The 57,671-nt window shown below is 58.5% G+C and carries 53 protein-coding genes (1 of these 53 running past the window's edge); 19 read left to right on the top strand and 34 right to left on the bottom strand.

The window, feature by feature from the left end; genetic code table 11:
- From MHX61_RS01785 to MHX61_RS01795, 3 genes are all read left to right on the top strand, one after another.
- Positions 1-352: transposase (locus tag MHX61_RS01785; protein ID WP_239191927.1), on the top strand; the 352-nt coding region annotated here is incomplete at its 5' end.
- Positions 353-574: 222 nt separating this feature from the next.
- Positions 575-1,291, top strand: a complete 717-nt coding sequence (locus MHX61_RS01790) for a TVP38/TMEM64 family protein (RefSeq protein WP_239191929.1) — start codon at positions 575-577, stop codon at positions 1,289-1,291.
- A 53-nt stretch (positions 1,292-1,344) separates the two neighbouring features.
- Positions 1,345-1,923, top strand: a complete 579-nt coding sequence (locus MHX61_RS01795; protein WP_198493063.1) for a MarR family transcriptional regulator — start codon at positions 1,345-1,347, stop codon at positions 1,921-1,923.
- Here the strand turns inward: MHX61_RS01795 and MHX61_RS01800 are convergent.
- Positions 1,920-2,759, bottom strand: a complete 840-nt coding sequence (locus tag MHX61_RS01800) for a DUF3097 domain-containing protein (RefSeq protein ID WP_239191931.1) — start codon at positions 2,757-2,759, stop codon at positions 1,920-1,922. The genes MHX61_RS01795 and MHX61_RS01800 overlap by 4 nt on opposite strands.
- Positions 2,760-2,792: 33 nt before the next feature.
- On the opposite strand from MHX61_RS01800, the gene MHX61_RS01805 reads away from it, so the two are divergent.
- The gene (locus MHX61_RS01805) at positions 2,793-3,566 is read left to right on the top strand and encodes a hypothetical protein (RefSeq protein WP_239191933.1); all 774 of its coding nucleotides are present in this window, start codon (positions 2,793-2,795) and stop codon (positions 3,564-3,566) included.
- Here the strand turns inward: MHX61_RS01805 and MHX61_RS01810 are convergent.
- The 3 genes from MHX61_RS01810 to MHX61_RS01820 all read right to left on the bottom strand — a co-directional run bounded on the left by MHX61_RS01810 (position 3,563) and on the right by MHX61_RS01820 (position 8,301).
- Positions 3,563-4,636, bottom strand: a complete 1,074-nt coding sequence (locus MHX61_RS01810) for a ferrochelatase (protein WP_239191935.1) — start codon at positions 4,634-4,636, stop codon at positions 3,563-3,565. The genes MHX61_RS01805 and MHX61_RS01810 overlap by 4 nt on opposite strands.
- Positions 4,637-4,667: 31 nt before the next feature.
- Complete coding sequence (locus tag MHX61_RS11365) at positions 4,668-6,122, bottom strand: NlpC/P60 family protein (RefSeq protein ID WP_239191937.1); 1,455 nt, start codon at positions 6,120-6,122, stop codon at positions 4,668-4,670.
- 1,714 nt (positions 6,123-7,836) lie between these two features.
- Complete coding sequence (locus MHX61_RS01820) at positions 7,837-8,301, bottom strand: DUF6676 family protein (protein WP_204609022.1); 465 nt, start codon at positions 8,299-8,301, stop codon at positions 7,837-7,839.
- Positions 8,302-8,629: 328 nt separating this feature from the next.
- Here MHX61_RS01820 and can point away from each other — a divergent pair, with 328 nt between their 5' ends.
- On the top strand, positions 8,630-11,443 hold the full coding sequence (gene can, locus MHX61_RS01825) for an aconitate hydratase (RefSeq protein WP_204609020.1): 2,814 nt from the start codon (positions 8,630-8,632) through the stop codon (positions 11,441-11,443).
- A 191-nt stretch (positions 11,444-11,634) separates the two neighbouring features.
- A complete protein-coding gene (locus tag MHX61_RS01830) occupies positions 11,635-12,210 on the top strand; it encodes a TetR/AcrR family transcriptional regulator (RefSeq protein WP_204609017.1) in 576 nt (191 codons plus the stop codon).
- A 75-nt stretch (positions 12,211-12,285) separates the two neighbouring features.
- On the opposite strand, the gene MHX61_RS01835 is transcribed toward MHX61_RS01830, so the two are convergent.
- The 5 genes from MHX61_RS01835 to MHX61_RS01855 form a co-directional block, all read right to left on the bottom strand.
- Positions 12,286-13,422 (bottom strand): ATP-binding cassette domain-containing protein, encoded by a 1,137-nt coding sequence (locus MHX61_RS01835; protein ID WP_239191939.1) that lies wholly within the window; start codon positions 13,420-13,422, stop codon positions 12,286-12,288.
- Positions 13,413-14,105, bottom strand: coding sequence for an energy-coupling factor transporter transmembrane protein EcfT (locus MHX61_RS01840; protein WP_239191941.1), 693 nt, complete (start codon positions 14,103-14,105; stop codon positions 13,413-13,415). The genes MHX61_RS01835 and MHX61_RS01840 overlap by 10 nt, the downstream gene beginning before the upstream one ends.
- On the bottom strand, positions 14,105-14,815 hold the full coding sequence (locus tag MHX61_RS01845) for an ECF transporter S component (protein ID WP_204611436.1): 711 nt from the start codon (positions 14,813-14,815) through the stop codon (positions 14,105-14,107). The genes MHX61_RS01840 and MHX61_RS01845 overlap by 1 nt, the downstream gene beginning before the upstream one ends.
- Positions 14,816-14,997: 182 nt before the next feature.
- Positions 14,998-15,969 carry a nucleoside hydrolase gene (locus MHX61_RS01850; protein ID WP_239191944.1) on the bottom strand — a complete coding sequence of 324 codons (972 nt, stop codon included), beginning with the start codon at positions 15,967-15,969 and terminating at the stop codon, positions 14,998-15,000.
- Positions 15,970-15,990: 21 nt separating this feature from the next.
- The gene (locus MHX61_RS01855; RefSeq protein ID WP_239191946.1) at positions 15,991-16,665 is read right to left on the bottom strand and encodes an NAD(P)H-binding protein; all 675 of its coding nucleotides are present in this window, start codon (positions 16,663-16,665) and stop codon (positions 15,991-15,993) included.
- Positions 16,666-16,769: 104 nt separating this feature from the next.
- Here MHX61_RS01855 and MHX61_RS01860 point away from each other — a divergent pair, with 104 nt between their 5' ends.
- Together MHX61_RS01860 and MHX61_RS01865 are read left to right on the top strand one after the other, a co-directional pair.
- A complete protein-coding gene (locus MHX61_RS01860) occupies positions 16,770-17,039 on the top strand; it encodes an ACT domain-containing protein (RefSeq protein WP_179386521.1) in 270 nt (89 codons plus the stop codon).
- 1 nt (position 17,040) lies between these two features.
- Positions 17,041-18,405 (top strand): PFL family protein, encoded by a 1,365-nt coding sequence (locus MHX61_RS01865; protein WP_204609007.1) that lies wholly within the window; start codon positions 17,041-17,043, stop codon positions 18,403-18,405.
- Positions 18,406-18,429: 24 nt separating this feature from the next.
- On the opposite strand, the gene MHX61_RS01870 is transcribed toward MHX61_RS01865, so the two are convergent.
- The 9 genes from MHX61_RS01870 to MHX61_RS01910 form a co-directional block, all read right to left on the bottom strand.
- Entirely contained in the window at positions 18,430-19,752 is a 1,323-nt protein-coding gene (locus MHX61_RS01870; RefSeq protein ID WP_239191948.1) for a DUF2254 domain-containing protein, read from the bottom strand.
- 6 nt (positions 19,753-19,758) lie between these two features.
- Entirely contained in the window at positions 19,759-21,390 is a 1,632-nt protein-coding gene (locus MHX61_RS01875) for an ABC-F family ATP-binding cassette domain-containing protein (RefSeq protein ID WP_005328391.1), read from the bottom strand.
- Positions 21,391-21,504: 114 nt separating this feature from the next.
- Positions 21,505-21,912: a metal-sulfur cluster assembly factor gene (locus tag MHX61_RS01880; protein ID WP_005324830.1), complete on the bottom strand. Its 408-nt coding sequence runs from the start codon at positions 21,910-21,912 to the stop codon at positions 21,505-21,507.
- Positions 21,913-22,365 (bottom strand): Fe-S cluster assembly sulfur transfer protein SufU, encoded by a 453-nt coding sequence (gene sufU, locus MHX61_RS01885; protein WP_005324831.1) that lies wholly within the window; start codon positions 22,363-22,365, stop codon positions 21,913-21,915.
- Positions 22,362-23,609, bottom strand: a complete 1,248-nt coding sequence (locus tag MHX61_RS01890) for a cysteine desulfurase (RefSeq protein WP_239191950.1) — start codon at positions 23,607-23,609, stop codon at positions 22,362-22,364. The genes sufU and MHX61_RS01890 overlap by 4 nt, the downstream gene beginning before the upstream one ends.
- Before the next feature lie 45 nt (positions 23,610-23,654).
- A complete protein-coding gene (gene sufC, locus MHX61_RS01895) occupies positions 23,655-24,413 on the bottom strand; it encodes a Fe-S cluster assembly ATPase SufC (protein ID WP_198493085.1) in 759 nt (252 codons plus the stop codon).
- Positions 24,414-24,443: 30 nt separating this feature from the next.
- Complete coding sequence (gene sufD / locus MHX61_RS01900; RefSeq protein WP_005328395.1) at positions 24,444-25,598, bottom strand: Fe-S cluster assembly protein SufD; 1,155 nt, start codon at positions 25,596-25,598, stop codon at positions 24,444-24,446.
- Between the two features lie 5 nt (positions 25,599-25,603).
- Positions 25,604-27,043: a Fe-S cluster assembly protein SufB gene (sufB, locus tag MHX61_RS01905; RefSeq protein WP_302257749.1), complete on the bottom strand. Its 1,440-nt coding sequence runs from the start codon at positions 27,041-27,043 to the stop codon at positions 25,604-25,606.
- Positions 27,040-27,777, bottom strand: coding sequence for a metalloregulator ArsR/SmtB family transcription factor (locus MHX61_RS01910; RefSeq protein WP_204608998.1), 738 nt, complete (start codon positions 27,775-27,777; stop codon positions 27,040-27,042). The genes sufB and MHX61_RS01910 overlap by 4 nt, the downstream gene beginning before the upstream one ends.
- A 269-nt stretch (positions 27,778-28,046) precedes the next feature.
- Here MHX61_RS01910 and mptB point away from each other — a divergent pair, with 269 nt between their 5' ends.
- From mptB to MHX61_RS01935, 5 genes are all read left to right on the top strand, one after another.
- Positions 28,047-29,771, top strand: coding sequence for a polyprenol phosphomannose-dependent alpha 1,6 mannosyltransferase MptB (gene mptB, locus MHX61_RS01915; RefSeq protein ID WP_239191953.1), 1,725 nt, complete (start codon positions 28,047-28,049; stop codon positions 29,769-29,771).
- Between the two features lie 6 nt (positions 29,772-29,777).
- Complete coding sequence (locus MHX61_RS01920) at positions 29,778-30,707, top strand: ABC transporter ATP-binding protein (RefSeq protein WP_239191955.1); 930 nt, start codon at positions 29,778-29,780, stop codon at positions 30,705-30,707.
- Positions 30,708-30,764: 57 nt separating this feature from the next.
- Positions 30,765-31,529 carry an ABC transporter permease gene (locus MHX61_RS01925; RefSeq protein WP_200435645.1) on the top strand — a complete coding sequence of 255 codons (765 nt, stop codon included), beginning with the start codon at positions 30,765-30,767 and terminating at the stop codon, positions 31,527-31,529.
- A gap of 69 nt (positions 31,530-31,598) precedes the next feature.
- Positions 31,599-32,627, top strand: coding sequence for a heme A synthase (locus MHX61_RS01930; RefSeq protein ID WP_239191957.1), 1,029 nt, complete (start codon positions 31,599-31,601; stop codon positions 32,625-32,627).
- Between the two features lie 64 nt (positions 32,628-32,691).
- Positions 32,692-33,669 (top strand): quinone oxidoreductase, encoded by a 978-nt coding sequence (locus tag MHX61_RS01935; protein WP_239191959.1) that lies wholly within the window; start codon positions 32,692-32,694, stop codon positions 33,667-33,669.
- An 85-nt stretch (positions 33,670-33,754) separates the two neighbouring features.
- Here the strand turns inward: MHX61_RS01935 and MHX61_RS01940 are convergent, their stop codons facing one another.
- Positions 33,755-34,699, bottom strand: coding sequence for a heme o synthase (locus MHX61_RS01940; RefSeq protein ID WP_239191961.1), 945 nt, complete (start codon positions 34,697-34,699; stop codon positions 33,755-33,757).
- Positions 34,700-35,047: 348 nt separating this feature from the next.
- Between MHX61_RS01940 and tkt the strand changes: the two genes are divergently transcribed.
- From tkt to pgl, 5 genes are all read left to right on the top strand, one after another.
- Positions 35,048-37,120: a transketolase gene (gene tkt, locus MHX61_RS01945; RefSeq protein WP_239192190.1), complete on the top strand. Its 2,073-nt coding sequence runs from the start codon at positions 35,048-35,050 to the stop codon at positions 37,118-37,120.
- Positions 37,121-37,147: 27 nt separating this feature from the next.
- The gene (tal, locus tag MHX61_RS01950; protein ID WP_239191963.1) at positions 37,148-38,233 is read left to right on the top strand and encodes a transaldolase; all 1,086 of its coding nucleotides are present in this window, start codon (positions 37,148-37,150) and stop codon (positions 38,231-38,233) included.
- Positions 38,234-38,332: 99 nt separating this feature from the next.
- A complete protein-coding gene (zwf, locus tag MHX61_RS01955) occupies positions 38,333-39,865 on the top strand; it encodes a glucose-6-phosphate dehydrogenase (protein ID WP_005328410.1) in 1,533 nt (510 codons plus the stop codon).
- A 14-nt stretch (positions 39,866-39,879) separates the two neighbouring features.
- Complete coding sequence (locus MHX61_RS01960; RefSeq protein ID WP_239191965.1) at positions 39,880-40,815, top strand: glucose-6-phosphate dehydrogenase assembly protein OpcA; 936 nt, start codon at positions 39,880-39,882, stop codon at positions 40,813-40,815.
- A 42-nt stretch (positions 40,816-40,857) separates the two neighbouring features.
- Positions 40,858-41,619 (top strand): 6-phosphogluconolactonase, encoded by a 762-nt coding sequence (gene pgl / locus MHX61_RS01965; protein ID WP_204608980.1) that lies wholly within the window; start codon positions 40,858-40,860, stop codon positions 41,617-41,619.
- Positions 41,620-41,765: 146 nt separating this feature from the next.
- On the opposite strand, the gene secG is transcribed toward pgl, so the two are convergent.
- From secG to gap, 4 genes are all read right to left on the bottom strand, one after another.
- Entirely contained in the window at positions 41,766-41,999 is a 234-nt protein-coding gene (gene secG / locus MHX61_RS01970; protein ID WP_005324856.1) for a preprotein translocase subunit SecG, read from the bottom strand.
- A 184-nt stretch (positions 42,000-42,183) separates the two neighbouring features.
- Complete coding sequence (tpiA, locus tag MHX61_RS01975; RefSeq protein ID WP_005328415.1) at positions 42,184-42,966, bottom strand: triose-phosphate isomerase; 783 nt, start codon at positions 42,964-42,966, stop codon at positions 42,184-42,186.
- A gap of 39 nt (positions 42,967-43,005) precedes the next feature.
- Positions 43,006-44,223 carry a phosphoglycerate kinase gene (pgk, locus tag MHX61_RS01980; protein ID WP_239191967.1) on the bottom strand — a complete coding sequence of 406 codons (1,218 nt, stop codon included), beginning with the start codon at positions 44,221-44,223 and terminating at the stop codon, positions 43,006-43,008.
- A gap of 117 nt (positions 44,224-44,340) precedes the next feature.
- Complete coding sequence (gene gap, locus MHX61_RS01985) at positions 44,341-45,348, bottom strand: type I glyceraldehyde-3-phosphate dehydrogenase (protein ID WP_049378190.1); 1,008 nt, start codon at positions 45,346-45,348, stop codon at positions 44,341-44,343.
- Between the two features lie 541 nt (positions 45,349-45,889).
- Between gap and MHX61_RS01990 the strand changes: the two genes are divergently transcribed.
- Positions 45,890-47,536 carry an L-lactate permease gene (locus tag MHX61_RS01990; protein ID WP_239191969.1) on the top strand — a complete coding sequence of 549 codons (1,647 nt, stop codon included), beginning with the start codon at positions 45,890-45,892 and terminating at the stop codon, positions 47,534-47,536.
- 132 nt (positions 47,537-47,668) lie between these two features.
- Here the strand turns inward: MHX61_RS01990 and whiA are convergent, their stop codons facing one another.
- The 11 genes from whiA to MHX61_RS02045 form a co-directional block, all read right to left on the bottom strand.
- Positions 47,669-48,658 (bottom strand): DNA-binding protein WhiA, encoded by a 990-nt coding sequence (gene whiA, locus MHX61_RS01995; protein WP_204608969.1) that lies wholly within the window; start codon positions 48,656-48,658, stop codon positions 47,669-47,671.
- A gap of 162 nt (positions 48,659-48,820) precedes the next feature.
- Complete coding sequence (gene yvcK / locus MHX61_RS02000) at positions 48,821-49,816, bottom strand: uridine diphosphate-N-acetylglucosamine-binding protein YvcK (RefSeq protein WP_239191971.1); 996 nt, start codon at positions 49,814-49,816, stop codon at positions 48,821-48,823.
- A gap of 23 nt (positions 49,817-49,839) precedes the next feature.
- Entirely contained in the window at positions 49,840-50,721 is an 882-nt protein-coding gene (gene rapZ, locus MHX61_RS02005; protein WP_239192193.1) for an RNase adapter RapZ, read from the bottom strand.
- Between the two features lie 40 nt (positions 50,722-50,761).
- The gene (gene uvrC / locus MHX61_RS02010) at positions 50,762-52,837 is read right to left on the bottom strand and encodes an excinuclease ABC subunit UvrC (protein ID WP_239191974.1); all 2,076 of its coding nucleotides are present in this window, start codon (positions 52,835-52,837) and stop codon (positions 50,762-50,764) included.
- 3 nt (positions 52,838-52,840) lie between these two features.
- Positions 52,841-53,389, bottom strand: coding sequence for a PH domain-containing protein (locus MHX61_RS02015; RefSeq protein ID WP_005328429.1), 549 nt, complete (start codon positions 53,387-53,389; stop codon positions 52,841-52,843).
- 75 nt (positions 53,390-53,464) lie between these two features.
- Complete coding sequence (ribH, locus tag MHX61_RS02020; protein WP_049378203.1) at positions 53,465-53,944, bottom strand: 6,7-dimethyl-8-ribityllumazine synthase; 480 nt, start codon at positions 53,942-53,944, stop codon at positions 53,465-53,467.
- A 29-nt stretch (positions 53,945-53,973) separates the two neighbouring features.
- Positions 53,974-55,236 carry a bifunctional 3,4-dihydroxy-2-butanone-4-phosphate synthase/GTP cyclohydrolase II gene (locus tag MHX61_RS02025; protein WP_239191978.1) on the bottom strand — a complete coding sequence of 421 codons (1,263 nt, stop codon included), beginning with the start codon at positions 55,234-55,236 and terminating at the stop codon, positions 53,974-53,976.
- An 11-nt stretch (positions 55,237-55,247) separates the two neighbouring features.
- A complete protein-coding gene (locus MHX61_RS02030; protein ID WP_239191981.1) occupies positions 55,248-55,862 on the bottom strand; it encodes a riboflavin synthase in 615 nt (204 codons plus the stop codon).
- Between the two features lie 35 nt (positions 55,863-55,897).
- Entirely contained in the window at positions 55,898-56,920 is a 1,023-nt protein-coding gene (gene ribD / locus MHX61_RS02035) for a bifunctional diaminohydroxyphosphoribosylaminopyrimidine deaminase/5-amino-6-(5-phosphoribosylamino)uracil reductase RibD (RefSeq protein ID WP_239191983.1), read from the bottom strand.
- On the bottom strand, positions 56,920-57,588 hold the full coding sequence (gene rpe / locus MHX61_RS02040) for a ribulose-phosphate 3-epimerase (RefSeq protein ID WP_239191985.1): 669 nt from the start codon (positions 57,586-57,588) through the stop codon (positions 56,920-56,922). Before rpe ends, ribD begins: the two co-directional genes overlap by 1 nt.
- A gap of 19 nt (positions 57,589-57,607) precedes the next feature.
- Positions 57,608-57,671 carry the 3' end of an RsmB/NOP family class I SAM-dependent RNA methyltransferase gene (locus MHX61_RS02045; RefSeq protein ID WP_239191987.1) on the bottom strand. Its footprint extends 1,487 nt past the window's final position, so only the last 64 of its 1,551 coding nucleotides appear in the window; its start codon lies off the right edge, out of view — the gene reads right to left on this strand; its stop codon occupies positions 57,608-57,610.

Consider the following 57,671-nt stretch of genomic DNA (forward strand, 5'->3'; position numbering starts at 1 on the left):
CTCAGTCAAGGTCTGGCAGGACGCGTGGGCGCGGTTTGTCCCGTTTCTGCAGTTCCCACCAGCAGCTAGGAAGGTGATCTATACGACGAACTCCATTGAATCTTTTAACAATGAGCTGCGTAAAGCTACTCGCAACAGGGTGCAGTTCACCAACGATGAATCAGCCCTAAAGACGCTGTGGTTGATGATCTGCAATATTGAAGACAAGCGAGCCGCCAAGAGAGCAAAGCAAGGTAAACGAGTCTCAAGAACAGCCGGCAGACTCATGGAAGGAGCCCGAGTATCCGGCTGGAAACAAGCCATCAACCAAATGGCCGTGGCCTTTCCCGACCGCTTCGACAAATACCTATAAACCCAGCCCCACACACAAACAACTTGACACGCTCTTGTGCGGGAACAGCGGAACGATGTTGTGGCACATCAGGGCCTTGTGGGGCGGAATGATGTCGTGAGACAGAGCGGAACGATGTCATGGAACCAGACACCCCCTCGGGCACAAAGGACCGGCGGTTACCACTAAGGTAGCCGCCGGATTTTTCTATTCAGTACTCCCACAAGGACTACGATCTCCCCCATGACCACACTTTTGAGTTGGGCGCGCAGCTTCGGCCATTTCCTCATGTCGCTCGCGCGGTCCGCTTGGCGGTCAATCCTCCAGTGGTCGATACGGCGTTGGATGGCCGTCTTCGCCGCCATCGTCACCGGCGTGGCCCTCCTATATTTCTTCGATCTGCCAGACGTGTCCCAGCTTCGCGAGGCCTCCACCCGCTATGGCGCATGGTTCCCCCTCCTTTTCACCCTAGGTTATGTCATATTTACGCAGCTTCCCTTTCCCCGGACGTTGTGGACGGTAGCCGCAGGAATATTTTTCGGCCCATGGAAAGGACTCGCGCTATCCCTGTGCGCCTTGACGGTGTCAGCGGCCCTGTCGCTCCTCATCGTCCGCACGCTCCTTGGAGACTGGATCCGCCCGCACCTAACCCACCCCGCAGTGTTTAAAATCAATGCCCACTTAGAGCGGCGCGGCTGGCTGGCCATCGCTTCGCTGCGAATGGTGGCCGGCGTGCCCTTTAGCCTCCTAAACTACGTTGCCGCCCTAACTCCGGTGAAGCTTAGCCATTTCACCGTGGCCACTCTCCTCGGTTCCATCCCGACTACTGCCCTCGGCGTCTTCTTCGGCGATGCCCTCACTGGCCACACCTCGCCCGGCATCATTGTCGCCATGGTGGCTTTTGCCGCCGTCGGTATGGGCGGGCTGTATATGGATTCGCGTCTACCCACTCGCCCATAAGTCAAGTACGAGCGGTAGACTATGTCGCAATTGGTTCCTTAAGGAGGATTTCCGTGCTTGCTGTCCACGCCCGCTACCGGGGCCGCTCCGTGCGTCGCGCAGAGTTGGTCCAACGTTCTGCAACGGCGCTATCCACCCTCAATGGTGTGGGCGAGTTCCACGTGCTCGGCGTGGAAGATATTTGCGCCGTAGTAGATTCAGCAACTGCCGTGTGCGACGTGGTCATGGCTTTGCTTGCCGACGGCGACTGGGCCATCGGCATCGGCATTAGTCCCGGAAACCAAGAAGATGAGGAAGGCGCGCGCCAGGTAGCAACCGCCGCATTGCGGAAGTCCGCCCGCATGGGGCAGGTCTACGCCAAACTCAATAAACGCGGCCGCGCTTCGGAGGCGAGCGATATCGCGGCCACCTTTGCCCTACTTGGGTACGTTCTCCACAAGCGCACCATCGAAGGCCGCGAAGCAACCTCGCTTGTCCGCGCAGGGCTCAACCAGAATGAGGCCGCCGAAGAGCTGGGAATTTCCAAGCAAGCCATGTCACAACGCCTCCAGGCAGCCGGCTGGAGCGCCGAGATGGCGGGGTGGCAGTTGGCCGTCAACCTCATTGAACGCGCCAACCTTGCCCACCCCTAGAGCAAGTCGGACTTGCTCAACTCAGGTGTAGTAACGAAGTCCACGAGGCGCTCCACGGCGCCGATCAGGCTGGAGTCTAGGTCGCGAAAAGAATGCACGGCGTTATAGACATGACGCCACCCATCCTTCGGGTCGCTCCACCCTACGCGGCGGCAAATACCGGTTTTCCAATCCTCGCCGTAGGGCACATCTGGCCATTCACGCAGGCCTACGCGCTGCGGTTTTACCGCCGCCCAGATATCGATGAAGGGGTGTCCAGTTACCAGGACATGCTCTCCCACGGTTTCCGTTAAGCGGGTTTCCTTGGAGCCTTGAACCAAGTGATCGGCCAGTACGCCGACCCTGCGGCCCGGCCCTGGCTGAAACTCTGCGAGGCGCGCCTCCAAGTTGTCCAAGCCCTCGATGTATTCGACGACCACGCCTTCCACACGCAGGTCGTGCCCCCACACCTTTTCCACAATGGCGGCATCATGCACGCCTTCCACCCAAATGCGCGATGGCGCGGCAACCTTAGCCTCCACGTTTTCTACGCGGCGGGAGCCGGAGTTGGACTTGCGGGGAGCCTGCTTTTCGACGTACCGGGTAAGCGTCACTGGCTCGCCCTCCACCAGGAACCCGCCTTTAACCAGATTAAAGACGCGCTCTACGCCCTGGCGATCCTCAAGGCGTACCACCTCCCCGAAAACGGTTTTATCCACGCCCATAACAGCCCCCACAAAGTCATCGCCGCGCACTTCCACTACCATTCCGGGCTCGGCTGGTACTTCCGGGTACTGGCGCGGCTTCGACCGCGAGTGGCCAGCAAAAATATCTCCGCCATAAGGATCAAAACTCATGGCCCGTTAGTCTATCTACTAGACTGGCTCGCCATGGATATGCGCGCCGAAGTATGGTCACCTTTACAAAACACCGCCGTCTGGCTTGGCTCGTGGCTATGGGGGCATGAAACCACCGATGACTTGCTGGACGCGCTTACTGAGCTTGGCGGACGCCCAGAATGCTGGGACGAATCCCCCTTCGTCGATCTGCTAGCCATGCTGCGCGCGGAGACCTCCGAGCTTACGGCTCATCGCGGTGTACGTGCAGAGCCTATTGTGCGCCTCGCACTGTCCGGGCCAGGCGAGCCGCCTGCATTGCCGGCAGGATCGGAGTCTTATCGCGCGGCCGCACAAAGTTCTGCCGGGGCAATCATAGTTCGTACCAATGATCCCTTGCGTAACTTAGTCCTCATCCCCCACATTCAGCACAGCCATACAGCGTGGCAAGTGGTCGTCGAAAAGCAGCAGCTCCCCGCGCCCGCCTGGCTAAGCCCCGGTGAAGCCGACGCACTCCTTTCCCAAGCAACCAATGAGTCCGCCGATCTCATCGCCGCAACCGGGTATAGCACCGAGGCCTTGCCCAACCCCCGCCTCACCGTGGGAACCCTGAGCGACTTCTATGACACACCTGGCCTTCCCCACTCAACGCCAGCTCGAGCAGCCAAGCTCTTTGCCCGAGCCGATCGGGTAGCCGCAATCATCGAAACCGTCACTGACCGCATCAATGACCACAGCCTTGACCCACAATTGCTTCGCTTGTGGCGCCACATACGCCAGGCCCGCATGACAGGCGTGTCTTATGCGCTGGGAGAATTTGCCCGTTAACGGGACCAGATATCGCAGCACCCCGCCGCACACGGTGCACCATTGACTGTGCACCCTTGCACCGTGACACTCCCGCTGGTCTCCCACTCGCGGCCCTGCTCTAGCTCATCGATGAGATCAACGACCATCTCCGCAAACCGTGGAGTCGGACCCGCTGTCCGGGTGCGCAGGACCTTGACACCCATCTCGTCTGCCGCCTTCTGCAGCTCGGAATCGAGATCCCAGATAACCTCCATATGATCAGAGATGAAGCCAATCGGACACACCACTACCGTGTCGATACCTTCGTTATGGTGAATATCTGTGGTGTGATCAACAATGTCTGGCTCGAGCCACGGAGTGCGTGGGTTGCCCGAACGTGACTGCCATACGAGGTCGTAGTCAGAAATACCTGCCTGCGACGCCACCAACCGCGACGCCTCTGCTACCTGGCGGGAGTAAAGGTTTTTATCGCCTTCCACACCGCCCACGTTATCGTGCGCGACGGGAACCGAATGGGCGGTAAACAGCATGCGAGTGGATTCCTTCTTTTCTTCCGGAACCTGTCCCCAGACCTCTGTGACGGCGGCTGCCATTTCGACCACGAACTTCGGATGATCGAAGAATTGGCGAATCTTAGTAAATTCAATGTCCGGCAAACCCTGCTCCGCCAGATGCTCGCGCATCTGCTGAATATCCTCATCATATTGCCGGCATGCGGAGTACCCACCCCATGCAGAGGTAGCGAAGACGGCTACCTTGCGCACCCCGTCCTGAGACATCTTCTCCGCGGTCTCGCCGGCAAAGGGATGCCAATTTCGATTGCCAAAGTAGACAGGTAGATTATGTCCGCGTTTTTTCAGCTCCCCTTCGACATGATCGATGATTTCTCGGTTAAGTGCATTGAGCGGACTTACCCCTCCGAAGTGGTAATAATGCTCGCCCACCACTTCTAGCCGCTCGCGAGGGATACCTCGACCTTGGGTAACGTTCTCCAAAAAAGGAACGACCTCCTCGTTTCCTTCCGGGCCACCGAAAGAAAGAACGAGGAGGGCGTCGAAGTTTTGGGCATTCTGTTGTGCGTCAGTCATGCCCTAAACCATACCAACCAAAAGTTGGAGATTAGAGAAGGCGCACGACATCGGGAGTAGCGCCACCCCAGCGAACTGGAACTACTGAAACAGTCTGACCAGACTGTGGCGCTTCAATCATTTGGCCGTCGCCTAGGTAGATAGCTACGTGCTGGCTTCCACCAGCTCCGTAGAAGATAAGGTCACCGCGCTGTGCATTCGCACGAGGAACCTTCTTGCCCTGCTGGTACTGCGCACCAGTGTAGTGAGGAAGGTCCAGGCCGGCTGCCGCGTAGGCGTACTTGACTAGCCCCGAGCAATCGAAGCCAGACTGACCGAAGTCACCGAAGGAATCAGCCACGCCACCATCGCGAAGCCCACCAGTAGGACCATTATTATCGCCGCCACCCCACACATAAGGGACGCCGACCTGAGACTCAGCGCGAGAAATCACGGCCTCGATCTGAGCGTCTCGGCCCGCGTCTGCACCAGTGGTGGTTTCCTCGGACTCAGTTACCTCATCCAGCTCCGGAGCATCAACACTGGCGGCAGGTGCTGTATTCGGACTGCCCAAACCAAGCAAGTCAGAAGAGCCCTGCATGAGGGTGCGCACATCGTCCTCATCAACGGCTGCAGCGATATCATTCGCAAGTCCGAGCGCATCGTTAACAGAGGACCCAGTGCCGAAATCGACGTTCTGGAACGTCGGAGTAGCACCCTTGTTGAGGGCGTTTCCAAAGTCCGCTTCTGGAGTAGTCTTATCCTGCTCAGCAACGGATGGAGCCTCCGGATTATCGGCAACGTCCGCACTGCCAGGAGCCTCAAGCGATCCCCGATCTACTACCTCATCCGTAAAGCCCTGAGACTTGTCCTCGGAAGTCAAGTCTTCAGATTTGACCGTAAAGGCGTTAGCCGGAGCTGCAGAATCAAGATTATCAACTTGATTTGGCGAGGTTGGAAGAGAATCCTGCTGCGAGAGCTGCATCCCGCTTGCTGCCTCCTCTTGGGGCGCAGCCTGCTGCTGGCGGGCAAAAGTGGCCTCCGCAAACCTTTGGGTAGCGTTTAGTCGCGCTTCATTCTGGGCCAGCTCCCGACGCTCCTGCGCAACCCGATTCTCGGCTTCTCGCTTTTCCTCACCGGCCTGGCGCAGCTCATCTTCCAAGCTGGCAACGTACTCTTCATTAGTGCCCGGCTCGCCGTTCACTTGTTCCAATTGGGTTCGGATCTGAGCAAAACGGTCTTCCGCTCCGGAAACATCTGCTTCCGCGCGACCTAGCTCTGCCCGGGACTCCTCCACAGCGGCCTGCAGCGAATCTGCATTGGTAACCGCACGGTCAATTGCTACGTGGTCTGACTCTTGGTCCTGGACCGAACCCGGGTTTGGCGTCGATACTTCATCGGCGCCTGCTGGGGCTACGGTGGAAAGTGTTGAAATGGCTGCGGTACCTGCTACTGCAGCAATGAAAGCGCGAACATGTCGAATGCGCGGAAGGCGAATGGTGGCCACTGAAATACTCCTAGTTTGGGCCCACCCTGCTCCTTTTGTGAGAGTCCACGAAGACCTCCGGACATAGGTATGCCCGGGCTCCCCGCCTGCATATTTCACACAAACACAGGCGTTATCGCATGCCTTATTGGGTGGCCTAGGAAATCGCTTCGACTAGATATCTATAGCTACGCGAAACTATCCCCTGGCGCCCGCAGACACTAGAGCGGTAACTGGTATTGGACTGCCTACATTGGCTGAGACTTCACTCCGGGTGTGCACATTCTGTGGACGCTCAGCAGACTTAGGGCTTTCATGTTGGAACTAGAGAGAGTTGAGGACGATTGCTGCGCCGATACTGGATGACTCTAACCGCTACTGTTTCCCCACAACAGCGATATCCAGCCAACTAGTGCTCCGACAAGAGAGCCTAAAAGTCTACTTGCGTGAGTCCGACAAGTCGGCCACAAATGGTCTACAACTATTCTCTGTTCAAACAAATTCCCACGACTGCGAAATCCACTTCTATTCTTCGCTGTGCGCGACATACGCTCCAGGATGCGTCTAACAACCCGCGATTCCGTATGCCCCGATCACGTCTTCGTTGCACTGAGCACCGTGAGAACTGCTCTACGGATTCTGGCAGACCTCGCCGCGGCGCCGACCGGAACCCAAAAGGTCTAGCCTTTTAGTACTACCGAGCCGTCGAGGGCAAGCAGCCACAAACCATGAACAGGCCGCACGAAGCTGACCCTTGTGGAGTGATTCGGCGTTCCCAGACCCTATCCCTATGGACCTCTCCGTACGCACCTTCTGCAACAACAGGCTTTCAGCCTTAGCCATATAAAGGTTCGCACCAAAATTTCCACACGGTGGAGTTCTAATGAACCCGTCTCACCTCATAAACGGAAGGTGGGTTGATGTGTAATTTTTCGAACATTGTAATCGCTCAAGTTCTTTGCCTGCGTTCCCAATCGCTATCGAAAGGTCCCGGTTCATTGACTTCCAAGAACGGCCACTCGACGTTCTAACTTTCGCTCGAGGCGTGCTTCCCCACATACCCGTGCGAGTTCTCTCGTGACAGTCAAGGCTAAGCCCATGAACCCAGGAAGCAAGAAATGTCTCCTGAGTCGACACCCGAACCTTACGTCACGACACGCCCGTTTCGCACAATTTTCCCGCAATTCACGTGAGTCAAGTTAATTCACATGACTCAACATGTGCACCTAACCTGCAATGATTTTGTTACCGTCCCGTTATTGTGACTTTAATCACTATCAAACCGGAGTCCCATACGCTCTACCAACCCCGAGCCTGACCACGACCAGGACAACTGAACCACTGCCCCACCGGATGTCAACCCCTAAGGGTTTACTTTGACCACTCCCCCGCCCCATCCACGATCCCCAATTAGGCATCCGGCTCACGCTAAGTCCAGGCCGAACTTCTGCCTCCCCAATCCGCAAACGACTCTCCCGGCACCCCGTGAGTGAACGAAACTGCGTCATCCACATTCGCCCGGAGTTCTTCAGTACACGCCTTCGGGACAGTTGCCCGAATTTTCCGCGCATCAAAGGCTCGCAAAAGTTTCACCCTCTAACGCGATACTTTCTCGAACAAACTTAATTTTCAGGTACTATTTGTCGAATTCTGGAAGGCCATGTTCCACGCTTCTCGCCCGGCTTTCATTACTGGCCGGCTCGCACCCTCAGCTTCCGTAGATCCTCTTCAACTATTAGGGCTTGCGACGGCCGGCCGCTAGGAAAGAGCCAACCAATACAATCACGGCGATTACGGCAACTGCCCCCACCACTGCGCCGACCGGGAAGCTGATTTGGTCTAGCCCCCTGTAGTACTCAGACAGAAGGTCTACTTGGTTAGCCCCAGGCGCGATCTGCGCCTGTACCGACTCAATGTCAGCGCGGCTATAAGTGTCACTAACGGAAGAAACATGGCGAGGGGTTTGTACGATGACGGTGTTTAAACCTGTCGCATCCTGGAGCTCTTGGGCAATGTCACGGACATCAGGTGTACGATCAGCCACCACATCAACCACGGCCACTCCGTCACCGTCTCGCAAGCCTTGAGCTACCTCCGCGTTGAGCTGTGCATCTTGGCTGAGCGTTGGGGACGTGTAGGCCACGCCGTCCTCTTCCAGCTGGCCTGCCAAATCAGCTACATCTACGCCCGCGGGAACCATGTGTATCTCTTCCTTATATATAGGGCTCCTAAACTTCTTCTCCCCCAAGATACGGGCGGGCCACAGACGTCCATCCCCTCAACTCGCCGAATTTCTCAAAAAGGTGAAAACAGAACGCTTGTACTGTTACAATGGCAGCGACCGAAGGTTTTAGCCTCTACAATATCTAGGTGAACCATCGCGTTCTTTGTCGCCTTCAACACAGCAGGCCCCATGGTCGCGTCGAGTCACACTCGTGACCGTTGACGCTGAGCACTGCCCCGCTGTGACGAAAGGCGGCGAGTACCAAACAGAACACACTGTTTATTAACAAGGAATGGAGCTCCCTGTGACTGAAAGCTTGAACTCCTTCGAGGCCAAGAAGACCCTTGACGTCAACGGCAAGTCTTATGACTACTTTGACATCAACACCGTCTCCGGCTTGGAGAAGTTGCCTTACTCCCTCAAGGTGCTGGCAGAAAACCTGCTGCGTAACGAGGACGGCAAGAACGTAACCAAGGATCACATTAACGCCTTGGCAAACTGGGATCCGGAGGCAGAGCCGGACACCGAAATCCAGTTCACCCCAGCGCGCGTCCTCATGCAGGACTTTACCGGTGTTCCTTGCGTTGTTGACCTCGCCACCATGCGTGAGGCCGTCTCCGCACTGGGTGGTACCCCAGATCAGGTTAACCCTCTCAACCCGGCCGAAATGGTCATTGACCACTCCGTCATCGTTGAGGCTTTCGGCTCTACCGATGCGCTGGAAAAGAACGTTGAAATCGAGTACCAGCGCAACGAAGAGCGCTACCAGTTCCTGCGCTGGGGTGCTGAGAACTTCTCCAATTTCCGCGTAGTTCCTCCGGGAACCGGCATTGTCCACCAGGTAAATATCGAGTACCTGTCCCGCGTTGTATTCGACAACGAGGGCCTCGCTTACCCGGATACCTGTATCGGCACCGACTCCCACACCACCATGGAAAACGGCCTGGGCATTCTGGGCTGGGGCGTCGGCGGCATCGAAGCAGAGGCTGCCATGCTCGGCCAGCCGGTATCCATGCTCATCCCGAAGGTCGTAGGCTTCAAGCTGACCGGTGAGATTCCCACCGGCGTTACTGCAACCGACGTCGTTCTTACCATCACCGAGATGCTGCGCGAGCACGGCGTTGTTCAGAAGTTCGTTGAGTTCTATGGCAACGGTGTTAAGTCTGTCCCGCTGGCAAACCGCGCCACCATCGGCAACATGTCCCCTGAGTTCGGTTCCACCGCTGCGATCTTCCCGATTGACGAGGAGACCACCAAGTACCTCGAGCTCACCGGCCGCCCGCAGGAGCAGATCGACCGCGTCGAGGCCTACGCCAAGGCACAGGGAATGTGGCTGGAGGAGGACGCTCCAGAGGCAAAGTACTCCGAGTACCTCGAGCTGGACCTGTCCACCGTTGTTCCTTCCATTGCCGGCCCGAAGCGCCCGCAGGACCGCATCCTGCTGACCGAGGCCAAGGAGCAGTTCCGCAAGGATCTGGCTAACTACACCACCGACGAGGTTTGCGTTGACGAATCCTCTGTCGAGGCAAAGCGCATGTCCGCAGAAGGCGGCGCCCCAGCTATGGAGGACGTCACCGGCGGCTTAAACAAGGCTCGTGAGGGTCACGGCGAGTCCTCGGCTATTGGCGCGAAGGGCCGTCACTCCAACCCAATTACCGTTGAGTCCCAAAACGGTGGCGAGTTCACCTTGGACCACGGCATGGTTGCCATTGCCTCCATAACTTCCTGTACCAACACCTCTAACCCATCCGTCATGGTGGGCGCAGGCCTTATCGCCCGTAAGGCAGCAGAAAAGGGTCTGCAGTCCAAGCCATGGGTTAAGACCATCTGTGCTCCTGGCTCCCAGGTTGTTGATGGCTACTTCCAGCGTGCAGACCTGTGGAAGGACCTCGAAGCCATGGGCTTCTACCTCTCCGGCTTCGGCTGCACCACCTGTATTGGTAACTCCGGCCCACTGCCGGACGAGGTTTCTGCAGCCATCAACGAGAATGACCTCGCTGCGACCGCGGTCCTTTCCGGTAACCGCAACTTTGAGGGTCGTATCTCCCCGGATGTCAAGATGAACTACTTGACTTCTCCAATCATGGTCATCGCCTACGCCATCGCCGGCACCATGGACTTTGACTTTGATGCACAGCCGCTGGGTCAGGATAAGGAAGGCAACGATGTCTTCCTGAAGGACATTTGGCCATCCCCGCAGGAGATTGAGGACACCATCCAGTCCGCTATCTCTCGCGAGATGTACGAGGCTGACTACGCCGACGTATTCAAGGGCGACGATGCCTGGCGCAACCTGGACGTGCCGGAGGGCGAGACCTTCAAGTGGGATGAGGATTCCACCTACATCCGCAAGGCTCCTTACTTCGACGGCATGCCTACCGAGCCGAACCCGGTTGAAGACATCAAGGGCGCACGCGTGCTGGCAAAGCTGGGCGATTCCGTCACCACTGACCACATCTCCCCTGCTTCCGCTATTAAGCCGGGCACTCCGGCTGCGCAGTACCTCGATGAAAACGGCGTTGCCCGCCAGGACTACAATTCCCTGGGCTCCCGTCGCGGTAACCACGAGGTTATGATGCGCGGTACCTTCGCAAATATTCGCCTGGCCAACCAGCTGGTCGACGTCACCGGTGGCTACACCCGTGACTTCACCCAGGAAGGCGGCCCGCAGGCCTTCATCTTCGATGCTTGCCAGAACTATAAGGAAGCCGGCATTCCGCTCGTTGTCATTGCTGGTAAGGAGTACGGTACTGGCTCTTCCCGCGACTGGGCAGCTAAGGGCACCAACCTGCTTGGTGTGAAGGCTGTTATCACTGAGTCCTTCGAGCGTATCCACCGTTCCAACCTGATTGGCATGGGCGTTATCCCACTGCAGTTCCCGCAGGGCGAGTCCCACGAGTCCTTGGGCCTGGATGGTACGGAGACCTTCGACATCGAGGGCATCTCCGCCTTCAACGATGGCTCCATCCCGAAGACCGTCCACGTAACCGCTACCAAGGAATCCGGCGAGGCCGTGGAGTTCGATGCTGACGTCCGCATCGACACCCCGGGTGAGGCTGACTACTTCCGCCACGGCGGCATCTTGCAGTACGTTCTGCGTCAGATGGTCAAGAACTAAGCGTCTTCGCGCAGTCCTTTAGCCCAACCGATGGGTTAAAGGACTAAGTTCAGTCGACAACGCGGGGTTGCACCGCCCTCTCTCAGGAAGGGCAATGCGGCCCCGCGTTTCGTCACGTCGACTTTATTTCTTATTTAAAATTACTGATTAAACAATCTTTAGATATCCCCCATTAAGGAGAGTTCCCTACTATGCCCATCGTGAGCGAATCTGAACTTAGCCGCCGCCGGCACGACATTCTCGTAGGTGCCCGCCGCTGCTTTGCAGAGCACGGGTACGAGGGAGCAACTGTTCGGCTACTCGAGCAAGCGACGGGTAAGTCACGTGGCGCAATTTTTCACCACTTCGGTGACAAAGAGTCACTATTTCTTGCCTTGGCGCAAGAAGATGCCGCTCGTCAAGCCGAAGTCGTGGCTCAAAATGGCTTGGTAGAAGTCATGCGGGAAATGCTCCAACATCCTGAGCGCCACGATTGGCTGGCCACTCGCTTGGAAATCACCTCCCTGCTACGCACGGACCCCTCGTTCGCCGCTCGGTGGAAAGAAAATCAATCGGTTCGTGATGAAGCCGTTCGCGCACGATTGGCATCTAATGCGGATAAGGGTCGCCTACGAGATGATGTAGGAATCGATACCTTAGCCATCTATCTTGAGGTATTTATGGACGGATTCATTAATCGACTTGCCTTGGGCGATACAGCGGAGCTGGAGAATGTTCTTGACTTAGTAGAGCAATCCATCCGCGGTGCTCAGGCGAGCCCACAGTAACCCCATACAACTACTTTTGCTCCCGGCAGCGTCTTAACTGATGTTGGAAACAGCCGGGAGCAATTTTGTATGTGCTTATAGATGCTGCGCCGGCAGTGTCTTTTCCGTTACTTCAGCATAGGTTTCTATTTCAGCCACAAACTTAGGATCGTGGCAGGTAACTGCGAGGGCGCTGCCGGACTGCAGTGCGTGGTGGATAAGTTGGTGCATGAGCCAGCGGTCAGCAGCTGAAAGCAAGGTGTCTGGTTCGTCGAGCAGAACCACCGGTCGCTGCTGCCCGATCACGTGGGCAATCTGCGCAAGCCGCAGGCGAGACGATGATAGGTCGAGAGGATGATCTGCCGGATTTAGTCCCAGCAGGTTGCGCAAGGTGTCGTTGGGGACGAATTCCTCCACCGTTGGAAATACCGCCTGATCAAACGGCGATTGCAAGGCAAGAGCGGGTGGATTCGGGACAGCTCCGGCGCCATCGAGCCCAGCAGCAGCGCGCAGGAGCGTGGTCTTGCCACTGCCATTATCGCCTCGCAGCCACGTAACCGCAGATTTCGCGATAGGGATTTCTACCGGTCCGACGCTGAAGGAAGTGCCACGGGGCTGAGAAAAGTGCCACCATTTCTTCTTTGCTGCACCCCTGCGTGCTGTTAGCGGACCGATACTCCCTGTCCGGGGGCTTGCAGAAACCCGCGGTAAGTCTACGGCCGCTACGAGTGGGTCTGTTCCAATGATGTGCCCACCCAATTCTTGCCAGGAAGCACTGGATATAGAAATGACGCAGGTTTCCGGCAATTCCTGCAAGAGGCGAACCACTTGCGTGCGCGAGTCAGCATCAAGCCCGGCTGCAGGCTCGCACACAATCATGACTTCCGGATCGCGAATGGCGACACAGGCAGCCGCAAGCCTGCGTGTTTGGCCACCGGATAGCTGTGTTGGATCGTGTTCGCGGTAGTCAGACAGGCCCACGGCGCGAAGCATTCGCTCCCCGCGCCGCTGCATTTCAGGGGCAGGAACGCCGGCATTTTCGACGCCTAAAACTACTTCTTCGATACAGGTTTCCCGCAGGAAGCTAATCTGTGCTGAGGCATCCGTACCGATGATGGCTTCGGTAGATAGGTGCTCGGCTAGTTCCACGGCAACGTCTTCGACGGCTGTGTCAGGCTCGACGAGTACTTGATAAATGGCCCCAGGGGTGGGCTTAATGCGGGCTAGATCCATGTAGCAATCACCACCGCAAGGGTTACTAGCGGAATGAGGAAGCGTACGACGCGGGAGGCCATGGAATCGGAAACGGGGCGCAATAGGCTGCGTTGCCCTTCCTGGTCGAATCCGACGGCGGCGAGGGCCTGGCCACGTTGGGTTCCTTGGGTAAGGAGGCGAGCGATAACGGGAATAATGACGCGCGAGATGGTATTGCGCCAAGTCACGGTGATGCCTGCGAGCTGGTTGGCTTCGCGGACGCAACGCCATGCGTGCGCACCTTGGGGCAGGGTTTGTAGGGAGGCTCCAACGATATACGCGACCTTGTGGCCAGCGCGCGAAACTTGCAGCCACTTGGCGATATCAGCAATGCGCAGCACTGCCATGGCCGCGATGAAGCAGGCCATGAGGGCGCAGAACCGCAGGGTGAGGGTGGCGGCGAGCACCAGGCCGTCGCTTGTTACCAGCGGCAGCACTGGGTCATCACCGTAGGGGGCGTGAATGACCAGCATGGAAAGGGCCGCTGGGGCGCTTAACGCCACAGTTGTCAAAATCACGGAAGCGTTGCGGGTAGCGGCAGTACCGCAGGCTAGGGCGATAAGCACTACGCTTGCCGACGCCACCGGGGTATTCAGCGCCAAAGTAAGGACCCAGCCGCAGGCCGCGATGGTGACAACGGTGGCGGGATGAAGGCCCTGCATTAACGTGGCTGGAGGGATTCTCGGGTGCGCTGCGGCAGTGCCTTGACCGCTGCCCAGACAATGAGGAAGACCAATGCCTTATCCAGGGGATCCGAAATAAAGGACTGCAGCGTAACCGAGGCGATGAGGGAATTGCCCAGCTCTCGGAACAGCGAAACAACCGCGCCCGTACCAAGACCTGCGGTACCGCCATAAACAAAGGCCGCCACTGGTGCGGCGAGCATGCCGGAAATGATGCCGATGATGGCGCCGCTGAGAATGACCCACCACACCTTAGTGAAAGCACCCTTCTTGATTACCAGTCCAGAGAGGAACCCCGTGGCCGCGGACACGGCGGCGAAGGGCAAAGCGGCGGGGTTCAACAGTCCCCATACGACGGAGGACAAGGTACCAGTAGCCAATCCGGCGATGGGGCCCGCGAGCGCGGCTACCAGGATCGTTCCCACGGAGTCGATATACAGCGGAACGCCGATAGAACCGATGATTTCGCCGACAACAATATTGAGCACTAGCGCTACCGGGATGATGGCGATGGTTCGCGCCGGTAGCGCCGGAACGGTGCCGGCTAGAAGGAGCGCGGCGCCAACGAGGTAGCCGGCGAGGGTAATAAGCGCCTCTGTCGAGCCGGCAACGGATTCCCAATCAGTAGGACGCAGAAGAACCAGATAAATCCAGGTTGCGGCGACAATGAGAGCACCCGCGATGACCATAGCCTTGCGGGCGGGGGTGAGAGAAAGCTGTGACACAGTAAAAGTCCAAATCCATATACCGAAAAATGGGCAAAATAAACGACGACCGCGGATGGTGCTGCGTTCCTATGTCACCTCGGAAAGCGAGCTTGCACGGCACGTGCGCCGCGGATAATAGTAGAGGCTCTGCGTGTTAAAAGCTACTAATGCGAAGCCAATAGCGTGAATCCCCGCGCGCATTCGTGGTGTGCGGCCTCTATATCTGCGCCTGTTACCAGCCGCGCGTTGTGGGCGCGGCCCCAATGGTTGCGCAAATCTGCAACGCACGTGCCCCGCAACAGTGACGATTCCGCTTCAACGTCCACGGTGGTTTCTGTCGCTTCATAAGGGATGCGCCCCAGGGCAATCATGCAGGTCAAGAGGTCGTGGATCTGGGCTTGATATCCCTCCCCTTGTGCCTGGTGGAATTCAAAATAAAAACGCAGCACGTCCGGCAGGATTTGTGCCGTGGGGTGCTCCCCCAACATTTCTAGGGCCTCGTCTAGGCGCTGCGGGGTGATGAGAAACTGTTCCGTTACTTCGAGGGAACATAGCGTGGTGAGAACGCGTGGGGCGGTTGAATGAAAATGTTGGGCGGCGGCGTGTGGATCCACCCAAAAGTTCCACTCGGCAGTTGGCGTGGTGTTTCCGCGGTAATTGACCGCGCCGCCCATGATTGTGATGGCACCGAAGCGCGCGGCAGCCTCGCTATGGGTTGCTTCGAAAGCGGCAAGGTTGGTGACTGGTCCGGAAACGATCAGCTGCAGATCGTCGTGGGTGGCTAATGCTTCTTCCCATACCTGCTGCCAATCGCGCTGTTGCAGCTTGGCGGCGGCAGCGGGGGCATGTGCATAGCCCAGCCCTGTCGGGCCATGGGTCTCAGGGGTGGTGGTGAGATCCACCTTGAGGGGTTGGGGTACGCCGGGGGCTACGGGGACGTCGGCAAGCGAGCAAAGGTCCAAAATCCAGCGGGCATTAGCCGCGGTCTGGTGGACCTCGACGTTGCCGGCCGTGGTGGTAACGCCCACCAGCTCGATCTCACCGGCATGATGCAGACCCGCCAAGTACATGAGGGCGAGGCAATCATCGATACCGGGATCGCAATCAATAAGTACGGCTGGTGGCTTAGCAGTCATAATGCCAGCCAGTTTAGCGCCTTACTTGATAGAGCTCACTGGATTGTCGCCATCAACGAAGGCAAGCGGGGATTCCGGCAGGTTTTCGCGGCCAAGGGCCTCGACGATGACGTCCGCAACCAGCTCGCGGGAAGAAGTCATAGACTCCTTCAGCATCTTATCCTCAATCATTTCCAGGCCCTTGGCTGGTTCCTCGGTCAGCATCGCTGGCTTGAGGATGAGGTGCGGGTAGCTGGCCTGTACAAGGCGGTTGTCTACTTCCTTCTTGGACTCCACGTAGGAATACCACTTCTCATCGGCAGGATCCGTGGTTGCTACCTGGGAGCCGACGTAGGAGATCATCACATAGGCAGGTACATTCTTGCCCTCCTGCTGTAACTGGTCCATCGCGTCGAGGGTAGCGAGGGCGCCGTCGCGGTCGACGGCCCAAGTGAGGTCTGCCCCACCGCGGCCGCCATTGCCGGCGCCCCAGACTACAGCGTCATAAGCGGCGAAAAGCTCTGCCCACTGATCCACGGTTTGTTCAGTAATATCCGCCATAACCGGGGTCGCGCCGAGCTTTTCAATCTCGGCCTTTTGCTCCGGATTGCGGATGAGGGAGTGGACCTCATGACCGGCCTCAACCAGCTTAGGTGCGGTCAGCAGCCCGACCTTGCCGTGTCCACCGATGTACAGAAACTTCTTCTTATCAGTCATACCTCCCCACCGTAACAACGGCGCGGTCGGCGTGCAGACGGCCTCCTTACTCCGGCACGCACAAACCACCGCGGCGCGCCCGGCAAGCAGATAGAATTGCATGCATGTATGCCATTATGACCGTCACCGGTGCCGATAGCACCGGCATCATCGCCGCGGTGACCACTACCCTTGCAGAACTCGATATCAACGTCATCGACGTCTCCCAGACGCTCATGGGCGGATACTTCACCATGATCCTGCGCGTCGAATTCGATGCGGACAAGGTCTCCATCCAGACCATTAAGGAGCGCATGCGCCCCGTTGCGGAAGAAAAGCACCAGTCCATCCGCATTCAGTCCGAAGACCTCTTCACCGCCATGAACGAGATTTAGAATGAGTACGCGTTTTAATACCACCAATATCTTGGACACCATCGAGATGATTGAGAACTATCGTCTCGATATCCGCACCGTGACCATGGGCATCTCGCTCCTCGGATGCACCCGCTCCACCATGGAGGCTACCTGCCAGGCCATCTATGACCGCGTCACCCAGCAGGCAGGGCGCCTCGTCGAGGTATGCGAAGGCATCGAGGGCGAGCTCGGTATCCCCATTGTGAATAAGCGAATCTCCGTAACCCCCATCTCGTTAGTGGTGGCCGGCGTAGAGGGAAACCCCGTTGACGCAGCAAAGGCGCTGGACAAGGCGGCAAAAGAGGTTGGCGTCAACTTCGTGGGCGGCTATTCCGCCTTGGTAGAAAAAGGCGCTACCACCGCGGAGCAAAAGCTCATCAGCTCCATTCCGGAGGCGCTGGCTACTACGGACGTTGTGTGTTCCTCCGTAAACATCGCCAGCTCCCGCGCGGGCATCAACATGGATGCGGCGAAGAAAATGGGCGAGGTCATCAAGGAAGCGGCCGAGCTGACCAAGGACAATTCCGCCATTGCGTGCGCCAAGCTGGTGGTCTTTGCTAACTCCGTGGGAGATAACCCCTTTATGGCCGGTGCCTTCCACGGCATTGAGGAACCCGATTGTGTGGTCTCCGTGGGCGTTTCTGGCCCGGGTGTGGTCGACCGTGCCTTGGGCTCGCTGGAGGGAGCCAGCTTAGACCAGGTTGCAGAAGAGGTGAAGAAGGCAGCGTTCAAGATCACTCGCGCCGGGCAGCTGGTGGGCAACATGGCCTCGGAGCGCCTGGGCGTTCCTTTCGGCATCATCGACCTTTCGCTTGCCCCCACCGCCGAATTGGGCGATTCGGTTGCGCACATCTTGGAGCACATGGGCCTAGACCAGGTAGGCACCCACGGCACCACTGCAGCCTTGACTCTGCTTAACGACGCCGTTAAGAAGGGCGGCATGATGGCTTGTTCCCGCGTGGGCGGGTTGTCAGGTTCCTTCATCCCCGTTTCCGAGGACAAAGGCATGATCGATGCGGTCAAGTCCGGCTCCATTTCCATGGACAAACTGGAGGCCATGACCGCTATTTGCTCGGTTGGCTTCGACATGATTGCGCTGCCGGGCGATACCTCTGCCGCGACGATCTCGGGCATGATCGCTGATGAGGCCGCCATTGGCGTGATGAACCATAAAACCACCGCAGTACGCGTCATTCCGGTACCTGGCGCTCAGGTAGGCGACGAGGTCAGCTTCGGCGGGCTTCTTGGCTACGCCCCTGTCATCCCGGTCAATCAAGTGGGCAATGCGCAGTTCATTAACCGCGGTGGCTTCATCCCCGCGCCGGTGCATGGATTCCGCAACTAGCGCCAACAACAACCGCGCCGCAGGCTACTCCGCGGCGTGCTCTTCGCCCGGCTTATCGGATTCCGCCCACGCAGCTAGGTTGGCCTGGAAGTGCTGGTAGGAATCCTCCAACTGTTGCAGCTCCACCTCGCCGCCTACCTGGCGACGAGCATCGGAGTAGATGGCCCGGGCGGCGTCGTCAAGCACGCGTCGGCGTTCCGCTGTGCGAAGAAGAGCAACCACCTTAGCGAGGTTATCCAGCATGCTGAGGTAAATCTCCGCATTATCGGCCGCGTCGCGCCGAATCTGTGTAAACATCGCCTCGACGATTTCGGCATAGCTAAAGGTCTGATAATCCAGCCGAAACTCGCCGTTGACATGCACAATGCCCTGCGGAAGCCGCTTATCCCCAATCACGGTGAGGATCTGGGTGAAGCGGTCAATGATATCAATTACCGTAAAAGGGTCATTAACTCCGGTGCTCAAAGCGCGGGCAGCAATTTCTGCAAGGTGCCGGGCAGTAAACCGAGGGTCGTGGGCAGAGGCATTTTCGCGGTACTGCGTGAGCACGATATGACGCTCAATATCTTCCGGCAACCGAGGCACGCCGTGGGCAATGACCTCGCCTTCCAGCACTAGGTCTCCCGGCGCCACGCCGAGGTGCACCGCGCAATCCTCTTGCGCTGCAGCCTGCGCGATAGCGTCATAGTCCACGAATTTGAGATAGCCAGTCTCACTACTGCGGCGCTTTTGCGCGTTCGTGTAGAACTCTGGCCCCGGCGCTTTTACTTTCTCTTCCTCTTCGCCGCGGCGAATGAGCCGGCGCATGTGCTCTTCCACGTCTTGGGCAACGACGTGCACCACGTGGGACATGCTGATCGATTGCGCAATATGCACGATGAAGTAGATAAGGAAGACAACGCAGGCGATGGCCAGCAGAACCGTGACGGCTACATTGAGGGAAGGAACGTATTCTTCTTCCCCACCGCCGCCGGTACGGACCGCGCGCAGGGACAAGAGCGCAAAAATAAAGGTGGCCAGGTAGATCGCCAACGTGGATTGAATGGAGCGATCCTTTAAAAACTCGTGCAGGAGGCGTGGTCCCATCACCGTGACGACACCGGATAGCGCGGTCAGCGTGATGAAAAAGACGGTGCCGGCCAGGGACAGGGACGAGGTTGCTACCGCGCTTAAAATCCCTTGCGCGCTATCGGCACTGCCGTCATAAAAGGGCGTGGCCGACACATCAAAATTGCTACCCACCGCAATGAGCAATTCCGCACCGATCGCGGCTATGGCCACCGCCACGGCGGGGATGAGCCAAAACTTCTCCCGCCAGGCGGGCATCCTCTCCAGCAGTGTCTTCATAAATCCCTAAGCTAGCTCCACGATCTCCATATAGTCATCGGACCACAGGTCCTCATCACCGTCGGGCATGATGATCACGCGTTCCGGATCCAGTGCCTTAACCGCACCTGGATCGTGCGTCACCAGCACCACAGCGCCCGTATACGTTTTTAGTGCATCAAGCACTTGCTCGCGCGAAATTGGGTCCAAGTTATTGGTCGGCTCGTCTAGTAACAGGACATTCGCGCGACTGGAGACCAAGGCAGCCAGTGCAAGGCGCGTCTTCTCGCCGCCGGAGAGGGTGCCCGCAGGTTGCTCCAACTTCTCGCCGGAAAACATAAAGGCACCAAGCAGGCTGCGCAACTCCTGCTGATCCGCGTCAGGACAGGCATCGATGGTGTTTTGCCACACGGACTTATCCGGGTCGATGGTGTCATGCTCCTGCGCGAAGTAGCCGATACGCAGGCCGTGGCCGCTGACGATACCACCTTCACCATCGGTGCGTTCCACACCGGCCAGCAATTTCAACAGGGTGGTCTTACCTGCACCGTTGTAGCCGAGAACAACCACCCTAGAACCTTTGTCGATGGCGAGGTCTACACCCACGAAAACCTCCAGCGAGCCGTACATCTTGGTCAGGCCCTTGGCATTCATGGGGGTCTTGCCGCATGGCGCTGGCTCGGGGAACTTGATATTGGCCACCTTATCGGCCACGCGGACCTCATCGAGCTCGCTCATCATGCGTTCAGCACGGTGGAGCATCTGCTTTGCCGCGGCGGCCTTGGTTGCCTTGGCACCGAGCTTGGCCGCCTGCTTTTGCAGTGCAGACGCCTTCTTTTCCGCATTGGCGCGCTCTCGGCGGCGCCGCGCTTCATCGGTAGCACGCGCATCGAGGTACTTCTTATAGCCCATGTTGTACACATCGGCCTCACCGCGGACCGCGTCAAGGAACCACACCTTGTTGCACACGGCTTCTAGCAGTTCGACGTCGTGGGAAATCATAATGAGCCCGCCCTCGTGCTTGGACAGGAATTGGCGCAGCCACGTAATAGAGTCCGCATCCAAGTGGTTAGTCGGCTCATCCAGGAGCAGCGTGGTCTGGGATTTACCGGAGCCTTCAGTAGCCGCAAAGAGGATCTGTGCCAGCTCCACACGGCGGCGCTGGCCGCCCGAGAGAGTCTTGAGCTTCTGATCTAAGACGCGCTGTGGCAGGCCCAAATTATCGCAGATCTGCGCGCATTCGGAATCGGCTTCATAGCCGCCGAGCGACTCGAACTGCTCCTCCAAGCGGGAATACTTACGGATAGCCTTATCCCGGAACTTATCGTCCGTGGCCGATTCCATGAGCTCTTGTTGCTTGGCCATTCGGCGCTTGAGATCATCCAGGCCGCGTGCGGAAAGAACGCGCTCGCGCGCCGTTTGCTCGATATTTCCCTCGCGGGAATCCTGGGGCAGATAACCAATGGGGCCCGAGCGGGTCACAGAACCACCATAAGGCTCCGTCTCCCCTGCCAAAATGCGCATGGTCGTCGTCTTGCCCGCGCCGTTACGGCCGATGAGGCCAATGCGGTCGCCGGGCTGCACGCGGAGGTGCTGCCCGGGGGCGTCGAGAAGCGTGCGTGCTCCTACCCTGACTTCGAAATCATTGGTTACAATCACGAAGAAATAGTCTAGCAATTGACGCGGCCAACGCTAAGACGCACTAACGCCCCCAACAGCCACTTCCCTAATCTGAGAAATGCGCTGCTGGGGGCGTGTGATTAATACGCGATTTTAGACCGCGAAGCCGAGGGCCTGAAGCTGCTCGCGGCCCTCCTCAGTAATCATCTGCGGGCCCCATGGCGGCATCCATACCCAGTTGATGCGCACAGCATCGGCCAGCTTATTGGCCTTGACGATGTCCTCGACCTGCTCTGCAATGACATCGGTCAGCGGGCACGCCGGCGAGGTCAGCGTCATATTGATCATGACGATCTCCTTGCCATTGTCCTCTTCAAACCAAAGATCATAGACAAGGCCCAGGTCAACGACGTTAATGCCGAGCTCGGGGTCAATGACATCACGCATGAATTCGGTGACATCAAAGGCCTTAGAAATCTGCTCTTCAGTCTGCTCTGGGCGCTCGCCGCTGCCGGAGAATGAAGAGTTCTCGTTCTGATAAGGATCTACGGGTTCGGTCATCTAGTTCTCCACTTCAGTTAGTGCATCGGCGGATGCAGCCTGGAAGGCCTTCCAACCGAGGAGCGCACACTTTACGCGCGCTGGGTACTGGGACACACCGGCAAAGGCGACGCCGTCACCGATGAGGTCTTCATCGCCCTCTTCTTGGCCACGAGAGGTAATCATCTTTTCGAACTCGGCCAGCTTCTCATTGGCTTCCGCGAGCGGCAGCCCCACGATCTCTTCAGCCATAACCGAGGTGGAAGCCTGCGAAATGGAGCAGCCTTCCGCGTCATAGGACACGTCCTCTACGGTCTTGCCGTCGTCCGAAAGGCGCACACGCAGGGTGAGCTCATCGCCGCAGGACGGGTTCACGTGGTGAACCTCGGCCTGATATGGCTCCCTCAGGCCGGCGTGTTGGGGGTTCTTATAGTGATCCAGGATGACGTCCTGGTACATGGAATCTAGGTTCATGAGGCAACTCCAAAGAATTCGCGGGCAGCCTTGATTGCGTCCACCAGCTTATCTACTTCTTCCTCGGTGTTATAAAGGTAGAAACTAGCGCGGGCGGTGGACTGTGCGCCGCAGGCACGGTGCAGTGGCCACGCACAGTGGTGACCAACGCGAATGGACACACCGTGGTCATCGAGGACCTGGCCCAAGTCGTGCGGGTGAACGCCTTCCACAGTGAAGGAAATGGCGCCACCGCGATTTTCGGTGGTTTCTGGACCGATGATGCGCAGACCAGGGATTTCCTTGAGCTGGCGCAATGCGCGCTCGGTGAGCTTCTTTTCGTGGGCGTGGATGTTGTCCATGCCCACTTCTTCCAAGAACTTCACCGCTGCGCCAAGGCCAACCACCTGGCTGGTCATCTGCGTGCCCGCTTCAAAGCGCGTCGGGGGTTCGGCAAAGGTGGTCTCTTCCATCTTGACGATCTCAATCATGGAGCCACCGGTCAGGAAGGGCGGAAGCTTCTTGAGCAGCTCATCCTTGCCGTACAGCACACCCACGCCGCTGGGGCCGCACATCTTATGGCCGGAAAAGGCCGCGAAATCCACGTCCAAGGCGTGGAAATCCACCGCCATATGTGGCACCGACTGGCAGGCGTCAAGGACAACCATGGCGTCCACCGCGCGGGCGCGGCGCACCAGTTCATCCACGTCCACCACGGCACCCGTGACATTGGATTGGTGAGTAAACGCAACTACCTTGACGGAATCATCAAGCTCGAGCGAATCAAGATCGATACGGCCGTCTTCGGTCATGGAATACCACTTCAACGTAGCGCCAGTGCGAGCGCAGAGCTCCTGCCACGGCACCAAGTTGGCGTGGTGCTCCAATTCGGTGATCACGACGGTATCGCCCTCGCCCACGTAGAGGTCTCCCGCGCGCTCGTCGCCCAGCACATAGGCAACTTCGTTCAGGGCCTCGGTGGCGTTCTTGGTAAAGGCGATTTCGTCGCGGTCCGCACCCACGAATGCGGCGATAGCTTGTCGCGCGGACTCGTAGGCGTCATCGGCCTCTTCCGCCAGCTGGTAGGAACCGCGGTGGACAGGAGCGTTCGTGTGCAGCACAAACTCCTCCTCCGCCTTCCATACCGGCAGCGGGCGCTGGGAAGTAGCGCCCGAATCCAGATACACCAGTGGCTTATCGCCGCGCACAGTGCGCTGGAGGATCGGGAACTGCTCCCTAATTGCGTTTACATCAAATCCAGTCATGAATCTTCTTTAGATAGTCGCGGTTGACCGGCCCGTGGTCGGTCCTTACTTCAGGAACTGGTCGTAGCCGTCAGACTCGAGCTGATCCGCTAATTCGGCGCCACCGGTCTTGATGACTTGACCGTCTGCAAAGACGTGCACAAAGTCCGGCTTCACATAGTTCAGGATGCGCTTGTAGTGGGTAATCATCAAGATGCCACCATTGGTTTCCTTCTGGTAGCTATTGATGCCCTCAGACACGATGCGCAGAGCGTCAACGTCCAGGCCGGAGTCGGTCTCGTCCATAACTGCGAACTTCGGCTTCAGGATATCCAGCTGCATGACTTCGTGGCGCTTCTTCTCACCGCCGGAGAAGCCTTCGTTGACGGAGCGGGAGATGAAGGACTTATCAATCTTCAAATTCTCGCGGGCCTGGGTAAGCTCCTTGTTCCATTCACGCAGCTTCGGTGCTTCACCGCGAATGGAGGTAACTGCAGAGCGCATGAACTGAGAGACCTTTACGCCTGGTACCTCAGTTGGGTACTGCATAGCCAAGAAGAGGCCGGCGCGAGCGCGCTCGTCGACGGGCATCTCCAGCAGATTTTCGCCGTCGAGAAGCACCTCGCCCTCGGTGACCTCATACTTTGGGTGGCCGGCGATGGTGTAAGACAAGGTGGACTTGCCGGAACCGTTCGGACCCATGATGGCGTGGATCTCACCGGAGTTGATGGTCAGGTTAACGCCCTTGAGGATTTCCTTCGGCTCGCCGCCTTCTTCCGTCGGCAGCACCTGGGCGTGGAGGTTCTTAATTTCCAGAGTAGACATAATGTGTGTGGTTTTCCTTCTATGAAAGCTTTAGGCGGAGATCTTTTCCAGTTCTTCGGAAATGCGGTTTTCCAATTCCTCGGACAGGGACTGCACCGGGATGCGGTGGATGACCTCATTGAAGAAGCCACGGATGATGAGGCGGCGGGCTTCAGCCTCTGGAATGCCGCGAGACATCAGGTAGAACAACTCGATGTCATCGAAGCGACCGACGGTGGCCGCGTGGCCTGCACCGGTAATTTCGCCGGTCTCAATCTCCAAGTTAGGGATTGCGTCTGCGCGAGCGCCCTCAGTCAGAATCAGGTTGTTGTTGGTCTCGTAGGTATCGGTGCCCTGTGCATTGGAGCGGATAAGGACATCGCCCACCCAGCAGGTGCGGGCCTCATTGTCCTTGGTGCCCTGCAGTGCGCCCTTGTATAGGACGTGGGAGCGGCAATTAGGGACGGAGTGATCCACCAACATGCGGTTTTCAAAGTACTGGCCTTCATCAGCGAAGTAGACGCCCAGCAACTCTGCGTCGCCGCCCTGCTCGGTGAAGTTCACGCGAGGCACGATGCGTACCACCTCGCCGCCAAAGATAGCGGAGTTGTGGCGCAGCACGGAATCGCGGCCGAGCTGTGCTACGTGGTTAGACAGGTGTACGGCATCGTCTTCCCAATCAACGTCAACAACGACGGTCAGGTGAGCGCCATCGCCCACGATGAACTCGACGTTATCTGCGTGGGTGCCAGAGCCGACGTACTTCAGGATGACGGTGGCTTCCGCGTGGTGGCCTACCTCGATGGAGGTGGCGCCAAAGGAAGTTACGCCCTCGCCCTTGCCGGTGTAGGTAATGACAACGGGCTCTTCCACCTGAGCCTCAGCGTCAATGGTGACAACCTGGCCTTCAGGCATAGAAGTCCACGCCTGTGCCGCAACGCGGTCAGACGGGGTACCAACGCGGCCCAAGCGCTCGTCATCGCGAGCGACGGTCTCGGAGCTTACGCCTGGATGTTCGCTCACGGTGACATCCTGTGCCACTGCCTCAGCGAACTCGCCATTGTGCAGTCCACGGAGCTTGCGCAGGGAGACAAAGCGCCACACTTCATCGCGGCCGTGCGGCACCGGGAAGTCCTCCACGTTGGTGGAGGTAAAGACATCACCCTTGGTGATCTTATCCGGATTGAATTCGTTCGAAGCGACCATTTTCTTTAGCCGACCGATCCTTCCATTTGCAGTTCGATGAGGCGGTTGAGCTCGAGGGCGTACTCCATCGGCAGCTCCTTAGCAATCGGCTCAACGAAGCCACGCACGATCATCGCCATTGCTTCTTCTTCCGCAATACCGCGGGACATCAGGTAGAACAGCTGCTCCTCAGAAACCTGGGAAACGGTTGCCTCATGGCCCAGCGTGACGTGGTCATTGCGGATGTCGTTATACGGGTATGTGTCCGAACGCGAAATATTGTCCACCAGCAACGCATCGCACTCGACGTTCGAGGTGGAATGGTGCGCGTTTTGATTAACCTGCACCAAGCCGCGGTACGCGGCGCGGCCGCCGGCACGGGCAACCGACTTAGACACGATATTGGAAGAGGTGTGCGGAGCCATGTGAGTCATCTTGGCGCCCGTGTCCTGGAACTGATTCTCACCAGCAAAGGCAACGGAGAGAACCTCACCCTTGGCGTAAGGACCGGTCATCCATACGGCCGGGTACTTCATGGTCACCTTGGAGCCAATGTTGCCGTCGACCCATTCCATGGTGCCGCCTTCTTCTACCTTGGTGCGCTTGGTCACCAAGTTGTAGACGTTGCTGGACCAGTTCTGAATGGTGGTGTAGCGGCAGCGGCCGCCCTTCTTCACGATGATCTCCACTACCGCGGAGTGCAGGGAATCAGACTTGTAGATAGGAGCGGTACAGCCCTCGACGTAGTGAACATAAGCGTCCTCGTCGACGATGATGAGGGTGCGCTCGAACTGGCCCATGTTTTCCGTGTTGATGCGGAAGTAAGCCTGCAGCGGAATATCTACATGCACGCCCTTGGGCACGTAGATAAAGGAACCACCGGACCACACTGCGGAGTTCAGCGCGGAGAACTTATTGTCACCGGCTGGGATAACGGTGCCGAAGTACTCCTTGAAAAGTTCAGGGTAGTCACGCAGTGCGGTATCAGTATCGACGAAGATGACGCCCTGGCTTTCCAGGTCCTCACGGATCTGGTGGTAAACAACCTCGGACTCGTACTGGGCTGCCACGCCGGCAACGAGGCGCTGCTTTTCGGCCTCTGGAATGCCCAACTTATCGTAGGTGGCCTTGATATCGTCAGGGAGTTCCTCCCAGGTCTGGGCCTGCTCCTCAGTGGACTTCACGTAGTACTTAATCTGGTCGAAGTCGATGCCAGACAGATCCGCACCCCAGGTGGGAACGGGCTTCTTATCAAAGATGTTGAGTGCCTTCAGGCGCTGGTTAAGCATCCATTCCGGCTCGCCCTTCTTGGCGGAAATATCGCGTACTACATCTTCGTTCAAGCCGCGGCGAGCAGAAGCACCAGCCGCGTCCGAGTCGTGCCAGCCGTACTCATATGCACCAATGGAATCAATAATTTCATCATCGGTCATCTTGTTCTCGGGCGCCGATTGTGCCTGGGTCATGACTCGCTCCTTTCAGTATTTGTATTAACGGGTGTCAAGGGGATGTTCGTGGTACAGATCCCATGACCGCCGGCGATGGAGGCCAAAGGCTGTACGTGTTTGCCTAATAGAGCAGAAAAGACTTCTTGTTCCGCCTCACACAGCTCCGGATGCTCGGCCGCCACATGGGAGACCGGACAATGGTGCTGACAGATTTGCACTCCCTGACCAGCGCGGTCCACCGTGGCGGCGTAACCGTGCTCGTCCAAGACCTCGGCCAGCTTGCGGGCAACATCCTCTACAGATTCGCCCTCTTCTACGAGGGGACGCACATCTGCAACGAGTCGCTCGAAGCGAACCTTGGCAAAGCGCTTAACAGCCTCAGACCCGCCGACGTCGCGAAGCGCCGTCAAGGCATCAGAGGCCAAATCATCGTAGGCGTGGCCGAATTGCGCTCGGCCACGATCGGTGAGGCGAAAGTGTTTGGCTGGTCGCCCGCGCCCTGAGCCGCTACCCGCTGCACCGCGGGTAACTGGGCGGCGGCGCACAACCTCCGTCAGTTCCTCTTCCACCAAATTGTCTAAGTGCCGGCGGATTCCGGCAGCAGAAAGGCCAAGGCGTTCACCCAAGTGGGAAGCGGTAACGGGCCCGTCCTTCAGCAGCAACAGCATCACTTGCCGGCGGGTATCGCCATCCGTAGTGCGGGATTCCTTAGCCGCCTTATGAGTAGTTTCTACGCGCTGAGGTGTGCTCATGCCGGGACCTCCCTTCGTGCTTCGCTCACTTACAGCCGCCCTGCAGCCGGCTCCCGTAATACCGAGAGTCGCGCCGCAGTCCAACTGCGCCTCCTTTATTAGACAACACTAGTGTTCCTTAATTCATTCCGGAATGCCACCATTGGCCATTCTTCGGCGTGGCACGGGGGTGGCTAACTCCCCTCATCGCCACAACTGGCGGTGCTGAGCGCGTCAAAAAGGCGGGCCTGCTGGGGTTGGTGCGGAGGATTCGCGTAAGGTCTTATCCCATGACAGGCAAACTCCGCGGCTTTCTTTCCGGCGTCAAGGCCGAGCTGCCGCAGCTGGGCACCGCCGGTTCCCGGTCTGCGCGGCTACACGCCGAGGACACCGGAGCCGCAGAACCTGATTCTCGTTTTGATTTTGTCCCCGCCAAAGAAGATGGCCTAAAACGCACCACCACCGCACAATGGCGGACATTTTTTATCCTGCGCTGGGTAGGCACAGTGGGATCCCTGCTTATCGCCTTCGGCGCGTTGGGCGCCGGCGCCCTCCCAGTAGTGGGAAATCCTTATGACAACGTGCCCTTCGGCTCCCTCATGTCCCGCATGCTGCAGACCTCTTCTGCCATAGTCATGGTGGGAGTAGGTCTGTTGGTGGCCGCCTGGGTGTTCCTTGCCCCTTTTGTGGGCACTCCGCTGCGCCAACCCCAGGAAGGTGCCCTCACCCCTGCGCGCGCCCGCCGCCTCGTGACCACACACCAGCTGTGGCGCACGTGGGCCGGTTGGGTCATCCCGCTGATTTTTACCGCCCCGCTCTTCACCCAAGACATCTACTCCTACTTGGCCAACGGTTCCATCGTGATGCAGGGCATGGATCCGTATTCTGCAGGACCGGTGCAATTGCTTGGCGCGGGCGATGAGCTCGCCCGATCCGTACCGTTTATCTGGGCCAACTCCCCTTCTCCCTATGGCCCCGTAGCGCTCGGGCTCGCTGGAGTGGTGAGCGCAGTTACCTCAAATTCCATCCTCTTGGGAGTAATCGCCCACCGGCTCTTATCCATCGCCGGCATCATGGTTGCTGGGTGGGCAATCAGCTGTATCGCGCGGCGCTGCCGGGTATCTCCAGAATCTGCCCTATGGCTCGGCATTCTCAACCCACTGACTATCTTGCACCTGGTGGGCGGAATCCATAATGAGTCCATCATGCTAGGCCTGCTCTTGGTAGGTATGGAGCTGGGCCTGCGGGGCGTCGACAAGCTAGAAAAGTCCACGCGCAGCGCCTACCTAGCACTCATTGCTTCTGGATTTTTCCTGTCCTGCGCCGGAATGGTCAAGGTTACCGGCTTTATCGGGTTGGGCTTTGTAGGGATGGCATATGCCCGCCACCTGATAGACAAGGAGCGTGCATCACGCTGGAAGGCCTTGGCCTACGCCATTGCTCTGCAGCTAGTTATTTTAATTGCAACCATTGCCCTTATTAGCGCCTTAACCGGCATTGGCCTGGGGTGGATCACAGGACAAGGCGGGGCGGCCTCCATTCGCTCGTGGCTTTCTACCTCCACCGCCGTAGGCGTGGGGACCGGCTTTATCGGAATGCTGCTGGGCCTAGGTGACCACACTGAAGCTATTCTCACCGTAACCCGCACCTTTGGCGTGCTGGTGGCAGTAGCTTTCATGGCCCGCATGCTCTTTGCAACGTTGCGCGGCCGCATCCACCCGGTGGGAGGACTCGGCACCGCCTCCTTAGTGCTGGTTATCTTCTTTCCCGTGGTCCATCCGTGGTACATCTTGTGGGCCGTATTACCTTTGGCCGCATGGGCCAACCGGCTTATCTTCCGTTTCTGCGTTGTGGCTTATTCGGCAGCTATGAGCTTCTTTGTGCTGCCACGCGGCCTCGGGTTGCCGCCCAGCACCATCATCGTCATCTACGTGTCGGCAGCCTGCACTTTCGCCGTCATCGCCACCCTGTGGTGGGTTGCAGTGCGGCGCAGCGGAATCCGTGTCCTAAACTAATCCCACGTGAATTCCATTTCAGCCGATCGCCCAGCCCTCACCTTGGACAGCGTGGTGAAAAAGTATGGCTCCACCACCGCCGTTAATGGTCTGAGCCTTAGCGTTGCCGCAGGTGAGATCTTTTGCCTCCTTGGCCCCAATGGCGCTGGAAAGTCCACGACGATCGAAATGTCGGAGGGTTTTATCCAACCCACCAGCGGCACTATCTATGTTCTGGGAATAGACCCGAGTTCCGCACCGGACAAGGTGCGCGAAAAGGTCGGCATCATGTTGCAGGGTGGTGGTTCCTACTCCGGCATTCGCGTTCTGGAGATTCTAGAACTTTCTGCTAGCTACAGCGCCCATCCCCTCTCCCCGCACTGGCTACTGGAAACGCTCGGGCTGGAAGGAGTAGCCCGCACTCCCTATCGCAGGCTCTCCGGCGGGCAACAGCAACGCCTTTCCCTCGCCCTAGCAATCATCGGTCGGCCCGAGCTAGTTTTCCTCGATGAGCCCACCGCCGGGATGGATGCACAATCCCGTCTGGCCGTCTGGGACTTGGTTCGAGCCCTAAGGCGCGATGGCGTCACCATTGTTCTTACCACCCACCTCATGGATGAGGCGGAGTCACTAGCGGACCGAGTGGCCATCATGGATCATGGCGAACTCGTAGCCCACGGCACCCCCGCGGAACTTACCGCTCAGTCGGACTCGGCAGGGCTTAGTTTCAGCACCGATATCGACGTTGACGTGGAGGCTTTGGCTAAGGCCGGAATTCGAGCGACCAAATCCCGGCCGCTGCATTACCGCTTAACCCAGGCCGGCACGCCCGAGACCATCGCTACGCTTACCGCCGAGCTTGCCCGCCAGGGAGTCCTGCTGCGGCGCCTAGACGCGGCTCACCGCAACTTGGAGGAGGTCTTCCTTGACCTTACCGGCCGCCATTTGCGCAGCTAGCTGGGCCCTGCGCCAGGATCGAATTCAATCAACTGCGTTGCGGAAAGAAGCCACCACATGAGCACTACCTTTAACACTGGAACCTTTACCCCGGCCCCCAAACGGGCCAGCGCCGGCGCCATGTTGCTCGCGCAAGGAAAGATGGAAGCAAAACTCATGCTGCGCCACGGCGAGCAGCAATTGCTGAGCGTCATCATACCGCTGGCCCTGCTCATTGGCGCGGCCCACCTGGAGTCGCTCACCGGACATGGCTTGCACGAGGTATTTCCCATGGTGCTTGCAGTAGCTGCCACCTCCGCAGGCTTTACCGGTCAGGCCATTTCGCTTGCCTTTGACCGGCGCTACGGGGCCCTTAAACGCACTGGTGCGTCCGGTGTGCCGGCTTGGGCCATTATTGGCGGCAAGATCCTCGGCGTACTCACCATGGTGGTATTCCAAATCCTTGTCTTGGGTATAGCGGCCTATATTCTGGGCCTCCGCATCAGCCTGGGCGGGGTGCTGCTCATGATCCTTTCGCTATTTTTTGGCGTTGCGGCTTTTACCGCCATGGGGCTGCTGCTCGGCGGCACCCTCAGCTCTGAGGTGGTACTCGCACTGGCCAATCTCATCTGGTTTCTGCTCCTCGGCGTAGTCGGATGGACCCTCTACTCCCAGGGGCTGGGCGATAATGGCATCCTCAACGCGGTGCCGACCGTCGCCCTAGCAGGCGCGCTTACCGACGCCTCTAATTCCACCTTTCCCGGCCTCGAGCTCCTATCCTTGTTGGCGTGGCTAGCGGTGGCGTCGTTCGCTGCGGTCCGTTGGTTCCGCTTCGATGGCTAAATGTGACTTTTGTCCGGTTCCTTTCGAAACGAGAGGAATTTTTATGCCCAAAATCTCCCGACTAGTAGGATGCAATGCGTGAATTACTGGACGAAGATCAAGCGCTTCTTTAAGGAAGCCGCCCCTACACTGCAACAGCAGCGCCTCATCGCGCTCATCCTCCTCTTGTGCCAGGGTGGCATCACCGTGTCTGGTTCCATTGTCCGCGTGACCGGCTCGGGATTGGGTTGTCCCACCTGGCCGGAATGCCAACCAGGCTCCCTAGTCCCTATGGAAGGCGCTGCGCCTGCTCTCCACCAGGCCATCGAGTTTGGTAACCGCCTGCTTACTTTCGTCGTGACCGCAGCGGCTGTCGCCGCCGTCATTGCCATGCGCATGGCGCGTCGCCGCGCAGAGCTCAAGGTGTACGCATGGCTCAACGTCGCTGGCATCGTACTGCAGGCGATCATCGGCGGTATCTCTGTCCACCTAGACCTCCGGTGGTGGTCCGTGGCTCTGCACTTCCTGCCTTCCATGCTCTTGGTATGGCTGGCGGCAATGCTTTATTCCCGCATTGTGGAACCAGATGACGGAACGCCACGCGCTCGCTTCCCTCAAGCGATTCGCCTCCTTGCAGCGGTCGCTACCGTTGCCCTGAGCATTGTGCTCATCACTGGCACGATGGTTACCGGTTCGGGCGTTCACTCTGGCGATTCCGGGGTGGGAATGGAAGGCCGCCTGCAGGTAGATACCGAAGCCATGGCCGTCACCCACGCCATGTGCATGTACGTCTACCTGACGCTTACGGTTATTACCGTCTTCCTGCTTTACAAGAACCGCGCACCTCAAGACGCTAAGAAGGCTGGCTGGGTCCTCGTTGTATGCATCCTCATTCAGTGGGCAGTAGGCGTTTACCAGTTCTACATGAGCATTCCGCGCTGGACTGTCCCCTTCCATATTGGCCTCTCCTCCTTCGTCACCGCGTATACCGCCCTGCTATGGGCACACGGTGTACGCCGCACCGACGGCACCGCGGATCTCATCACCGGCTCTCCCAGCGGCGATGAGAAGTACGCGGCGCGCCAAACCTCTCTTGAACAAGAGCAAGCGACTGCTTAACCCATAATGCTTACGGCCGGCCGAGGTACTGCACTCGGTCGGCTTTTTGCGCTAGCCTGGCTATATGCACGCAATTCAGGTCACAGAAACCGGCGGACCAGAAGTACTTCGCTATACCGAAGTTCCCGCCCCCACCCCTAATGACAACGAAGTTTTGGTGGATGTCATCATGGCTGGCGTCAACTACATCGATACCTATTATCGTGAGGGCATCTATAACGCGGCCACCCCGTTCATTCCCGGATTCGAAGGCACCGGGCGCGTTGTCCACGACCCCAAGGGGGAAATTGCCGAGGGCACAATGGTGGCCTGGAACCAGGCTTTTGGCTCCTACGCCGAACAGGTCTGCGTCCCACGCGAGGGACTAGTGGCGGTCCCAGATGATTTCCAGCCAGAAGTCGCTGCCTCAATGTTGTTGCAGGGCATTACCGCACACTATTTGGCGCATGGCGTTTATCAACTGGGTGAAGGCGCTTCCTGCCTGATTACTGCCGGCGCCGGCGGTGTAGGCCAGATCCTCACCCAAATGGCATCGTCGCTCGGCGCTACCGTCTATACGGTGGTCTCCACGGACGAAAAGGAGGAACTCTCCTACGCAGCCGGTGCGGATAAGGTATTTCGCTATGGCGACGCACTCGCCGAGCAGGTCCGTCGCTACAACGGTGATAGGGGTGTTGACGTGGTTTACGACGGCGTCGGCAAGGCTACCTTCCACGAGTCACTCGAAGCAGTACGCCCCCGTGGCACCGTCGCGCTATTCGGCGCCGCCTCTGGCCCAGTTGAGCCTATCGACCCGCAGCTGCTAAACAAGCATGGGTCTATCTTCCTCACTCGGCCTTCCATCGGCGCATGGACAGCCCAAGAAGGCGAGTTCCAAATGCGTGCCCAGGCGGTCGTCCAAGCTGTTATCGACGGCGATCTGAGCTTCAACGTCACGGCATCTTATCCACTGGAAGATGCCGCTGCGGCGCACCGCGACCTCCAGGAGCGCAAGACTACCGGTTCCATCGTGCTGCGCGTCCAAGCTGGCGATAAAGCCTAAACCCACCCACAAACGCCGAAAGCGCGGGAAAAGCAGCTGTGCTTTTTCCCGCGCTTTCGCTCTATCCTTGGGTATCTGGGCGCAGTTAGAATAACGTGGCCGACCAGCCGAGCATCCTACCTAATGGCTCCCAGCCCAATACTGCGTCGATGGACAACCCGATAAAGAGCACTGACAGATAGTTATTGGAGTAAATGAACAGGCGCATCGGCTTCACCTTGGCGCCGTTCTTGACTCCCTTGTGCAGGCGGATAGCCATCCACAGGAATACCGCGCCGGAGGCAAGAGCTGCGACCAAGTAAATCCACGAGGCAGCGGGGACGATAAGTAGGGTCACGATAACCGTGCCCACGGTATACCACACGATCTGTCGAGTGACTTCCTTCTCATCAGCCACTACGGGCAGCATCGGCACGCCGGCCTTGCGGTAGTCTTCCTTGTACTTCATGGCCAGCGCCCACGTGTGTGGCGGAGTCCAGAAGAAGATGATGAGGAAGAGCACGATTGCCTGCCACCAGCGGTCAGGCTCTCCAGCAGGAGCGTTATCCCGGATAACCGCCCAGCCGACCATCGCCGGCATGCAGCCGGCCAAGCCGCCCCAGACTATATTTTGGGCATTGCGCATCTTCAAAAACTTGGTGTAGACGAAGACGTAGAAGAAATTCGTCAAAACCACGAAGAAGGCCGCCAACCAGGAATGAGCAAGGACGCCCAACCACAGCACGGAGATGATGAGCATTACCCACGCGAAAATTGCTGCGTTCCGTTTGGAAATCTTGGCCCTTACCAGCGGGCGGGCCCTAGTGCGCTGCATTTTTTGATCCAGCTCGTAGTCCACGACGTTATTAAACGTGTGGGCGGCAGCAGCGCCCATCCAACCGCCGAAAATGGTCGACACGATTAGCCAAATATTGTCTGAAACGGCCTCCACGCCGCGTTGCGCTTGGAGCATCGCCGGGATTGCGGCCACGAGGAGGAGTTCAATGATCCTCGGTTTCGTTAGCGCAAAATAGGCCTTGATGGTCTCCAAGGGATTCCTCCACTATCTGAACGTTGGTGAACTGTGCCCCGCGCACTAACTGCGCGCGGTCACCCCTAGCGGTCGCACATGCCCGTGAAAAAGTTCCAGTTCTCTCACTCACAGTTTTCGGCGCAGGGGTGAAAGACAACAGGCCTATGGCCGCTAGATTCAGTGCGCGCTCTAGCGCCCGCGCGCACTCCACTTAGCCATGCCAGCATACCTTTTATGCCTAGCTTTCTATAATTGCGCACCGCCGGTTAGAAAATTACTAGACTGAATAAAGTTAAGTACTTTTTGCCTAGACGTAAGCGAGGCTTTCCAGTGTCGAAAGATAAGTTGTCCCCAGAACTCCAAACTATGGTCGAGCGCCGTTATCCGGAGGATTGGTCGGAGTTTGACACCCGCGCCGTCGACACCGTGCGAGTTCTAGCCGCAGATGCTGTACAAAAGTGCGGTTCCGGCCACCCCGGTACGGCAATGTCCCTCGCTCCCCTCGCCTACACTCTCTACCAACGCGTCATTAACCATGATCCCGCCGATGTGCACTGGGCCGGCCGCGACCGCTTCGTTCTTTCGGTTGGTCACTCTTCCCTCACCCAGTACATCCAGCTTTACCTGGGCGGCTTTGGCTTGGAGATGGACGACCTCAAGCAGCTGCGCACTTGGGGATCGCGCACGCCCGGCCACCCTGAGGTACACCACACCGATGGCGTGGAAATCACCACCGGACCCCTTGGCCAAGGCTTGGCTTCCTCCGTGGGCATGGCCATGGCCGCACGTAAGGAGCGCGGGCTTTTCGATCCTAAGGCACCGGCCGGGGAGTCTCCCTTCGACCACTACGTCTACACCATCGCTTCCGATGGTGACCTCCAGGAGGGCGTTACCGCTGAGGCTTCTTCCCTGGCGGGTACGCAAAAGCTGGGCAACTTGATTGTCTTCTGGGATGATAATCGCATTTCTATTGAGGACGATACGAATATTGCCTTCAACGAAGACGTAGTAGCCCGCTACGAGGCCTACGGCTGGCACGTCCAAACGGTCGAATCCGGCGAAGACGTCGTAGCCATTGAGGAGGCGGTCAAGGCAGCTCAGGCAGAGACCGAGCGCCCGTCCTTCATCCGCGTGAAGACCGTTATCGGCTACCCGGCCCCGAATAAGATGAACACCGGCGGAGTTCATGGCGCTGCGCTGGGCGATGACGAGGTGGCTGCCACCAAGGAGGTCTTGGGCTTCGATCCCGAGCGCAGCTTCCACATCGACGACGAGGTCATCGCACACACCCGCAAGCTGCGCGAACGCGGCACAGAGAAGCACTCCGCATGGCAGAAGAAGTTCGACAAGTGGGCTGCGGCTAATCCGGAGAACAAGGCACTCTTTGACCGCATGCACGCGCGCGAACTGCCGCAAGATTTCGACGCTGAATTGCCGGTTTGGGAACCGGGCGAGTCCTTGGCCACCCGCAAGGCTTCTGAGGCCACCATCCAAGCATTGGCCGCTTCCCTTCCTGAGATGTGGGGTGGCTCTGCTGACCTTGCCGGCTCCAATAACACCGTGATTAAGGGCGCGGACTCCTTCGGCCCCGCAGCCATTACCACCGACATGTGGTCGGCTCAGCCGTATGGCCGCAACCTGCACTTCGGCATTCGCGAGCACGCGATGTCTGCGATCATGAACGGTATTGCTCTGCACGGCAATACCCGCGTTTACGGCGGCACCTTCCTTATTTTCTCCGAGTACCAGTACCCCGCTGTCCGCCTGGGCTCGTTGATGTCTACCGATACCTACTATGTCTGGACCCACGACTCCATCGGCCTGGGCGAGGACGGCCCAACCCACCAGCCGGTAGAGACCCTTTCTGCCCTTCGCGCCATCCCGAACCTGTCCGTTATTCGCCCGGCCGATGCCAACGAAACCGCACAGGCCTGGGCCGCAGCTCTCGAGTACAAGGCCGCGCCTAAGGGCCTGGCACTGAGCCGCCAGGGACTGCCAGTACTGGAAGGCACCAAGGAAAAGGCGCATGACGGCGTGCGCCGTGGCGCTTATGTTCTGGTGGAAGCATCCAAGGAAACGCCAGACGTAATCCTCCTCGCTACCGGCTCTGAGGTGCAGCTTGCCGTCGCCGCCGCTAAGGAACTGGAGGCCGCCGGAACAGCCACCCGCGTTGTCTCCGCACCGTGCCTCGAGTGGTTTGATGAGCAGGATGACGCATACCGCGAGTCCGTGCTGCCTAGCGAAGTGCAGGCCCGCGTGTCCATCGAAGCCGGCATCGCTATGCCGTGGCACAAGTACACCGGTTCTTTCGGCCGGACCATTTCCATCGAGCACTACGGCGCCTCCGCTCCTGCGGGCGAGCTCTTTGAGAACTTTGGCTTCACCACCGCAGCGGTTGTTGAAGCGGCGCAGGAATCGCTCGCCGCCGCGAAGAAGTAAACCTCCAGGACTGGATAAGGAGTAATCATGAACCACATTTCCGAACTTGCCCAGCTGGGAACCTCAACCTGGCTCGATGACCTTTCTCGCGAGCGCCTAGTATCGGGCAATCTCGAGGAGATAATTTCCACGAAGTCCATCGTGGGAGTTACCACCAACCCGGCTATTTTCGCCGCAGCGATGACCAACGGCACCGCCTACGACGCCGAGCTTTCCACGTTGAAGGAAGCCAAGGCTTCCGCGGATGAGGCGGTGTACGCATTGGCTATTGAGGACGTCAAGAATGCCTGCGGCCTCTTTGCAGATATCTACTCCTCTACCAACGGCGCAGATGGCCGCGTGTCCATCGAGGTCGACCCGCGCATTTCTGATGACGCTAACGCCACCCTTGAACAGGCGCGTGAGCTCTGGTCCAAGGTTGATCGTCCCAATGTCATGATCAAGATTCCGGCCACCACCGCATCCCTCCCAGCCATCGAAGATGCCCTAGCAGAGGGAATCAGCGTCAACGTCACTCTTATTTTCTCCGTGGATCGCTACCGCGATGTCATTGAGGCTTTCCGTACTGGCCTCAAGCGTGCCGCCGAAGCAGGCAAGGACGTCTCTACCATTCACTCCGTGGCTTCCTTCTTTGTTTCCCGTTTGGATACCGAAGTAGATAAGCGCTTGGAAGCCATTGGCAGCGAGATTGCTCTGGCACTGCGGGGCAAGGCGGGCGTCGCCAATGCGCAGCGCGCCTATGCCCTCTTCCAGGACGCCTTGCTTGACGACGCCGACTTGCCCGAAGGCGCCCACCTCCAGCGTCCACTGTGGGCTTCTACCGGCGTAAAGAATCCGGAGTACCCAGCCACCTTGTACGTATCGGAGCTGGCTGGCCCGCACACGGTAAACACCATGCCGGAAAAGACCATCGATGCGGTTCTCTCTGAGGGCAACCTTCACGGCGATGCCCTGTCTGATAGCCGCGAGGCTGCAGAAGGCGTCTTTGCCCAGCTAGAAGAGGTCGGCATTGATTTCGATGATGTCTTTGCAGTGCTGGAGCGCGAGGGCGTCGATAAGTTTGTCGCCGCGTGGGAGGAACTGCTTGCTTCCATTGAGGAGCGACTCGCGTAAACTAGCCGTGTGACTTGTGCCCCGCCGAGAATTCGGCGGGGCATTCTGCCGCTAGAATATTAGCGAGCTTAAAGCCCATAAACTCAGGAAGGATTCTTCGTGACCGACTCAGCCGCTTGGGTCAACCCCTTGCGCAATGCCAGCGACAAGCGATTGCCGCGAATCGCAGGACCCGCGGGCATGGTCATCTTCGGCGTTACCGGTGACCTAGCATATAAAAAGCTACTGCCCGCAATCTACGACCTAGCGAGCCGTGGCCTCCTCCCCGCTGGCTTTACCCTTGTGGGTTATGGTCGCCGCGACTGGGACAAGGTCGCATTCTGTGACTACGTTCGCTCAGCCGTCATCGCTGGCTCACGTACCGAGTTCAATGAAGATGTCTGGCAGCATCTATCCCAGGGCATCGAATTCGTACAAGGCTCTTTCGACGATGCTGGATTCGATCGCCTCTCGGCGCGTTTGGGCGAGCTAGATCGCGAGCGCGGCACCGGCAGCAACTGGGCATACTACCTTTCGGTTCCACCGGAATTCTTCTCCAATATCTGCCACCAGCTGGAGCGGGTGGGCATGGCCAACTCCGTCGAGGACTCGTGGCGCCGAGTAATCATTGAAAAGCCTTTCGGCCACGATCAAGAGTCTGCCCGCAAGCTCAATGAGATTGTCAACGCCGTCTTCCCTGAGTCCGCGGTATTCCGCATCGACCATTATCTGGGCAAGGAAACGGTGCAAAACATCATGGCTTTGCGCTTTGCCAATCAGATTTTCGAGCCCATGTGGAACGCCCACTACATCGATCACGTCCAAATCACCATGGCCGAAGATATTGGCTTGGGCGGCCGTGCCGGATACTATGACGGCATCGGTGCAGCTCGCGATGTCATCCAGAACCACCTGCTGCAGCTTTTGGCTCTAGTTGCAATGGAAGAACCCTCCTCCTTCGAGCCCGAGGCCCTGCAGGCAGAAAAGGTCAAGGTGCTACGCGCTACTCACGCCGTGCACCCGCTAAATAAGACCACTGCTCGCGGCCAGTACTCCGCCGGCTGGCAAGGCTCCGAATTTGTCAAGGGCCTGCGCGAAGAGGAAGGCTTCGATCCGGAGTCCACGACGGAGACCTATGCAGCCTGCACCTTGGAAGTGAACTCCCGCCGCTGGGGAGGAGTGCCTTTCTACCTGCGCACGGGCAAGCGCTTGGGCCGCCGCGTGACCGAGATTGCGCTGGTATTCAAGGCAGCGCCAAATCAACCATTCGTTGACGGCCAGACCGATGCGCTGGGCCGAAACGCAGTGGTGATCCGCGTACAGCCGGATGAGGGCGTCACCATGCGCTTTGGCTCCAAGGTGCCCGGTTCCACCATGGAGGTCCGCGACGTCAATATGGACTTTGCTTATGCTGAGGCCTTTACCGAGGAATCTCCGGAAGCATACGAGCGCCTGATTTTGGATGCCCTCCTCGATGAGTCCTCGCTCTTCCCCACCAACGAAGAGGTGGAACTTTCCTGGTCGATTTTGGATCCCATCATCGATTACTGGGCCGAAGCAGGCCAGCCGGAGGAATACCGCGCTGGCACATGGGGCCCGGAATCCGCCGATAGAATGTTGCGCCGCCGGGGCCACTCCTGGCGCCGCCCATAGGAGGGACGCAGACAATGATTATTCCATTGCCCAACACCACTACGCGTGAAATCTCCAAGAAGCTAGTAGAGGCCCAGGAGCATTACACCCTTACTACCGGCCGAGTACTCACCCTAATCGTGGCTGCCCGCGAGGACGATGATCTGGAAAACATCCTGGCCTCCGTGCGCGATGCCTCCCACGAGCACCCGTCGCGCGTTCTGGTCGTCGTGACGGGCGACCCGCAGGCAGAGACCCACCTTGACGCGCAACTGCGCGTGGGTGGTGAAGCGGGTGCTTCTGAGATGGTCATCATGAAGTTGCACGGCGCTTTGGCAAACCAGGACGAGGCAGTCGTTACTCCACTGCTGCTTCCCGATACCCCCTTGGTCGCCTGGTGGCCTACTCTGTGCCCGCCCGATCCAGCTTCCAGCTCTGTGGGCAAACTGGCTCAACGCCGCATCACCAACGTTGCCCATGATGGACGCGTCACTGGCGAGGATCTGCGCACCTTATCCGCCGGTTACACGCCGGGCGATTCCGATATGTCCTGGGCCGCCATCACTTTGTGGCGCGGCGTCGTAGCCTCCGCATTGGACCGCCATCCTCACGAGCCCGTGCAGTCCGTCGAGGTAGCGGGCCCTGCGGGCCACCCAGCTCCAGACTTCGCGGCCGGATGGCTCCTCGATCGTCTGGCAGTGCCCGTCCACCGCACTGTCACCGACTCTCAGGAGCCGCACTTCCCAGTGACCCACTTGCGGTTTAACCGGGAAACGAGCCACGTCGACGTAGATGTCGTCGACGAGCGCACGGTGCGTGTGTGCGTTCCAGGTTCCCCGGATTCCTTGGTGAGCCTTAGCAAGCGCTCCCAAGCTGAGGTTCTCTCTGAAGAATTGCGCCATCTGGATGCCGATAAGACTTATGCGCAAGCGCTCCGTGCGCTAGCCCAAGTAGACTACAGTAAGCAGTAAAACGGCTTAACTCTGATTCTTTGCAAAGGATAGCGATACCTCATGGTGACTCTTCACCGCGTAAGCGATGTGGATGACCTTATCTCCCAGGCCGCGCTGAAATTCGTGGATACCGTAGCGCGTATCCAAGCCGCCGGTGGCGGGCTCCACCACGATGGGGTCGCGCGAGTTGTCCTAACCGGCGGCGGCGCTGGAATTGGCGTTCTTCACGAGCTGGCCCGTTTGGATTTCGCGGCACAGCAGCAAGGCGAGGACTTTCCAGCCCAGCGCATCGATTGGTCGCGCGTTCACGTCTTTTTCGGCGACGAGCGTAATGTGCCCGTCTCTGACGCAGATTCTAATGAGGGTCAAGCACGCAGTGCCCTGCTCAACCACGTAGATATTCCGGACCAGAATATTCACGGTTTTGATCTAGGTGCGGTGTCCATGGAAGCCGCAGCGAGTGCGTATGAGCCAGAGCTAAAGGAATTCGCCCCGAACGGATTCGACCTGCATCTGCTGGGAATGGGCGAAGAGGGCCATATCAATTCCTTGTTCCCCCATTCTGAGGCGGTTCGGGAACAAGAAGAGCTAGCTGTTCCCGTTCATGACTCTCCCAAGCCGCCGAGCGAGCGCATCACCCTTACTCTTCCCGCGGTAAACAAGTCTGCTCGTATTTGGCTCCTCGTTGCCGGCGAGGCCAAGGCGGAAGCTGCCAAGCACGTCGTTGAAGGCGCTGAGCCCGAAGAATGGCCGGCTGCAGGCGCGCACGGCAAGGAAGAAACCATCCTCTTCCTTGCCGATGACGCCGCATCCGAGCTCTAGGTACGGCCGCCTAGCGCGCAGCCGAGCTGAACTTGTGGCTCGGTGCCACGCAAAAAGCGCCGGTACCGCTTCCCCACCGCCAGTTCCCACAGGGAACCAAGAGGTTGGAAGCCGATACCGGCGCTTTCGCTATTCCAGCTGGTAGCTTAAGCGAATGCCTGGATGAGGTTGAGGCCTACGATGCACGCAAGCCAGATAATTACCATCACCACGGTGTAACGGTCCAAGTTCTTTTCCACGACGGTCGAGCCGGACAGGTTCGACTGCACGCCACCGCCGAAGAGGCTGGACAGGCCACCACCTTTGCCCTTGTGCAGCAGCACGAAGATGGACATCAAAATAGCTGCGATGACCAAAATGATTTCCAGTGCCAAGACCATGAGGATAATCCTTATTTCTAACGTGCGCCCTGCGGGTAACTCTCGCCACCCGCTAGCGCGGAATCGTACTTTTAGGCTTCGCGTACAGCGAAGTAATCACACCGGCCCACTGTACACGATGGCGCGGGCTGGAACCATTCCAACCCGCGCCTTAGCGCGAACCTGTGACAGGTGATAACTCCTGTTAGCTCAGAGCATTAGCTGCGTTAGCAGCCAACTTGGCAAACTCCTCGCCGACCAAGGAAGCGCCACCAATGAGGCCGCCGTCGACGTCAGGCTTGCTGACAATCTCTGCAACGGAATCAACCTTGACGGAACCACCGTAGAGAATGCGGATACCTGCAGCAACCTCCTCGCCTGCGAGCTCCTTTACGAGCTCACGGATAGCGGCGCAGACTTCCTGGGCATCGTCTGCGGAGGCAACCTTGCCGGTGCCAATCGCCCAAACTGGCTCGTAGGCGATAACAGTCTTGGCAAGCTGGTCTGCGCTCAGGCCAGCCAAAGAATTGCGGGTCTGGTTAACCACGTAGTCCACGTGGGTACCGGCCTCGCGTACAGCCAGCGGCTCGCCCACGCACACGATGGGGCTGATGCCATTGTCCAATGCTGCGGCTGCCTTTTCTGCAACAAGCTTATCGGTCTCGCCGTGGTACTGACGGCGCTCCGAGTGGCCCACGACCACCCAGCTGCAGCCGAGTTTGGCCAGCATCTTGCCAGATACTTCACCAGTGAATGCGCCGGACTCGTGCTTAGAGATGTCCTGCGCACCGTAGGTGACCTGTAGCTTGTCGCCTTCTACCAGCGTTTGGATAGTGCGGATATCAGTAAACGGGACCATGTAGGCCACGTCGACCTTTTCGTAGTAGTCCTTTGGCAGGGAGAAAGCGAACTTTTGAACGGAGCCGATGGCCTCGACATGGTCGAGGTTCATCTTCCAGTTACCTGCGATAAGTGGGGTGCGTGCCATGAATTTTTCCTCTCTTTCTGGCAAGTTGATCAGGCAGTTTTAGGCTTCCAGGACAGATACGCCCGGAAGCTCCTTGCCCTCAAGGTACTCGAGGGAGGCGCCGCCACCGGTGGAGATGTGGCTGAAGCCGTCCTCGTCTAGCCCAAGCATGCGCACGGAGGCAGCGGAGTCGCCGCCACCGACGACGGAGAAGGAACCGTTCTTTGCGGTGGCGTCGATAATAGCCTGCGCTACACCAGCGGTGCCCTTGGAGAAGGCCTCCATTTCGAATACGCCCATCGGGCCATTCCAGAAGACGGTCTTAGAGGAAGCAAGAAACTCCGCGAACTTTTCCACGGACTTTGGCCCAATATCCAGGGACATCCAGCTCTCAGGGATGCTATCGAGCTCGACCACCTGGGTCTCTGCATCCGCCGCGAACTTGCTTGCAGCAATCAGATCAACCGGAAGCACCAGCTTGTCACCAAAGCGCTCGAGCAGATCCTTGCAGTTTTCGATCTGATCTTCCTGCAGGAGGGACTCTTGCACGTTGTAGCCCTTGGCAGCCAGCAGGGTGTAGCACATGCCGCCACCAATGATGACCTTGTCTGCCTTGCCGGCCAGTGCTTCAATCACGCCGAGCTTGTCCGAAACCTTGGCGCCGCCGAGGACAACCACGTACGGGTGCTCCGGCTCCTTAGCTACGGTGGACAGAACCGACAGTTCCTTTTCTACGAGCTTGCCTGCGTAAGCCGGCAGGCGCTTAGCGACGTCATACACCGATGCCTGCGCACGGTGGACAACGCCAAAGCCATCAGAAACAAAAGCGCCGTTATCGGCTGCCAGAGCAACGAGCTCGTCAGCGAACTGGCCGCGCTCAGCCTCGTCCTTGGAGGTCTCACGGGGGTCGAAGCGGACGTTTTCGACCAACATCACGTCGCCGTCGTTGAGGCCGTTGGCACGCTCATGAGCGTCTTCTCCGGTGACGTCGCCGGCTAGGGCAACGTACTGGTCAAGCGCCTCAGACAGCGCTTCAGCTACTGGAGCCAAAGAGAACTTAGAGTTTACCTCACCCTTTGGACGACCCAGGTGTGCGGAAAGAATGACCTTTGCGCCACCTTCTACCAGTGCCTTGATGGTCGGAAGAGAAGCGTTAATACGTCCGGGATCGGTAATGTTTCCCTCTTCATCAAGTGGAACATTGAAGTCAGAGCGGACGAGGACGTGGCGGGATTCGACGCCCTCCTTGAGAAGATCGTCAAGTGTCTGGAAAGCCATTATTTACTCCTTAAATAATTCGGACGGGTCAAAAGGCTATAGATATAAGAATACCGGCCGCGACGCGGCGCCGTTAAGGCTTGCATCAGGCCGGTTCCTCATTGCTAGAGCTCTAGTTTAGAGCTTGTCTGCCACCAGGTTGGTCAGGCGAACGAGCTGGGAGGTGTAGCCCCACTCGTTGTCGTACCAGCCCAGAACCTTGACCAGGTTGCCGTTGGAAACCTTGGTCATGCCGGAGTCGAAAATGCAGCCGTGCGGGGAGGTAACAATGTCGGTGGAAACCAGCGGATCCTCGGTGTATGCGAGGGTGTCCTTGAGCTCGCCCTCAGCAGCTTCCTTCAGGGCGGCGTTGATTTCCTCGGCGGTGACATCGCGGGAAGCGGTGAAGGTCAGGTCGGTAGCGGAGCCGGTGATAACCGGAACGCGCATTGCGTAACCATCCAGCTTGCCGTCCAGCTCAGGCAGAACCAGGGATACGGCCTTAGCAGCGCCAGTGGAGGTAGGCACCATGTTTACTGCAGCGGCACGGGCGCGGCGCGGATCCTTGTGCGGAGCGTCCTGGATGCGCTGGTCGCCGGTATAAGCGTGAACGGTGGTCATCAGGCCCTTTTCAATGCCGAACTTGTCATTGAGAACCTTTGCCATCGGTGCCAGGCAGTTGGTGGTGCAGGATGCCGCGGAGATGACGTTGTGATTTGCCGGATCATAGGTGTCAGAGTTGACGCCATAGACGAAGGTTGCGTCTACTTCCTTGCCCGGAGCGGAGATGATGACCTTCTTGGCGCCCGCCTCGAGGTGAGCCTTGGCATCGTTGCCGTTGGTGAAGCGGCCGGTGGACTCGATAACGAGGTCTACGTTGTACTCGCCCCACTTGAGCTGCTTCGGGTCCTTCTCTGCGGTTACCACGATGCGGTGGCCGTTAACAGTAATGGACTCATCGTCGTGAGTAATTTCGCCATCGAAGCGGCCCAGTACGGAGTCGTACTTCAGCAGGTTAGCCAGCGAGCCGTTGTCGGTCAGGTCGTTTACTGCAACAACTTCGAGGTTGTTGTCACCCTGAGCGACTGCACGGAAAAAGTTACGGCCGATGCGGCCAAAGCCATTGATACCTACGCGGATAGTCACTGTATTTCTCCTCAAAGAGTCGAGTAATTGTGTGTACGGGTATGTGCGCGGGTCTTTCGATGAAGTCTGTGTTTGAGAAGCGCCCGAGCGTTTTCCCTTACATCGCCGATACTACCGAGCGTTTTTGGTCAGCGCAGACTCCCAGCGGCCTTAAGAACTAGTAGATGACAGAGTTTCCAAAAGCGCGTACACTCTTTCCGATCCTTTTTATTTCCCGCATACAAACCCGCTGGATAAGCCCGAACACGTGGTTTTGTGTTGGGTTTACCCTGTTAACGTGAGATATATCACTTACATACTTTAGGGGTTGTGCCCGCCTCTGTCCGATCGGACATTTCGCAGCACTGCTACTGACGCCTAATAAGACGACCGTATTGTTTCCGCGACGCCCACAGCACGATATGCTTTCTTTACTCACTGGCTCACAAAGCGTTTAAGGCAACCCTGCCTGCTCTAGCGCCACCGTTGGTCACCGTGAGAATGCTTTCAGGTGCCCGTAGTTTCCTACGGGCAAGACCACCGTAGAAATCAAGGACGTCTCTTGTTCGAAATAAATACCTCTGCTGTGGGTGACAGCCTCGGGCTTACCGCCCTGGTGGCGATTCTCCCGCTCATTGCATTCTTTATCATGCTGCTAGGCGTAAAGGCACGCGCGCATACTTCTGGCGCCGTTGCCCTGGCAGTATCCCTCATTATTGCCATCGCCGGCTTCTCCATGCCGGTAGATATGGCTTTGTCCTCTGCCGTACGCGGCGGGCTGTTCGGGCTCCTGCCCATTGTCTGGGTCATCATTACCGCAATCTGGTTCTATGAAATCACCGTAGCTTCCGGGCGCTTCGAGGATCTGCGCAAGACCTTTGACCTGTTGGGTGATGGCGATATTCGCATTCAGGCTATCCTCATCGCCTTCTGTTTTGGAGGTTTGTTGGAGGCCCTCGCTGGCTTCGGCGCCCCCGTGGCCATTACCGCAACCATGATCATGGCCCTTGGCGTGAAGCCACTGCGCGCGGCAACAGTAGTTCTGATTGCTAATACCGCTCCGGTTGCCTTTGGCGCGGTTGGCATCCCGGTAACCACTGCGGGCGAGGTTGCCGGTCGCAGCGCCGAGCAGACCCAGGACATTGCAGCACTTATCTCCTTGCAGGTGCTGCTCATCGCCGCTATCGTGCCATTCCTCATCGCCTTTATCTTGGACGGCATCCGCGGTGTTAAGGAAACTGCCCCAGCAGCTGCCGTGATTGGCGTTTCCTTCGCGTTGGCTCAGTGGCTGTCCGCGACCTTCTTTGCGTACCAGCTCACCAACGTCATCGCCTGCATCGTCTCCTTGGGCTGTGCTTTCGCCTTCCTCCGGGTATGGAAGCCGAAGGGCGTCAAGGAGTTGCGCGAGCGTCTCGAGCTGCCTGCCGCCGAGTCCACCACCGACCTCAACGGGCGCCGTATCTGGATGGCGCTGCTTCCCTACGCGGTAGTAACCGTTGTCTTTGCTGTGGCAACCGCAGCCCCCGCCATCTTCGGATTCCTCAAGATCCACTTTGCCTGGCCTTTGCTTGATGACGCGATTGTCGACGCCGACGGTAACCTCATGGATACCAGCTTCAGCTTCAATGTCTTTGGCAACCCAGGTACGCTCCTGCTGCTCTCGGGCATTATCGTTGCGGTTGTCTACCACTTCTTCAACGAAAATGGCCGCTACAGCCTAAGCTTTGGGCAACCGGTAAGCGCCTTTGGGGACGTCGTCAGCCGCATGAAGTTCTCGGCCCTTACCATCATCCTGGTGCTGGCTTTGGCCTATACGATGAACTACTCCGGCCAGACTATTGCTATTGGTGAGTTCGTCTCTTCTGCCGGCGGCATCTTTGCGCTCTTCGCCCCAGTCCTGGGCTGGATTGGTACCGCGGTTACTGGCTCCGATACGTCAGCTAATGCCCTCTTTGCCAACCTGCAGGTAGCAGCGGCAGAGCGAATCAGCGTAAACCCTGACCTCATGCTCGCGGCCAATACCGCAGGTGGCGTTGTGGGCAAGATGATCTCCCCGCAGTCCTTGGCTATTGCGGCTACCGCCGTCAATATGGAGGGCAAGGAATCTGTCATCCTGAAGAACGTAGTGGGCTACTCCGTGGCTTTCCTAGCCTTTGTATGCGTCATCGTGTTCTTGATGACCAACGTCCTAGGATTCCTCGTGCCCTAGTTCTTTGACGCTTCTGTCAAGCAGGCTGCGCGCCTGCTTGCCGCTAAGGTTTTAAAAATCTCCCCGCAGCTGCGCCTACCGCTTTGGTATCCGCACTGCGGGGAGTTCTTTTAATGTAGGTGATTCCGAGGGTCAGGATTCGTTGAAAAGGTCATCTGTAATCGCTTGATTGGTATCGGGGATATCAAGCTCCTCGGCTCGTTTATCGGCCATCGACAGCAAGCGGCGAATACGCCCGGCTACTGCGTCCTTAGTCATGGGTGGCTCGGCCAGGCGGCCCAGCTCTTCTAGAGATGCCTCGCGGTGCTGAACACGCAAGCGGCCTGCGTCTGCCAAGTGCTCAGGAACATCATCTCCTAGGATCTCCATGGCGCGGTCAACGCGCGCTGCCGCGGTAACTGCGGCGCGAGCAGAGCGCCGAAGGTTGGCGTCATCAAAATTGTCCAAGCGCCGAGACGTATCGTGTGCCTCCCGCTTGACGCGCTTCTTTTCCCAGCTCAATCGAGTCTCCTGAGCACCCATCCGGGTAAGAAGCGCCCCGATGGCATCGCCATCGCGTACAACGACGCGGTCTTCACCGCGGGTCTCCTTGGTCTTCGCTGAGATACCAAGGCGGCGGGCGCAGCCTACCAATGCCAATGCTGCTTCTTGGCACGGGCAGGTGACTTCCAGCGCGGAAGAGCGGCCTGGCTCCGTGAGGCTGCCATGGGCAAGGAAGGCGCCGCGCCATGCTGCTTCGCTATCGGCCACGGTGCCGGAGATGACCTGCGGCGGCAGCCCCACTACTGCATGACCGGAGCGGGTGATAAGGCCCAGCCGACGGGTCAGCTCTTTCGCACCGGTGGAAATGCGGACCGTTACGCGAGTCTTCTTGGTGGTTCCTGCTGGGCCCGCAACGTGGCTCTCGGCGGATATCCCATAGAGGTCATCGAGTGCGGTCATGACGCGCCGCGCAATGGCGTGGCTTTCTAGCTCCAGCTCATAGGACATGCTGTCACCGGAAAAATCTAGCTCGCCGGCGAATCGCAACATCGCCGCCAGTTCGGCAGCGCGAGCGGACTGGCGTGGCACGACGACAGCCGTCAATTCTTCTTTGACCTGGTCGGTCAATGGTGTGGTCACCTAGTTCGCCCCATTTCTATTCTCACAGTCACGAAGTATGCATACAGGCTAGAGCCTTGGCTCACGGCCTAGTGCGGTGAAAGGATTTCTGACATCATACCGCGCGGACTCGGTCGCCGCGCAGTCGGTCGAGTGCGGCCGCTCGCACGATGCCGCGGTGAATTAGCGCCGGTTCTGATCGCGAGTGCTGCGATAGTCTGAATATAGGTCTAAGAGCGCCGCAGACAGCTTTTCCGGATCGTGTTTATTGATGCTACGGCCATCGGCATCAACTTGGCTCACATCCGCAAAGGTAGCGCGGGCACCTAGGGATTGCGCGGCGCGCTGAATATAGACGCGCTCACTATCGGTGGGTAAAGCCGCCTCGTCCACCAAAATGCGGTCAATCCGCAGATCGGGGGCGTGTTGAGCGAGCACATGCAAGTGGCGCTCCGCGGAGAAGCCATGAGTTTCGCCCGGCTCGGCCGAAAGGTTCAAAACGACGACGCGCAACGCATCGGAAGCAGAAATCGCATCCACTACCTGTGGCACGAGAGTATGTGGCAATACCGAGCTAAACCACGAGCCTGGGCCGATGGTAATGAGGTCCGCGCGCTGGATGGCATCGAGCGCATCAGGATTCGCTTCGGGCCGTTCGGGCACGATGCGCACGCGACGCACCTGGCCCGGCGTGGAAGCGACGGCAACCTGGCCGCGGACTTGGCGCATGACACGGGGGTCGTCGTCAAGCCCGGCTACGTCCGCTTCAATCTCTAAGGCCTGGTTGACTACTGGGAAGACTCGCCCCTGGGAATTAGTAAGTTCTGCGATGGTATCCAGGGCAGCTTGATAATCGCCGAGCACATCCGTCAATCCCGCAATCATCAGATTGCCCACCGCATGCCCTGCCATCGCGCCATTGCCACCGAAACGGTGTTGCAAGGTTCGTGCCCACAAGTCCCCCACTGGGTCACTATTAGCCAAGGCGGCCAGCGCCATGCGCAAGTCACCCGGTGGAATGATTTCCAGCTCGCGGCGCAAACGGCCAGAGGAGCCGCCATCATCCGCGACCGTAACAATGGCAGAAATATCGGCCGCCTCGCTAAAGCGTGCGGACAGAAGGGTTTGATAAAGTCCATGGCCGCCGCCAAGGCAAACCATGTGTGAAGGATTGGTCATAAAAGTGTTAAAACTCCTGTGCTCTAGCCTCGAGCGATATCCCTATGCAGGGTGCTGACGTCTAATGTGTCATTGTCCCGCAGGCGCGCCGCAATAGCCTCTGCGACGGCAACGGACCGGTGGTGACCGCCCGTGCAACCGACGCCAACCGTGATGAAGTTCTTGCCCTCATGGCGGTAGCCATCCAGCATGGTAGAAAACATCTGCAAGAAATTGTCCACGAATTCCTGCGCCGCTGGCTGCGATAGCACATAGTGGGCAACCGGTTCATCCGTGCCGCGATATCCTCGCAGTTCTGGAACCCAATAGGGGTTGGGCAGGAACCGCACGTCTACCACTAAGTCGGCATCGCGGGGCGAGCCATTTTTAAATCCAAAGGATTCAACGGTGACATGCTGCTTTTCATTTTGCATCTCACCAAAGGCGGCCTCAATGGCACGGCGGAGATCATGAATGGATAGGTTTGTCGTATCGATAATGATATCCGCATGGGAACGCACATCTGCCACTGCCCGGCGCTCGCGTTGGATTCCTACTTTGAGCGTGTCCCCCTCCTGCAGCGGGTGGGTGCGCCGCACCGAATCGAACCGGCGGATAAGCACATCATCGCGAGCATCCAAAAAGAGCACGGTGGGCTTCATATTTAGTTCCGTAAGCTCATCCATAATCTCCAACAGAGACCCTGGGAACATGCGCGAGCGCACATCCGTTACGGCTGCTACCTTGCCCACTGGAGTTTCCTCTTGGTTGCACAGCTTGAGCAGGTCAACAATGGCGCGAGGCGGAATATTGTGGGCCACGTAGTAGCCCTTGTCCTCAAACACTTTGGCAGCGGAACTCAACCCGCCGCCGGACATGCCGGTTATCAAAATGGGTGGAGTTTCGAAATGCGTCATGCTCTTCAGTCTAGCGCTTCAAGATTCGCTGCCTCTAGGAGAATGCCACTTAATTGCTCGCAGAATCATGCAAGCTCTCGTACACGGTCTGGGCCAGTTTGGGACCAAAACCGTTTACCTCACAGATCTCTTCCACAGTGGCGGCCTTGAGCTTTTTCACCGAACCGAAATGCTTGACCAGATCGGTGCGCCGTTGCGGACCCAATCCAGGAACGGAATCGAGTACCGAGGAACGCATCCGCTTTGAGCGCTGCTGCCGGTGGTAAGTAATGGCAAAGCGGTGGGCTTCATCGCGAATTTGCTGCAGGAGGAAGAGCGCTTGCGAGTTTCGCGGCAAAATCACCGGCTCATCATCGCCAGGAACCCAGATCTCCTCGAGGCGCTTGGCCAAGCCCACCAGGGTTACATCCACGATGCCTAACTCATCAAATACCTCTTGAGCCGCGGCCACCTGGGGCGCACCGCCATCCACGATAAAAAGCTGCGGTGGATACGCAAAGCGACGCCCCGCTTCGGCAGATTCTTCCGCCACCTTCTCCTCTGCAAAGGAAGACTCTTCTACTTCCTCATCCGGATGGGCCAGCTTATCTTGCTTATGGCGCTTAAACCGACGGCGCGTGATCTCTGCGATAGAACCGACGTCATCCGAGCGGCCATCACCTGCCGCTTCCTTGATGCGGTAGCGCCTATAGTCCGACTTCTTGGGCAAACCATCTTCAAAGACCACCAGGGAAGCAACCACATCTGTGCCTTGAATGTGCGAGATATCGGTACATTCAATGCGCAATGGGGCTTGCTCCATGCCTAGGGCTTCTTGAATATCCTGCAATGCCGCCGAACGTGCGGTGAGGTCTCCTACCCGCTTGAGCTTATGCTGACGCAACTGCTCCTTGGCGTTTTTCTCCACCGTGGCCATAAGCTGCTTTTTATCGCCGCGCTGGGGAACACGCAGGTCCACCTGGGCCTCGCGCAGCTCCTCCAACAACTCGATGACCTGCTCCGGTTCATCCGGCAGGGCCTGAACCAAAATTTGGCGCGGAATAACCTGCACGCGGCGAGATTTCATGTGCGATTCTTGGTCCACCCCGCGCCGCTTCACGTCCGCGGCAAGCGCAGCATCTTCGCGCGCCTCTTGTTTCTCGCGCTCTACTGCATCGGAATAGAACTGGATGAGGAAGTTTTGTACCAACGCGGGCAGCGCGGGATCAGGTTTTCCTTCGTCCAAGGGCTCTGAACTCGCCTGATCGCCGGCGCGTTCGACTACCCAACCGCGCTGACCGCGAATGCGCCCATCGCGAACATGGAAAATCTGTACCGCTGCCTCAAGTTCATCGGAGTTAAAAGCAATGAGATCAGCATCCGTGCCGTCTGTAAAGACCACGGCTTGCTGTTCCATGATCTTGTCAATAGCGCCCAAGTCATCGCGCAGGCGCGCAGCGCGTTCGAACTCTAGGTTCTCGGCGGCCTGCTCCATGTCCTGGGTGAGTTTGCGGCGCACTGAACCGGTGTTGCCATTCATGAAGGACACGAGATCGTTAACCGTCTCGCGGTGGTCTTCTTTGCTTACTCGGCCAATGCAGGGTGCATCGCATTTGCCGATATAGCCCAATAGGCACGGACGCCCGAGCCGCTCATGCCGGTTATAAACGCCCTTCGAGCAGGTGCGCATGGGAAAGACGCGGGTAAGCAGGTCCAAGCTTTCGCGCACGGCCCAGGCATGGGAATAGGGGCCGAAATAGCGCACGCCTTTGCGCCGCGGGCCGCGGTAGAAGAAGGCGCGAGGGACCGTCTCCCCTACAGATACCGCGAGCATAGGATAGGTCTTATCGTCGCGGTACATGACGTTGAAGTGCGGATCAAAGCGCTTGATCCACGTGTACTCCAACTGCAAGGCTTCCACCTCGCTGGCAACTACCGTCCACTCCACCGAGTTGGCGGTGAGCACCATTTGGCGAGTACGCGGGTGCAGTTGCGTGATGTCCTGAAAATAGTTGGACAGCCGAGCGCGAAGGTTCTTGGCTTTGCCCACGTAGATAACGCGGCGGTTTTCATCGCGGAACTTATAGACGCCCGGGTCGGTGGGGATGGTTCCTGGAGCCGGGCGGTAGGTAGTGGGGTCAGCCAATTGTTAATCCTGGGGCATGTACTTAGCTTCCACGTCACGGAAGCGGCGGACGTTGTCGATGACGGTGTCCTTATCGCCGGACTGCAACGCCCAGACGGGGACGAACTCGAACTCGGGCAGCTCAAGGCGTGCCATACGTTGCCCTACGGGGAAGGAAAGCCCGTAGACCACCTGCCACGGATAAAAGCGCGTGCCCACGATATTGCGGACCTCTACCCCATCCTCATTGGCGCGCAGGCGTGGACGGTTAAGAGCGATCCAGGACAGAACGGAAATGAGAACACCTACGCCAGGGAAGGCGAATTTGTCGATGGTAGTCACGTGCGCACCGGTAAAAGACACATCCAAGGTGATTCCCATGAAGATATGGATGGCCATAACGAGGATCACCCAGGCGATAGCGACCTTGCGCAAGAAAGGCGAGGTGGCCGTAAACTCCCATGGCTTAGACGTGGTCTGGGCGAAGGGATCGGCACTGGTATAGGCCAATACTTCGGCGTCGCTAAGCTGGCGGCTGTGCTGCGGGTTCTTTGGGGCCTGCGCCTCGTTCATGTGCATACTCCTTTGGGGCGCGACCCGCCGGCCACCTTAGTGGTCAAGCATCGCGCGCTGACGCATTGCTAGAGGTTACTTCTGTGCTGCGTTTAGTGTACGCAACTGCAGCGCGGTATCTAAAGCCGCAATCATAGCTTCGGCACCCTTGTTTTCTACCGAATCTGCAAAACCGGCGCGGTCGATGGCTTGCTGCTGGTCGTTGACGGTCAGCACGCCGTTAGCTACCGGGGTAGATTCATCGAGGGAGATACGGGTCAGCGCCTGGGTGACGGAATCGCATACGTAGTCAAAGTGCGGGGTGCCGCCACGGATAACGCAACCTAGGGCCACCACGGCATCGTAGGAGCGGGCTGCGGCTTGGACCACAACGCCAAGTTCCAGGGCACCTACCACTCGGTATTCGGCAACCTCAGCTCCATTATCGGTAGCAGTCTGCACCGCCTGGGCATGGAGCTGGTCGCAGATTTCTGCGTTCCACGTAGCAGTAACCACAGCAACGCGCAGTCCACTGCCATCAACCTGGGCAATATCAGGCAGGCCTTCTTTACTCATCGCTATCCTTTCGATTGGACGTTAAAGCTTTACTTATGTTCGGCATCCCACTGGGCAACCTGCGGGAGGTCGTGGCCCATGCGGTCGCGTTTAGTACGCAAGTATTCAATATTATCCGCGTGGGCTGGGGTGGCCAGCGGCGTGTGGTGGCTGGCATCCACGCCAAATCCGCTCAGCCCTTCGCCCTTATGCGGATTATTGGTTAAAAGGTTCGCGGATTCTATGCCGAGATCGCGAAGGATCTGGCCGGCAACGGAATACTCGCGGGCGTCCTCGGGAAGCCCCTGCTCCAGGTTGGCATCGACGGTATCCATGCCCGAATCCTGCAGGCGGTACGCCTCCAACTTATGCAAAAGCCCGATGCCGCGTCCTTCCTGACCGCGCAGGTAGATGACCACGCCGCGGCCTTCCTGGCTGATAAGGCGCATGGATTCATGCAGTTGGGGCCCGCAATCGCAGCGCCGTGAACCAAAGGCATCACCGGTTAGGCATTCGGAATGGACGCGCACCATGACGTCGCGCGCGCCGCGCAGTTGGGCGGGATCCCCTGCGACCAATGCAACGTGTTCCTGTCCGTCTACCTCATGGCGGTAACCGATGGCGGTGAAGTGACCGTATTCGGTGGGTAACTCAGTGGCAACCTGGCGGGCGACCTGCGTTTCATTATGGTGGCGCCACTCGATGAGCTGCGCGATAGAGATCATGGAGAGCCCATGCGTATCGGCAAAGCGACGCAACTCTGGCGAGCGCGCCATATCCGTGGGGTCATCCTCGGAGACGATCTCGCACAGCACACCAGCCGGGCGCAGTCCCGCCAATCGGGCCAGATCAATGGAGGCCTCAGTATGGCCGTCACGCTCCAGTACGCCGCCCGGGCGAGCACACAGCGGCACCACGTGGCCTGGACGGGTGAACTCCCCTGGAGTGGTGCTGGGGTCTGCCAGGCGGCGGATGGTTTCTGCGCGCGAGGTGGCAGAAATACCGGTACTGCCCGTTGCTGCATCCACGGTCACCGTGTAGGCGGTGCCGCGTACATCTTGGTTGACCGCCAGCATCGGCGGTAGGTTCAACCGATTGCAATCGTCTGGCAATAAGGGTGCGCAGATATATCCAGAGGAATAGCGCACCATGAAAGCCACGAGTTCCGGGGTGGCTAGCTCCGCGGCGAAAATCAGATCGCCTTCATTTTCGCGATCCTCATCATCGATGACAACAACCGGCTTACCAGCGGCGATGTCCGCGATGGCCTGGTCGATGGAATCTAGACGGATGGAATTATCACTCGCGCTCATAAGGTAGCAGTCTAGTCCTTAGCCTCAGGGGGTTGAGCTTCGGGGTGAAGCATCTTTTCAACATACTTGGCCAGCACATCCACCTCGAGATTTACCTCTCCTCCCACCGGCAAGGCGCCATGAATAGTATCGCGCAAAGTGGTGGGGATAAGGGATACCTCGAACCAGTCTGGGCCCACGGCGCTCACGGTCAGCGAGGTGCCGCTCACGGCAATGGAGCCCTTTTCCACGACGTATCGGGAAAGCTCCGACGGCAAGCTAAACCGCAGCACATCCCAGTTCTCGGAACTAGTTCGGGTCTGCAGCGTAGCGGTACCGTCCACGTGGCCTTGCATAATGTGCCCGCCCAGCCGGGTGGTGGGAAGCAGTGCCGGTTCGACATTGACCGGATCGCCCTCGGCAAGGCGCCCCAGTGCGGTGCGGTCGAGGGACTCCTGCATCACATCCGCACAAAAAGTATCCGCCGACAGATCCGCCACGGTAAGGCATACGCCGTTAATGGCAATGGAATCACCCAGTGCGGCCCCCGCAACGGTACGCGGGGCACGAATGCTCAGGCGAAGCGCGTCTGCGTGCGGCTCCATTGCATCCACGGTGCCCAACTCTTGTACTAGCCCAGTAAACACTTCCAACCTTTCTCGCTCACTACTATGTCCAGCGTCTAGCGCACGTACTCAATAAGAACGTCGTCACCCAGCGCCTTCATTCCCACCCTGTGGAAACGGGTGGCCTCTGCCAGTGTCTGGGTCACGGGGTGCGCAAGCACGCCACGGCCCTCGCCCAGCAAAAGTGGCGCGATATAGGCCGAGATGGCATCTACCAAGTCAGCCTTGAGAAAGCTGCTGGCCAGGCCTGCGCCTCCTTCCACGAGGACGTCGCGGGCACCGGTGGCGTAGAGTTCGTAGAGAGCTTCTTCGATGCTGTCGTACTGCTCGTACCCCAACTCGCGCAGGTGGCTTGCTGCATCGCCTGCCGATTCCAAATCACGCTTGCCAATGACCACCCGGCGGGGCTGGTGCGCGCGCAAGCTGCCGTCGCTCAAGCGCGCGGTGAGCGAGGGATTATCAGCCAGCGCCGTGCCGGTACCTACCACGATGGCATCGCGGTGCGCCCTATCGGCATGCACCCAGTCGCGCGCTGCCTCGCCCGTAATCCATTGGCTGGTTCCATCGGCCGCGGCCGTGAAACCGTCCAGCGTTTGCGCGAACTTCAAGGTGACGTGGGGCCGTTGGGTGCGCACGGCGAATAGCCATGGCACCAAAGCATCCTCGACGTGCGGGGGCTTTTCTAGCTTGGCGACGTCCACTCCAGCCTCCGCCAACACTTCTGCGCCACCCGCAGCCTGCGGGGTGGGATCGGCGTGGAGGTAGTACACGCGGGCCACGCCGGCATCGATAAGCGCCTGCGCGCAGGGACCCGTGCGGCCGGTATGCGCGCAGGGTTCCAAGGTGACCACGGCCGTGGCGCCGCGCGCCTTATCTCCGGCCTCCTGCAACGCCATGACCTCGGCATGCGCGCCTCCCACGGGCTGGGTGGCGCCGACGCCCACAATTTCCCCAGCTGGGGACACAATGACCGCGCCTACCGGTGGGTTAGGGCTCGTGGTTCCACGGACTTCAGCACCCGCGGCCATTGCGCGCAATAGCGCTGCGGAGATGTTGCGGTCTTGTAGCTCCGCACTCATTAGGCACCGGCCGCCAGATCACGCAGCTGCTTCACGATGCCGGCTGGGTCGTCCGCCTTGAATACGGCTGAGCCTGCCACGAAAGCGTCGCAGCCGGCCTCGGCGGCTGCCTCGATGGTCTCTGGTGAAATGCCGCCATCGATCTCGATGATGGTGTCAAGGCCCTGCTCGTCAATGCTGCGGCGCAGCTTATGGACCTTCTCTAGCATCTCCGGCATGAACTTTTGCCCGCCGAAGCCAGGCTCCACAGACATCACGAGCACCTCATCGAAATGGTGCAGCTTATCCAACCACGGCTCGATGGCGGTGCCTGGCTTGATGGAAAAGGCCGCACGCACGCCCAAATCGCGGATGCGCTGGGCCAAGTCCACTGCCGCCTGGTCATCGGCGACGGCCTCCACGTGGAAGATAATCGTATGCGCGCCCGCCTTGGCATAGGTCTCAACCCACTTTTCGGGTTCCTCAATCATGAGGTGGACATCTAGTGGCTTATCGGTGCTGCTATGGACCGTGGCCGTGATATCTGGGCCGAAAGACAGGTTGGGCACAAAGTGCCCATCCATAATGTCCACATGGACCCAGTCTGCGGTATCAATCGCCGCTAGCTCCTCGCCCAAGCGAGAAAAATCAGCGGCCAGGATGGAAGGGGAAATAATCGGTGCGGACATGCCCACCAGTCTATCGCGATTAATCGGCTGCGCGGCGAAGGGCTGCAAAGAACATGGCGTCGGTACCGTGGCGATGCGGCCAC

The organism is Corynebacterium sp. ACRPF (assembly GCF_022347395.1).
Taxonomy (GTDB): Bacteria; Actinomycetota; Actinomycetes; order Mycobacteriales; family Mycobacteriaceae; genus Corynebacterium; species Corynebacterium tuberculostearicum_D.

Coding starts and splice junctions, on each gene's coding strand:
- MHX61_RS01845 (WP_204611436.1), bottom strand. CDS start 14,815: ATGGTCATCGCGGGTGCTCTCATTGTCGCCGCAACCTGGATTTATCTG.
- MHX61_RS01820 (WP_204609022.1), bottom strand. CDS start 8,301: ATGGTTCCCGCGGGCGTAGATGTAGCTGATTTGGCAGGCCAGCTGGAA.
- sufD (WP_005328395.1), bottom strand. CDS start 25,598: ATGGTCGCTTCGAACGAATTCAATCCGGATAAGATCACCAAGGGTGAT.
- MHX61_RS01860 (WP_179386521.1), top strand. CDS start 16,770: ATGTATGCCATTATGACCGTCACCGGTGCCGATAGCACCGGCATCATC.
- rpe (WP_239191985.1), bottom strand. CDS start 57,588: ATGTCCGCACCGATTATTTCCCCTTCCATCCTGGCCGCTGATTTTTCT.
- pgl (WP_204608980.1), top strand. CDS start 40,858: ATGGTGACTCTTCACCGCGTAAGCGATGTGGATGACCTTATCTCCCAG.
- MHX61_RS01835 (WP_239191939.1), bottom strand. CDS start 13,422: ATGGATCTAGCCCGCATTAAGCCCACCCCTGGGGCCATTTATCAAGTA.
- secG (WP_005324856.1), bottom strand. CDS start 41,999: ATGGTCTTGGCACTGGAAATCATTTTGGTCATCGCAGCTATTTTGATG.
- MHX61_RS01805 (WP_239191933.1), top strand. CDS start 2,793: ATGGATATGCGCGCCGAAGTATGGTCACCTTTACAAAACACCGCCGTC.
- MHX61_RS01830 (WP_204609017.1), top strand. CDS start 11,635: ATGCCCATCGTGAGCGAATCTGAACTTAGCCGCCGCCGGCACGACATT.
- MHX61_RS01870 (WP_239191948.1), bottom strand. CDS start 19,752: ATGAAGACACTGCTGGAGAGGATGCCCGCCTGGCGGGAGAAGTTTTGG.
- sufC (WP_198493085.1), bottom strand. CDS start 24,413: ATGTCTACTCTGGAAATTAAGAACCTCCACGCCCAGGTGCTGCCGACG.
- MHX61_RS01865 (WP_204609007.1), top strand. CDS start 17,041: ATGAGTACGCGTTTTAATACCACCAATATCTTGGACACCATCGAGATG.
- MHX61_RS01810 (WP_239191935.1), bottom strand. CDS start 4,636: ATGACTGACGCACAACAGAATGCCCAAAACTTCGACGCCCTCCTCGTT.
- MHX61_RS01935 (WP_239191959.1), top strand. CDS start 32,692: ATGCACGCAATTCAGGTCACAGAAACCGGCGGACCAGAAGTACTTCGC.
- MHX61_RS01850 (WP_239191944.1), bottom strand. CDS start 15,969: ATGACTGCTAAGCCACCAGCCGTACTTATTGATTGCGATCCCGGTATC.
- MHX61_RS02025 (WP_239191978.1), bottom strand. CDS start 55,236: ATGAGCGCGAGTGATAATTCCATCCGTCTAGATTCCATCGACCAGGCC.
- MHX61_RS02015 (WP_005328429.1), bottom strand. CDS start 53,389: ATGAACGAGGCGCAGGCCCCAAAGAACCCGCAGCACAGCCGCCAGCTT.
- sufB (WP_302257749.1), bottom strand. CDS start 27,043: ATGACCCAGGCACAATCGGCGCCCGAGAACAAGATGACCGATGATGAA.
- MHX61_RS01855 (WP_239191946.1), bottom strand. CDS start 16,665: ATGACTGATAAGAAGAAGTTTCTGTACATCGGTGGACACGGCAAGGTC.
- sufU (WP_005324831.1), bottom strand. CDS start 22,365: ATGAACCTAGATTCCATGTACCAGGACGTCATCCTGGATCACTATAAG.
- tkt (WP_239192190.1), top strand. CDS start 35,048: ATGGTCGAGCGCCGTTATCCGGAGGATTGGTCGGAGTTTGACACCCGC.
- MHX61_RS01960 (WP_239191965.1), top strand. CDS start 39,880: ATGATTATTCCATTGCCCAACACCACTACGCGTGAAATCTCCAAGAAG.
- MHX61_RS01890 (WP_239191950.1), bottom strand. CDS start 23,609: ATGACTGGATTTGATGTAAACGCAATTAGGGAGCAGTTCCCGATCCTC.
- yvcK (WP_239191971.1), bottom strand. CDS start 49,816: ATGACCAATCCTTCACACATGGTTTGCCTTGGCGGCGGCCATGGACTT.
- MHX61_RS01790 (WP_239191929.1), top strand. CDS start 575: ATGACCACACTTTTGAGTTGGGCGCGCAGCTTCGGCCATTTCCTCATG.
- tpiA (WP_005328415.1), bottom strand. CDS start 42,966: ATGGCACGCACCCCACTTATCGCAGGTAACTGGAAGATGAACCTCGAC.
- MHX61_RS01840 (WP_239191941.1), bottom strand. CDS start 14,105: ATGCAGGGCCTTCATCCCGCCACCGTTGTCACCATCGCGGCCTGCGGC.
- mptB (WP_239191953.1), top strand. CDS start 28,047: ATGACAGGCAAACTCCGCGGCTTTCTTTCCGGCGTCAAGGCCGAGCTG.
- MHX61_RS01925 (WP_200435645.1), top strand. CDS start 30,765: ATGAGCACTACCTTTAACACTGGAACCTTTACCCCGGCCCCCAAACGG.
- ribD (WP_239191983.1), bottom strand. CDS start 56,920: ATGAGTGCGGAGCTACAAGACCGCAACATCTCCGCAGCGCTATTGCGC.
- ribH (WP_049378203.1), bottom strand. CDS start 53,944: ATGAGTAAAGAAGGCCTGCCTGATATTGCCCAGGTTGATGGCAGTGGA.
- MHX61_RS01910 (WP_204608998.1), bottom strand. CDS start 27,777: ATGAGCACACCTCAGCGCGTAGAAACTACTCATAAGGCGGCTAAGGAA.
- MHX61_RS01880 (WP_005324830.1), bottom strand. CDS start 21,912: ATGACCGAACCCGTAGATCCTTATCAGAACGAGAACTCTTCATTCTCC.
- tal (WP_239191963.1), top strand. CDS start 37,148: ATGAACCACATTTCCGAACTTGCCCAGCTGGGAACCTCAACCTGGCTC.
- MHX61_RS01800 (WP_239191931.1), bottom strand. CDS start 2,759: ATGAGTTTTGATCCTTATGGCGGAGATATTTTTGCTGGCCACTCGCGG.
- MHX61_RS01930 (WP_239191957.1), top strand. CDS start 31,599: ATGCAATGCGTGAATTACTGGACGAAGATCAAGCGCTTCTTTAAGGAA.
- pgk (WP_239191967.1), bottom strand. CDS start 44,223: ATGGCTTTCCAGACACTTGACGATCTTCTCAAGGAGGGCGTCGAATCC.